This is a genomic window from Acidovorax sp. MR-S7 (assembly GCF_000400995.2).
Classification (GTDB): Bacteria; Pseudomonadota; Gammaproteobacteria; order Burkholderiales; family Burkholderiaceae_C; genus MR-S7.
Genome location: NZ_DF238897.1, coordinates 216,532 through 269,977, shown reverse-complemented (window position 1 = coordinate 269,977; position 53,446 = coordinate 216,532). Strand labels below are relative to the sequence as shown.

67 protein-coding genes, 2 tRNA genes and 1 pseudogene (2 of these 70 running past the window's edge) are annotated in these 53,446 nt (G+C 65.4%); 13 read left to right on the top strand and 57 right to left on the bottom strand.

All coding sequences use genetic code 11. From position 1 onward, the window contains the following. The 4 genes from AVS7_RS03625 to gcvA all read right to left on the bottom strand — a co-directional run. Window positions 1-1,025, bottom strand: partial view of an ABC transporter permease gene (locus AVS7_RS03625; protein WP_020227169.1) — the 5' portion only. The gene continues 145 nt to the left of window position 1, outside the view; 1,025 of the gene's 1,170 nt are visible here — the first part of the coding sequence; its start codon is at window positions 1,023-1,025; its stop codon lies beyond the left edge, outside the window. Continuing rightward, the gene (locus AVS7_RS03620) at window positions 1,025-2,029 is read right to left on the bottom strand and encodes an HlyD family secretion protein (RefSeq protein ID WP_020227168.1); all 1,005 of its coding nucleotides are present in this window, start codon (window positions 2,027-2,029) and stop codon (window positions 1,025-1,027) included. The genes AVS7_RS03625 and AVS7_RS03620 overlap by 1 nt, the downstream gene beginning before the upstream one ends. Continuing rightward, window positions 2,026-3,438: a TolC family protein gene (locus AVS7_RS03615; protein WP_020227167.1), complete on the bottom strand. Its 1,413-nt coding sequence runs from the start codon at window positions 3,436-3,438 to the stop codon at window positions 2,026-2,028. The genes AVS7_RS03620 and AVS7_RS03615 overlap by 4 nt, the downstream gene beginning before the upstream one ends. 64 nt (window positions 3,439-3,502) lie before the next feature. Further along, complete coding sequence (gcvA, locus tag AVS7_RS03610; protein ID WP_020227166.1) at window positions 3,503-4,396, bottom strand: transcriptional regulator GcvA; 894 nt, start codon at window positions 4,394-4,396, stop codon at window positions 3,503-3,505. Between the two features lie 103 nt (window positions 4,397-4,499). Here gcvA and AVS7_RS03605 point away from each other — a divergent pair, with 103 nt between their 5' ends. From AVS7_RS03605 to galU, 7 genes and pseudogenes are all read left to right on the top strand, one after another. Then, window positions 4,500-5,705, top strand: a complete 1,206-nt coding sequence (locus tag AVS7_RS03605; protein ID WP_020227165.1) for a CaiB/BaiF CoA-transferase family protein — start codon at window positions 4,500-4,502, stop codon at window positions 5,703-5,705. Next, window positions 5,702-6,826 (top strand): annotated as a pseudogene (locus AVS7_RS25030) (acyl-CoA dehydrogenase family protein); the annotation flags it as partial. The gene AVS7_RS03605 and the pseudogene AVS7_RS25030, both read left to right, overlap by 4 nt. 87 nt (window positions 6,827-6,913) lie before the next feature. After that, the gene (locus AVS7_RS25025; RefSeq protein WP_034689904.1) at window positions 6,914-7,900 is read left to right on the top strand and encodes an MDR family oxidoreductase; all 987 of its coding nucleotides are present in this window, start codon (window positions 6,914-6,916) and stop codon (window positions 7,898-7,900) included. A 125-nt stretch (window positions 7,901-8,025) separates the two neighbouring features. Beyond that, the gene (locus tag AVS7_RS03595) at window positions 8,026-8,991 is read left to right on the top strand and encodes a tripartite tricarboxylate transporter substrate binding protein (protein ID WP_020227163.1); all 966 of its coding nucleotides are present in this window, start codon (window positions 8,026-8,028) and stop codon (window positions 8,989-8,991) included. A 118-nt stretch (window positions 8,992-9,109) separates the two neighbouring features. Continuing rightward, window positions 9,110-9,727, top strand: coding sequence for a VOC family protein (locus AVS7_RS03590; RefSeq protein ID WP_020227162.1), 618 nt, complete (start codon window positions 9,110-9,112; stop codon window positions 9,725-9,727). Between the two features lie 94 nt (window positions 9,728-9,821). Next, the gene (locus AVS7_RS03585) at window positions 9,822-12,686 is read left to right on the top strand and encodes a valine--tRNA ligase (protein WP_024000889.1); all 2,865 of its coding nucleotides are present in this window, start codon (window positions 9,822-9,824) and stop codon (window positions 12,684-12,686) included. 87 nt (window positions 12,687-12,773) lie between these two features. Next, window positions 12,774-13,661 (top strand): UTP--glucose-1-phosphate uridylyltransferase GalU, encoded by an 888-nt coding sequence (gene galU, locus AVS7_RS03580; protein WP_020227160.1) that lies wholly within the window; start codon window positions 12,774-12,776, stop codon window positions 13,659-13,661. 59 nt (window positions 13,662-13,720) lie between these two features. Here galU and AVS7_RS03575 read toward each other — a convergent pair whose 3' ends face one another. Genes AVS7_RS03575 through cysM form a run of 3 tightly spaced genes read right to left on the bottom strand, consistent with a single transcriptional unit; the run spans window position 13,721 to window position 15,423 of the window. Then, window positions 13,721-13,948: a sulfurtransferase TusA family protein gene (locus AVS7_RS03575; RefSeq protein WP_020227159.1), complete on the bottom strand. Its 228-nt coding sequence runs from the start codon at window positions 13,946-13,948 to the stop codon at window positions 13,721-13,723. A gap of 12 nt (window positions 13,949-13,960) precedes the next feature. Then, the gene (locus AVS7_RS03570) at window positions 13,961-14,512 is read right to left on the bottom strand and encodes an NUDIX domain-containing protein (protein WP_034689901.1); all 552 of its coding nucleotides are present in this window, start codon (window positions 14,510-14,512) and stop codon (window positions 13,961-13,963) included. A 5-nt stretch (window positions 14,513-14,517) separates the two neighbouring features. Then, the gene (gene cysM, locus AVS7_RS03565) at window positions 14,518-15,423 is read right to left on the bottom strand and encodes a cysteine synthase CysM (protein ID WP_020227157.1); all 906 of its coding nucleotides are present in this window, start codon (window positions 15,421-15,423) and stop codon (window positions 14,518-14,520) included. A gap of 43 nt (window positions 15,424-15,466) precedes the next feature. Here cysM and AVS7_RS03560 point away from each other — a divergent pair. Further along, window positions 15,467-15,551, top strand: a tRNA-Leu gene (locus AVS7_RS03560). A 168-nt stretch (window positions 15,552-15,719) separates the two neighbouring features. Then, window positions 15,720-15,905 carry a hypothetical protein gene (locus AVS7_RS24270; protein ID WP_144425042.1) on the top strand — a complete coding sequence of 62 codons (186 nt, stop codon included), beginning with the start codon at window positions 15,720-15,722 and terminating at the stop codon, window positions 15,903-15,905. Here the strand turns inward: AVS7_RS24270 and AVS7_RS03555 are convergent. The 36 genes from AVS7_RS03555 to AVS7_RS23460 form a co-directional block, all read right to left on the bottom strand. After that, window positions 15,897-16,349, bottom strand: coding sequence for a hypothetical protein (locus tag AVS7_RS03555; protein ID WP_020227156.1), 453 nt, complete (start codon window positions 16,347-16,349; stop codon window positions 15,897-15,899). The two genes, AVS7_RS24270 and AVS7_RS03555, sit on opposite strands and share 9 nt — an antisense overlap. After that, complete coding sequence (locus AVS7_RS03550) at window positions 16,346-17,065, bottom strand: lysozyme (protein WP_020227155.1); 720 nt, start codon at window positions 17,063-17,065, stop codon at window positions 16,346-16,348. Before AVS7_RS03550 ends, AVS7_RS03555 begins: the two co-directional genes overlap by 4 nt. Next, window positions 17,062-17,340 (bottom strand): hypothetical protein, encoded by a 279-nt coding sequence (locus tag AVS7_RS03545; protein WP_020227154.1) that lies wholly within the window; start codon window positions 17,338-17,340, stop codon window positions 17,062-17,064. The genes AVS7_RS03550 and AVS7_RS03545 overlap by 4 nt, the downstream gene beginning before the upstream one ends. Beyond that, window positions 17,337-18,080, bottom strand: a complete 744-nt coding sequence (locus tag AVS7_RS03540; protein WP_020227153.1) for a hypothetical protein — start codon at window positions 18,078-18,080, stop codon at window positions 17,337-17,339. The genes AVS7_RS03545 and AVS7_RS03540 overlap by 4 nt, the downstream gene beginning before the upstream one ends. Then, a complete protein-coding gene (locus AVS7_RS03535; protein ID WP_024000888.1) occupies window positions 18,077-18,661 on the bottom strand; it encodes a hypothetical protein in 585 nt (194 codons plus the stop codon). Before AVS7_RS03535 ends, AVS7_RS03540 begins: the two co-directional genes overlap by 4 nt. After that, on the bottom strand, window positions 18,658-19,266 hold the full coding sequence (locus AVS7_RS24265; RefSeq protein WP_024000887.1) for a hypothetical protein: 609 nt from the start codon (window positions 19,264-19,266) through the stop codon (window positions 18,658-18,660). Before AVS7_RS24265 ends, AVS7_RS03535 begins: the two co-directional genes overlap by 4 nt. A 6-nt stretch (window positions 19,267-19,272) precedes the next feature. Beyond that, the gene (locus AVS7_RS03530) at window positions 19,273-19,995 is read right to left on the bottom strand and encodes a hypothetical protein (protein ID WP_020227151.1); all 723 of its coding nucleotides are present in this window, start codon (window positions 19,993-19,995) and stop codon (window positions 19,273-19,275) included. 9 nt (window positions 19,996-20,004) lie between these two features. After that, on the bottom strand, window positions 20,005-20,325 hold the full coding sequence (locus AVS7_RS03525; RefSeq protein ID WP_020227150.1) for a hypothetical protein: 321 nt from the start codon (window positions 20,323-20,325) through the stop codon (window positions 20,005-20,007). Then, a complete protein-coding gene (locus AVS7_RS03520; RefSeq protein WP_020227149.1) occupies window positions 20,318-20,647 on the bottom strand; it encodes a hypothetical protein in 330 nt (109 codons plus the stop codon). The genes AVS7_RS03525 and AVS7_RS03520 overlap by 8 nt, the downstream gene beginning before the upstream one ends. Before the next feature lie 118 nt (window positions 20,648-20,765). After that, the gene (locus AVS7_RS23295) at window positions 20,766-21,326 is read right to left on the bottom strand and encodes a hypothetical protein (RefSeq protein ID WP_020227147.1); all 561 of its coding nucleotides are present in this window, start codon (window positions 21,324-21,326) and stop codon (window positions 20,766-20,768) included. A gap of 16 nt (window positions 21,327-21,342) precedes the next feature. Further along, complete coding sequence (locus AVS7_RS03510; RefSeq protein ID WP_020227146.1) at window positions 21,343-23,037, bottom strand: hypothetical protein; 1,695 nt, start codon at window positions 23,035-23,037, stop codon at window positions 21,343-21,345. 1 nt (window position 23,038) lies between these two features. Further along, window positions 23,039-23,944, bottom strand: coding sequence for a hypothetical protein (locus AVS7_RS03505; protein ID WP_020227145.1), 906 nt, complete (start codon window positions 23,942-23,944; stop codon window positions 23,039-23,041). 2 nt (window positions 23,945-23,946) lie between these two features. Beyond that, window positions 23,947-29,169 (bottom strand): tape measure protein, encoded by a 5,223-nt coding sequence (locus AVS7_RS03500; RefSeq protein ID WP_024000885.1) that lies wholly within the window; start codon window positions 29,167-29,169, stop codon window positions 23,947-23,949. A gap of 90 nt (window positions 29,170-29,259) precedes the next feature. Then, entirely contained in the window at window positions 29,260-29,550 is a 291-nt protein-coding gene (locus AVS7_RS24260; RefSeq protein ID WP_020227143.1) for a hypothetical protein, read from the bottom strand. 65 nt (window positions 29,551-29,615) lie between these two features. Then, window positions 29,616-29,918 (bottom strand): DUF1799 domain-containing protein, encoded by a 303-nt coding sequence (locus tag AVS7_RS03495; protein WP_082176345.1) that lies wholly within the window; start codon window positions 29,916-29,918, stop codon window positions 29,616-29,618. Window positions 29,919-29,950: 32 nt separating this feature from the next. Then, entirely contained in the window at window positions 29,951-30,373 is a 423-nt protein-coding gene (locus AVS7_RS03490; RefSeq protein ID WP_020227141.1) for a phage tail assembly chaperone, read from the bottom strand. A 111-nt stretch (window positions 30,374-30,484) separates the two neighbouring features. After that, the gene (locus AVS7_RS03485; protein WP_020227140.1) at window positions 30,485-31,132 is read right to left on the bottom strand and encodes a phage tail tube protein; all 648 of its coding nucleotides are present in this window, start codon (window positions 31,130-31,132) and stop codon (window positions 30,485-30,487) included. A gap of 286 nt (window positions 31,133-31,418) precedes the next feature. Next, window positions 31,419-31,907 carry a Rha family transcriptional regulator gene (locus tag AVS7_RS03480; protein ID WP_020227138.1) on the bottom strand — a complete coding sequence of 163 codons (489 nt, stop codon included), beginning with the start codon at window positions 31,905-31,907 and terminating at the stop codon, window positions 31,419-31,421. Window positions 31,908-31,988: 81 nt separating this feature from the next. Next, on the bottom strand, window positions 31,989-32,393 hold the full coding sequence (locus tag AVS7_RS03475) for a DUF4128 domain-containing protein (RefSeq protein ID WP_020227137.1): 405 nt from the start codon (window positions 32,391-32,393) through the stop codon (window positions 31,989-31,991). Then, on the bottom strand, window positions 32,390-32,785 hold the full coding sequence (locus tag AVS7_RS03470) for an HK97 gp10 family phage protein (RefSeq protein WP_024000883.1): 396 nt from the start codon (window positions 32,783-32,785) through the stop codon (window positions 32,390-32,392). Before AVS7_RS03470 ends, AVS7_RS03475 begins: the two co-directional genes overlap by 4 nt. Window positions 32,786-32,787: 2 nt before the next feature. Continuing rightward, on the bottom strand, window positions 32,788-33,159 hold the full coding sequence (locus AVS7_RS03465) for a hypothetical protein (RefSeq protein ID WP_020227135.1): 372 nt from the start codon (window positions 33,157-33,159) through the stop codon (window positions 32,788-32,790). Between the two features lie 4 nt (window positions 33,160-33,163). Further along, window positions 33,164-33,574, bottom strand: a complete 411-nt coding sequence (locus AVS7_RS03460) for a DnaT-like ssDNA-binding protein (protein WP_020227134.1) — start codon at window positions 33,572-33,574, stop codon at window positions 33,164-33,166. Window positions 33,575-33,578: 4 nt separating this feature from the next. Beyond that, window positions 33,579-33,857 (bottom strand): hypothetical protein, encoded by a 279-nt coding sequence (locus tag AVS7_RS03455; protein WP_020227133.1) that lies wholly within the window; start codon window positions 33,855-33,857, stop codon window positions 33,579-33,581. A 56-nt stretch (window positions 33,858-33,913) separates the two neighbouring features. Then, entirely contained in the window at window positions 33,914-34,882 is a 969-nt protein-coding gene (locus AVS7_RS03450) for a major capsid protein (protein WP_024000882.1), read from the bottom strand. 22 nt (window positions 34,883-34,904) lie between these two features. Then, window positions 34,905-35,627: a hypothetical protein gene (locus AVS7_RS03445; RefSeq protein WP_020227131.1), complete on the bottom strand. Its 723-nt coding sequence runs from the start codon at window positions 35,625-35,627 to the stop codon at window positions 34,905-34,907. 167 nt (window positions 35,628-35,794) lie between these two features. Continuing rightward, entirely contained in the window at window positions 35,795-36,067 is a 273-nt protein-coding gene (locus AVS7_RS03440; RefSeq protein ID WP_020227130.1) for a hypothetical protein, read from the bottom strand. Window positions 36,068-36,076: 9 nt separating this feature from the next. After that, window positions 36,077-37,165, bottom strand: coding sequence for a minor capsid protein (locus AVS7_RS03435; protein WP_020227129.1), 1,089 nt, complete (start codon window positions 37,163-37,165; stop codon window positions 36,077-36,079). Then, window positions 37,152-38,525: a DUF4055 domain-containing protein gene (locus AVS7_RS03430; protein WP_024000880.1), complete on the bottom strand. Its 1,374-nt coding sequence runs from the start codon at window positions 38,523-38,525 to the stop codon at window positions 37,152-37,154. Before AVS7_RS03430 ends, AVS7_RS03435 begins: the two co-directional genes overlap by 14 nt. A 5-nt stretch (window positions 38,526-38,530) precedes the next feature. Further along, complete coding sequence (locus AVS7_RS03425; protein WP_200405908.1) at window positions 38,531-39,799, bottom strand: terminase; 1,269 nt, start codon at window positions 39,797-39,799, stop codon at window positions 38,531-38,533. Window positions 39,800-39,902: 103 nt separating this feature from the next. Continuing rightward, window positions 39,903-40,307 (bottom strand): hypothetical protein, encoded by a 405-nt coding sequence (locus AVS7_RS03420; RefSeq protein ID WP_024000878.1) that lies wholly within the window; start codon window positions 40,305-40,307, stop codon window positions 39,903-39,905. Beyond that, window positions 40,308-40,994 (bottom strand): chromosome partitioning protein ParB, encoded by a 687-nt coding sequence (locus tag AVS7_RS03415; RefSeq protein ID WP_144425041.1) that lies wholly within the window; start codon window positions 40,992-40,994, stop codon window positions 40,308-40,310. Further along, window positions 40,960-41,685 (bottom strand): hypothetical protein, encoded by a 726-nt coding sequence (locus AVS7_RS03410; protein WP_024000877.1) that lies wholly within the window; start codon window positions 41,683-41,685, stop codon window positions 40,960-40,962. Before AVS7_RS03410 ends, AVS7_RS03415 begins: the two co-directional genes overlap by 35 nt. 116 nt (window positions 41,686-41,801) lie before the next feature. Beyond that, window positions 41,802-42,260, bottom strand: coding sequence for an ASCH domain-containing protein (locus AVS7_RS03405; protein WP_082176335.1), 459 nt, complete (start codon window positions 42,258-42,260; stop codon window positions 41,802-41,804). Next, window positions 42,257-42,454, bottom strand: a complete 198-nt coding sequence (locus AVS7_RS03400; protein WP_020227122.1) for a DNA-binding transcriptional regulator — start codon at window positions 42,452-42,454, stop codon at window positions 42,257-42,259. The genes AVS7_RS03405 and AVS7_RS03400 overlap by 4 nt, the downstream gene beginning before the upstream one ends. Before the next feature lie 288 nt (window positions 42,455-42,742). Further along, window positions 42,743-42,844, bottom strand: a tRNA-OTHER gene (locus AVS7_RS24670). Between the two features lie 179 nt (window positions 42,845-43,023). Next, on the bottom strand, window positions 43,024-43,548 hold the full coding sequence (locus AVS7_RS23460; RefSeq protein ID WP_034689891.1) for an HNH endonuclease: 525 nt from the start codon (window positions 43,546-43,548) through the stop codon (window positions 43,024-43,026). Window positions 43,549-43,769: 221 nt separating this feature from the next. On the opposite strand from AVS7_RS23460, the gene AVS7_RS25330 reads away from it, so the two are divergent. The 4 genes from AVS7_RS25330 (at window position 43,770) to AVS7_RS03385 (ending at window position 45,284) form a co-directional block, all read left to right on the top strand. After that, a complete protein-coding gene (locus AVS7_RS25330; protein ID WP_255352330.1) occupies window positions 43,770-43,904 on the top strand; it encodes a hypothetical protein in 135 nt (44 codons plus the stop codon). A gap of 98 nt (window positions 43,905-44,002) precedes the next feature. Further along, window positions 44,003-44,296 carry a hypothetical protein gene (locus tag AVS7_RS03395; protein WP_020227120.1) on the top strand — a complete coding sequence of 98 codons (294 nt, stop codon included), beginning with the start codon at window positions 44,003-44,005 and terminating at the stop codon, window positions 44,294-44,296. A gap of 41 nt (window positions 44,297-44,337) precedes the next feature. Next, window positions 44,338-44,583: a hypothetical protein gene (locus AVS7_RS03390; protein ID WP_024000874.1), complete on the top strand. Its 246-nt coding sequence runs from the start codon at window positions 44,338-44,340 to the stop codon at window positions 44,581-44,583. Continuing rightward, window positions 44,580-45,284 carry a hypothetical protein gene (locus AVS7_RS03385; protein ID WP_020227118.1) on the top strand — a complete coding sequence of 235 codons (705 nt, stop codon included), beginning with the start codon at window positions 44,580-44,582 and terminating at the stop codon, window positions 45,282-45,284. Before AVS7_RS03390 ends, AVS7_RS03385 begins: the two co-directional genes overlap by 4 nt. Here AVS7_RS03385 and AVS7_RS03380 read toward each other — a convergent pair. From AVS7_RS03380 to AVS7_RS03315, 14 genes are all read right to left on the bottom strand, one after another. Then, on the bottom strand, window positions 45,281-45,847 hold the full coding sequence (locus tag AVS7_RS03380; protein ID WP_020227117.1) for a hypothetical protein: 567 nt from the start codon (window positions 45,845-45,847) through the stop codon (window positions 45,281-45,283). The genes AVS7_RS03385 and AVS7_RS03380 overlap by 4 nt on opposite strands. Before the next feature lie 9 nt (window positions 45,848-45,856). After that, a complete protein-coding gene (locus AVS7_RS03375; RefSeq protein ID WP_020227116.1) occupies window positions 45,857-46,069 on the bottom strand; it encodes a hypothetical protein in 213 nt (70 codons plus the stop codon). Continuing rightward, the gene (locus AVS7_RS03370) at window positions 46,066-46,659 is read right to left on the bottom strand and encodes a recombination protein NinG (RefSeq protein ID WP_020227115.1); all 594 of its coding nucleotides are present in this window, start codon (window positions 46,657-46,659) and stop codon (window positions 46,066-46,068) included. Before AVS7_RS03370 ends, AVS7_RS03375 begins: the two co-directional genes overlap by 4 nt. Window positions 46,660-46,788: 129 nt before the next feature. Next, window positions 46,789-47,247, bottom strand: a complete 459-nt coding sequence (locus AVS7_RS03365) for a hypothetical protein (RefSeq protein ID WP_020227114.1) — start codon at window positions 47,245-47,247, stop codon at window positions 46,789-46,791. Beyond that, on the bottom strand, window positions 47,240-48,103 hold the full coding sequence (locus AVS7_RS03360; RefSeq protein ID WP_020227113.1) for a hypothetical protein: 864 nt from the start codon (window positions 48,101-48,103) through the stop codon (window positions 47,240-47,242). The genes AVS7_RS03365 and AVS7_RS03360 overlap by 8 nt, the downstream gene beginning before the upstream one ends. Further along, a complete protein-coding gene (locus AVS7_RS03355) occupies window positions 48,100-48,441 on the bottom strand; it encodes a hypothetical protein (RefSeq protein WP_020227112.1) in 342 nt (113 codons plus the stop codon). The genes AVS7_RS03360 and AVS7_RS03355 overlap by 4 nt, the downstream gene beginning before the upstream one ends. Window positions 48,442-48,803: 362 nt before the next feature. After that, window positions 48,804-49,691 (bottom strand): toprim domain-containing protein, encoded by an 888-nt coding sequence (locus AVS7_RS03350; RefSeq protein ID WP_020227111.1) that lies wholly within the window; start codon window positions 49,689-49,691, stop codon window positions 48,804-48,806. Then, window positions 49,688-51,178, bottom strand: a complete 1,491-nt coding sequence (locus AVS7_RS03345) for a DEAD/DEAH box helicase (RefSeq protein ID WP_024000872.1) — start codon at window positions 51,176-51,178, stop codon at window positions 49,688-49,690. The genes AVS7_RS03350 and AVS7_RS03345 overlap by 4 nt, the downstream gene beginning before the upstream one ends. Beyond that, entirely contained in the window at window positions 51,175-51,708 is a 534-nt protein-coding gene (locus AVS7_RS03340) for an HNH endonuclease signature motif containing protein (RefSeq protein ID WP_020227109.1), read from the bottom strand. Before AVS7_RS03340 ends, AVS7_RS03345 begins: the two co-directional genes overlap by 4 nt. Next, the gene (locus AVS7_RS03335) at window positions 51,705-52,532 is read right to left on the bottom strand and encodes a hypothetical protein (RefSeq protein ID WP_020227108.1); all 828 of its coding nucleotides are present in this window, start codon (window positions 52,530-52,532) and stop codon (window positions 51,705-51,707) included. The genes AVS7_RS03340 and AVS7_RS03335 overlap by 4 nt, the downstream gene beginning before the upstream one ends. An 8-nt stretch (window positions 52,533-52,540) precedes the next feature. Then, window positions 52,541-52,813: a hypothetical protein gene (locus AVS7_RS03330; protein ID WP_020227107.1), complete on the bottom strand. Its 273-nt coding sequence runs from the start codon at window positions 52,811-52,813 to the stop codon at window positions 52,541-52,543. A gap of 35 nt (window positions 52,814-52,848) precedes the next feature. Continuing rightward, window positions 52,849-53,043 carry a hypothetical protein gene (locus AVS7_RS03325; protein WP_020227106.1) on the bottom strand — a complete coding sequence of 65 codons (195 nt, stop codon included), beginning with the start codon at window positions 53,041-53,043 and terminating at the stop codon, window positions 52,849-52,851. Between the two features lie 23 nt (window positions 53,044-53,066). After that, window positions 53,067-53,300: a hypothetical protein gene (locus AVS7_RS03320; RefSeq protein ID WP_020227105.1), complete on the bottom strand. Its 234-nt coding sequence runs from the start codon at window positions 53,298-53,300 to the stop codon at window positions 53,067-53,069. A gap of 27 nt (window positions 53,301-53,327) precedes the next feature. Next, on the bottom strand, window positions 53,328-53,446 hold the 3' portion of the coding sequence (locus AVS7_RS03315; RefSeq protein WP_020227104.1) for a helix-turn-helix transcriptional regulator. The gene runs 94 nt beyond the window's last position; 119 of the gene's 213 nt are visible here — the last part of the coding sequence; its start codon lies off the right edge, out of view; the stop codon is at window positions 53,328-53,330.

Below are 53,446 nucleotides of genomic sequence, written 5' to 3'. Positions count from 1 at the left end.
ATCTGCAGCCGCGCGTAGTGCGTGTAGGGCATGGACAGCGCCCAGGCGCGGGCCCCGCCGCCCATCGCCAGCAGCGGAAAACCCACGCCGCTGAACGCGAACGCGGGCGCCGACAGCAGCCCCGCGCCCGACAGCGCCGTGCGCAGCGACAGCGTGATGCCCGCCAGCGCAGCGCCCGCCGCGAGGCTCACGGCCACCAGCGCCGCCAGTCCCACGGCGATCCAGCCCATGCTGCCCGCCACGGCCCAGCCGCGCAGTTGCGACAGGTACAGCAGGCATGCGAGCGCGCTGGCCCACAGCAGCGCGGCGGGCACCAGCAGCTTGCCCAGCAGGGCCGCGAGCACCTGGGGCAGGCGTGCCTGCGTACCCAGCCAGTCGCCGAGCGTGCGGTCGCGCAGCTCGCGCCCCACCGACCAGGCACCCGCCGTCATGGCCAGGATGTGCACCAGCGCAGGCACCAATGCGGCGGCCAGGAACTGCTCGTAGTTGGTGGAGACGTTGAACAGCGCCACGAGCTGCGTCCTGACCGGCTCGATGCGCGTGCGCAGCGCCTGCGCGGGCTCGCCGCGCTTGGCGCGCGCCTGCATCTCGATGCCGGCCGACAACGTGCCCACCACCTGCCGCACGTCGCGCTGCAGCAGGCTGGAATGCGTGGCGAGCTGCGCGTTGTGCAGCAGCGTGACGGCGCCGCCCGCGCCACGCTTTACGTCGCGCTCCAGGTGGGGCGGGATGTGCACCACGCCGTACACGTCCATGCGCTGCAGCGCGTCGGTGGCCTCCAGGCGGTTCAGCACGTGCTGGCGCACCTCCAGGCCGGGCGTGGCCTGCAGCATGCGCACGAGCTGGCGCGAGAGGGCCGAGGGGTCTTCGTTCCACACGGCGATCGGCAGGCGGTAGGGCTGGCCCGCAGCGAAGATCCAGCACAGCAGCGCCATGGCCAGCAGCGGCACCCAGCTCACCATGGCCCAGTCCCACGGGCGCGCGCGCAGCAGCCGCCATTCGCGCCGCAGGCTGGCGAGCAGCATCACTCCACCACCACGCTCATGCCGGGGCGCGCGCCTTCGATGGGCGCGGCGGGCCGCGCGCGCACCTCGAACGTGCGCGCGTCGAACCCCTGGCTGCCGCGCGTGGTGCGCCAGGTGGCGAAGTCGGGCAGCACGCCGAGGTAGTAGACGCTGAACTCGGCCGTGCGGTCCAGCGCGGGCAGGCGGCCGGTGAATTGGCTGCCCACAGCAAAGCGCTGGAGCTGGTCCTCGCGCACGTTCAGCACCACCCACTGATCCTGCAGGTCGACCACGGTGACCACGGCCACGCCCTGGGGCGATAGCTCGCCCGCCTTGGCGAGCACGTTGGCCACCTCGCCACCCACGGGGCTGCGCAGCTGGGTTTCGGCGCGCGCGGCCTCGACCTCGGCGATCACGCCGTCCACCTGGCGCACCTGGGCGGCGGCTGCCGCCTTGTCCTCGGTGCGCGCGCCGCTCGCGGCCATCTCGTACTGAGCGCGCGCCGCCTCGGCCTGCGCGGCGGAGGCGCGCCAATTGGTGTGCGCCTCGTCGCGCTTCTGCGCGGCGACGAGGCCCTGGGTGAACAGGCTCTGCACGCGGTCGTAGGAGGTTTTGGCCAGGTCCGCCGCTGCCTGCGCGCGCTGCCAGTTCAGGCGGGCCATGCGCACCTCCTCGGGCCGCGCGCCGTTGCCCGCCTTGTCGGCCACGGCCTGGGCCGCCGCGCGCGCGGCCTCGGCCTGGGCCAGCTTGGCCTGCACCTCGGGGCTGTCCATCTCGATGAGCAGGTCGCCGGGCTGGATCTGCTGCCCCTCCTTGACCAGCACCTTGGCGATGCGCGCCGTGACCTTGGGCGCGATGTCGGACTCGCGCGCCTCCATCTGGCCCTGGAAATAGGGCTGGGGCGGCTGCGACGCGCGCCAGAAGCCCCAGGCCACGAAGGCCAGCACGGCCAGACCGGCGATCAGCAGCGCCCAGGGAAAGCGGGAGGGTCGAGGAGCGGGGGGTGCAGGGGATGTGGTGGTCATGGTGCGTCGGATGCGATCTGGATGTCGGCCTGGGCGCGGTAGCGGTCGAACTCGTCGCTCTGGCCCGTGCTCTCCAGCAGCGCGGCCAGGGCCTGCACGTACTGGTGGGCGGTCTGCGCACGCTCGGTCTGCACTTTCGTCAGGTTGAGTTCGGTGTCGATCAGCTCCAGCGCGGTGCCGGTGCCCTCGCGCAGGCTGGCCGTGCGCAGGCGCAGCAGCTCGCGCGCCAGGTTCTCCTGCGCCTGCTGTGCGAGGTACTGCGTGCGGGCCTGGTCCACGGCCAGCCAGTTCTTCTCGACCAGCAGGGCGATGTCGGACAGGGCCTGCTCGCGCGTCAGCTCGGCCTGCTCGATCTTGCGCTGCGAGGACGCGGCCAGCGCGTCGCGGTCGATGCTGTCCCACAGCGTCCAGCGCACGGCCACGCCGGCCACCCAGTTGGGCTTGCCGCCGGTGTTGACCTCGCGCATGCCGAAGCCCAGCACCTGCGGGCGGCGCAGCGCCTCCTGCGCCTCGTGCAGTGCGCCAGCCTGGCGGCGCTTGGCCTGCACCTTGTCCAGGCCCGGGTGGTGCCGGTGGGCCGCGTCGATGAAGCCCTGCAGCGGCGGCAGCGGCTGGCTGGCGACGAACAGCGGGCTGGTGGGCTGCACGCGCGCTGCGGCCTTGAGCGTGCGCGCGAGCGCCGTGGCCGCCAGGTCCGCATCGCCCCGCGCCTTGCGCGCCTGCTGCTCGGCGTCGGCCAGCGCGGCCTGGGCCTGCAGGCGTTCGAGCTGCGAGATCACGCCCGTGCGCAGCATGCGCTGCGCGGCGTCGTCGTGCTCGCGCACACCCGCCAGCGCGCGCTCGCGCAGCCGCGCCGCACGCTCGGCCAGCTGCGCCCCGAAATAGCGCTGCACCAGCAGCGACCGCAGGCCGTGCGCGCTCGCCGCGGCATCGGCCACGGCCTCGTCGGCCAGGGCGTCCAGCTCACCGCGCACCGCGTCGCCCAGGCCGCCGATGTACAGCGGCCACAGCAGCGACACGCTGGCCGATGCGCGGTTGGCCTTGCGCTGCAGGTCGATGCTGGAGGGCAGCTGGGGCAGTTGCGGGGCGGCTGCGCCCAGCCCCGGCGGTAGGTGGCCCAACACCCCGTCGAGCGCATGGCGAGCCGGGTCCAGGCTGATGTCGGCGCTCGCCGAATAGCGGTAGCCCATGCCCGTCACCGCGACGGACGGGCCGCCCAGCCCCTGCATGCCCTCGCGGCGCAAGCGTGCGCTCTCCACCGCCTTGGCGGAAGCCGCGAGCTGGTCGGAGCCCGACAGCAGGAGCTGCTGCGCCTGCGCGAAGCTGAGCGGACTGCCGCCCTGCGCCAGCACGGGCGCCGCGCCAGCGGCCAGCACGAGGGCCGCCAGCCAGAATGCGTTCAGATTCACGTCGCCACACCCCCCAGAAGAAAACACGCTGCGGCCATTGTGCCCAAGCGGAGTCGGTCCGGCGTCAGGCCGCCTTGTCGAAGGCCGCGCCCTGCTCCAGCAGCCAGTCGCAGAAGGTCTTGACCACCGGATCGTGCTGGCGCTCGGCGCGCGTGATGAGGAAGTAGCCCGGCGTGCCCAGCACCAGCGTGCCGAAGGGCGCGACGAGCTGGCCCGAGGCGAGGTCGGGCGCGACCAGCGGCGAGTAGCCCATCGCCACGCCGATGCCGTCGATGGCCGCCTGCAGGCAGAAGTACAGGTGCTCCAGCTCCAGCGACTGCGCGGGCACCACGCGGCTGTGGTGGGCGATGGCGAGCCAGTCGTCCCACGCGGTGCGCCGCGCGGGGCAGTGCAGGATGGTGTGGCGCGCAAGGTCGGCGATGCGCGCGAGCGGCACGCGCTCCAGCAGCGCGGGCGAGCACACGGGAAATGCTGTCTCCGACAGCACGCGCACCTTGTGCAGGCCGGTGACCTCGTGCGGCTCGCGGCGGATCACCACGTCGATGTTGGCGGGCAGGCGGCTCATGGGCTCCAGGCCGGTGGAGATCTGCACCTCGATGTGCGGATGCAGCGCGCGGAACTGCGCCAGGCGCGGGAACAGCCAGCGCATGGTGAAGGTGGGCAGCGCGTTCACGCGCAGCACCTCGTGCGCGCTGATGCTGCGCGAGGCCGAGGCGATGGCCGCAAGCGCCGGGCTCACCGAATCGAGGTAGAGCCGCCCCTGGTCGGTGAGCGCCACCGACTTGCCCAGGCGCCGGAACAGCGGCACGCCGAGCCAGCCTTCGAGCGCCTTGATCTGGTGGCTCACCGCGCCGTGCGTCACGGCCAGTTCGTCGGCCGCCCTGGAAAAACTCAGCAGCCGCCCGGCGGCCTCGAAGGCGCGGATGGAGCCGAGCGGCGGCAGGCGGTGCAGGGCCATGATGTGAATTTTATTGACAAGACCGGGCAGTTTATATCGTTTGATTGTCGTGCCGGCCCCTGATGGAATGTGAGCCTGATTCAATCACGGAGACGACAACGCCATGCTTTCAGGCAAACGCATCCTGGACTTGAGCTGGGTGCTCGGCGGCCCCTTCGCGGGCCAGCTCCTCGCGCAGCTCGGCGCCGAGGTCATCAAGGTGGAGGCGCTGGACGGCGACTACGCGCGCCGCGTGCCGCCCGTATCCAGCACGCAGGACTCGCCCTTCTTCCTCTCGGTCAACCGGGGCAAGCGCAGCATCGCGCTGGACCTGAAATCGCCGGGCGGCCAACAGGCGCTGCACGACCTCGTGCGCGAGGCCGACGCGGTGATCTACGGCTTCGCACCCTCGGTGCCCAAGCGGCTGGGACTGGATTTCGAGACCTTGAGCGCGGTGAACCCGCGCATCGTCGTGGCGCAGATCATCGGCCTGCACGACGAGGGCGAGTGGGCCGACGCGCCCGCGTTCGACCTGATGCTGCAGGCCCTCTCCGGCGTGATGAGCATCACCGGCGAGGAAGGCGGCAAGCCCGTGCGCGTGGGCTACCAGGTGGCCGACCTCGCGGGCGGGCTGTACCTGGCGCTGGCGACGGTGGCGGCGCTGGTCAAGGCGCTGACCACGGGGCGCGGCGAGCACGTGCAGATCTCGCTCTACGACGCGCAAATCGCCATGCTCACCTGGCAGGCCCAGGGCCGGCTCTGCGGCGGCCCGGTGCCGCGTGCCACGGGCGCGCGCCACGCGATGATCGCACCCAGCGACACCTACCTGGCGGCCGATGGCAAGTGGATCGCCCTCGCGCCCACGGGCGAGGCGTTCTGGCGCAAGCTCTGCGAAACGCTGGGCCGCCCGGCACTGGCCGACGACGCGCGCTTTCGCGACGGGGCCGCGCGCATCGCCCACATCGACGAACTCACCGCCGAGCTGGGCGCGCTGGTCGCCACGCGCCCCTCGGCGGAATGGCTGGCTCTCTTCGCCGCCGCGCGCGTGCCCGCGTCGCTGGTGAACAACGTGGATGAGGCACTGCGCCATCCCCTCACCCAGGCGCGCCGCATGGTCGAGCCCGTGCCCCGCCCGGATACGGGCGAGACGGTGGAGATGCTGGGCAACCCCTTCAAGTACGGCGGCACGCCGGTGCTCCATTACCCGCCCGCCTTCGCCGCCGACACCGCCGACGTGCTGCAGCGCGTGGCGGGCTATTCGCCCGAACGGATCGCCGCGCTGGCCGGGCAAGGCGCCATCGCGCTGCCCGCGCAGGAGGCCACGGCATGACCCCCGACACGCTTCCCCCCGAAGCCGCGCCGCTGCTGGCCGAGCCCCTGCTGGCCGCGCTGCGCGCCTTCGCGCAGGCCGAGGTCGAGCCCATTACGGCCACGCCGCGGTGGGCCGGCCCGGCCATCCGCGCGGCCTGCGCGCGGGGCCTGGCGGGCATCGAGATCCCGAAGGCCCTGGGCGGCCACGGCCTGCCCTACCCCGTGCGCGCGGCGGCAGCCGAGGCGCTGGCGCGCGTGGATTTCGCGTTCGCCTTCGCCTTCATCAATCACCACAACGCCATCCTGCGCATCGCCGAGAGCGGCAGCGCCGAGGCGCGCGAACGCTACGTGCCCGCCATGCTGCGCGGCGATCTGATCGGCTGCACCGCCATGTCGGAAGACGGCGCGGGCAGTGACTTCACCGCCATCGGCATGGCCGCGCGCCGCGTGGAAGGCGGCTGGCGGCTCACGGGCGGCAAGCAGTGGATCGGCAACGCCGTGGGGGCCGAGGTGGCGCTGGTCTTCGCGCAGACCGACGCGCAGCTCGGGCCCGCGGGCATCGCCTGCTTCATCGTGCGGCTGGATGCGCCCGAGTGCCGCCGCGTGCTGGATCAACCGCTGGACGGCCTCGCGCTCGCCGGCATCGGCGGCTTCGAACTCACGGACAGCTTCGTGCCCGACAGCGACGTGCTCTACCCGCCCGGCCAGGGCTTCAAGCAGGCAATGGCGGGCGTGAACAAGGCGCGTGTGCACATCGCCGCCATGGCCTGCGGCCTGCTGCACAGCGCGCTGGCGCAGTCCACGGCCTATAGCGCGTCGCGCATGGTGGCAGGCCAGCCGGTGTTCAACCAGCAGGGGCTGCGCTGGTCGCTGGTGGATGTGTCGGTCACGCACGACGTGCTGCAGTTGCTGACGCAGCGCGCGGCAGCGCTCATTGAGGCGCGCGACGACGCGGCCGTGGAAGCCGCCGCCACCGCCAAGCTCTACGCGGGCAACGAGTGCCTGGCCGCCATCGCGCAGTGCGTTCAGGCGCTGGGCGCGCGCGGCATGGCCGAGGGCCAGGGCCTCACGCGCCGGCTGCTCGCGGCCAAGGCGCTGTGCCTGGCCGATGGCTCCAACGAGGTCATGCGCGAGCGCCTGGGCGCCTCGCTGGTGCGCCGCTATGCGCGCGACTGGCGCGACGGCCCCACCGCGGCCCCCGCTACTTCTCCCACCAACGCAAGCGCCATGTTCCCTGCCCTGTATCTAACCCGCGCCGAAGGCGGCGCAACCCACGCCGAGCTGCGCCAGCTCGCCATCGGCGACCTGCCCGAAGGCGAAGTGCTGGTACGCGTGAGCCACTCCACGCTCAACTACAAGGACGCGCTCGCCATCACCGGCCAATCGCCCGTGGTGCGCAGCTTCCCCATGGTGCCCGGCATCGACTTCGCAGGCACGGTGGAGCGCAGTGGCGATGCGCGCTTCGCGCCCGGCGACGCGGTGGTGCTCAACGGCTGGGGCACGGGCGAGACGCGCTGGGGAGGCCTGGCCGGCTATGCCACCACGCGCGCCGACTGGCTGGTGCCGCTGCCCGCGGGCATGACGGTGCAGCAGGCCATGTCCATCGGCACGGCGGGCTACACCGCCATGCTCTGCGTGATGGCGCTGGAGCGCCACGGCGTGCTGCCCGATGCGGGGCCGGTGCTGGTCACGGGCGCCAACGGCGGCGTGGGCAGCATCGCCATCGCGCTGCTTTCGCGGCTGGGCTACACGGTGACGGCCTCTACCGGCCGACCCGAGGAGGCGCAGCACCTGCGCGCGCTGGGCGCGAGCGGCATCGTAGACCGCGCCGCGCTCTCCGGCCCCGGCAAACCGCTGCAGAAGGAGAACTGGGCCGCCGCCATCGACGCCGTGGGCAGCCACACGCTGGCCAACGTGCTCGCCAGCACGCGCTACGGCGGCGTGGTGGCCGCCTGTGGGCTGGCGCAGGGCATGGACCTGCCCGCCACCGTGGCGCCCTTCATCCTGCGCGGCGTGACGCTGGCGGGGGTGGACAGCGTCTACGCCCCTTTGGCGCGCCGCCGCGCCGCGTGGCAGCGCCTGGCCGCCGAGCTGCCGCCCGAGGTGATCGAACGCAACACCCGCGTGGTCGGCCTGGCCGACGCGCTGGCCCTCGCGCCCGACCTGCTCGCGGGCCGCGTGCGCGGGCGCGTGGTGGTGGACGTGAACCGCTGACCACCGCGCAGAAACCATAGCTGCTTGCGCTTACCGTACAAAGGTTTCCATATGAAAACCCTAGGAAACCATTTGTCAACAAGCGCAAGCAGCTCACTTTTTCATAACACCAGGAGACGACAACCATGCAACGCAAGACCTTCACCCGCTCGCTGCTCGCCTGCGCCATCGCCGGCATCGCCCTCGGCGCCCAGGCGCAGGGCTATCCCACCAAGCCCGTGCGGCTCATCGTGCCCTTCCCGCCCGGCGGCTCGGTGGACTACGTGGCGCGCACCATCTCGCAGAAGTTCTCGGAGTACATGGGCCAGAACGTCATCGTGGACAACAAGGGCGGCGCCTCGGGCACCATCGGCACCTACGAGGCCGCGCGCGCCGCGCCCGACGGCTACACGCTGCTGCTGGTGTTCGATTCGCACGCCGTGAACGCCAGCCTCTACGACATCAAGTACGACACCTTCAAGTCCTTCGACTACGTGAGCCTGATCGGCACCATGCCGATGGCGCTGGTCACCTCCAAGAAATCGGGCCTGACCTCGCTGCAGGCCGTGATCGACGCCGCCAAGGCCGAGCCCGGCAGGATCAACTACGGCTCCTCCGGCGTGGGCGGCTCCAACCACCTGCAGCCCGTGGCCTTCGCGCGGCAGGCGGGCGTGAAGCTCACTCACGTGCCCTACCGCGGCGGCGGCCCGATGATCACCGCGATGCTCGGCGGCGAGGTGGACATGATCATCGGCAGCCTGCCCACCGTGATCCAGTACGCCAAGACCGGCCAGGCCAACGTGGTCGCCATCGGCAGCCCCGAGCGCCTGCCCCAGTTGCCCGACGTGCCCACCATCGGCTCGGCCGTGCCGGGCTACGTGGCCCAGTCCTGGATCGGCATGATGGTGCCCAAGGGCGTGCCCGCGCCCGTCTTCGAGCACGTGCAGACCGCGCTGCGCAAGACCCTGGCCGACCCGGCCGTCAAGACCAAGATGGAGGGCGACGGCTTCCAGATCGTCAACAGCAGCCCCGCCGAGTTCGAGGACCGCGTGCGCCGCGAATCCACGCGCTGGGCCGAGATCATCAAGGCCGAGAACATCAAGGTGGACTGACCGCCTGCGCTCCCTTCCCACGGCCCGGCAACGGGCCGTTTTCCTTGGGGCTTGAAGTTTCGATTAGCACAATCGATTATGGATAGTAAAATTCTCCCATTCCCCCAAGGAGACAGCCATGCGCACCGACCTGCCCCCGCCCGCCGCCATCCAGCAGCTGCACCACTACGCCTACAAGGCCCGCGACGCCGAGGAAACGCGCCACTTCTATGAGGACATCCTGGGCCTGCCGCTCTACCACATCATCCAGAGCGACTACGTGCCCAGCACGGGCGAGTACTGCCCCTACACGCATTTCTTCTTCCGCCTGCAGGACGGCTCGTTCATCGCCTTCTTCGACCTGGGCGACGACGTGAAGCCCGAGCCCTCGCCCAACACGCCGCTGTGGGTGAACCACATCGCCTTCCGCGTGAACACCGTCGAGGAGCTGGAGAACACCAAGCAGCGCCTGGAAGCCCACGGCGTGGAGGTGCTGGGAGTGACCGACCACCACATCTTCAAGAGCATCTATTTCTTCGACCCCAACGGCATCCGGCTGGAGCTGTCGGCGCAACTGGCCGACGAGGCGCAGATGGCCAAGGACAGCACCGTGGCCCACGCCCGCCTGGCCGAATGGACGGCGCGCAAGGAACAGTGGCGCCGCGAGCGCGCCGAGGGCAAGCAGGCCGCGCCGCTCAAGCCTCAAGCGAACGACCGGCCGGAGTTCGTGCCTGGGGCCAATTCGACTCCCAATTAATTAGCCAATTCCAATTGCAATTAATTAAATAAAATCTCCCATCCTCCGAACACTGCCACCAGCGGCATCCTGCGGGATGCCGTTTTTCATTGCCATGAGCGACACGATCGAACAGCCCGGCCTGAACAGCCTTTCCAAATCCTTCGAACCCGCCGCGCTCGAAGCCCACTGGGGCCCTGAGTGGGAGCGGCGCGGCTACGGCACGGCGGGCTACCGGGGCACGGGCGCGCCGCAGGCGGGCGAGCCCGCGTTCTGCATCCAGCTGCCGCCGCCCAACGTGACGGGCACGCTGCACATGGGCCATGCGTTCAACCAGACGATCATGGACAGCCTCACGCGCTACCACCGCATGCTGGGCCACAACACGGCCTGGGTGCCGGGCACGGACCACGCGGGCATCGCCACGCAGATCGTGGTGGAGCGCCAGCTGCAGGACCAGGGCCAGAGCCGCCACGACCTGGGCCGCCCGGCGTTCGTGAAGAAGGTGTGGGAGTGGAAGGAAAAGAGCGGCAACACCATCACCACGCAGATGCGCCGCATGGGCGACACGGTGGACTGGAGCCGCGAGTACTTCACGATGGACGATAAGCTCTCCAAGGTCGTCACGGAAACCTTCGTGCGCCTCTACGAGCAGGGCCTGATCTACCGCGGCAAGCGGCTGGTGAACTGGGACCCGGTGCTGCAGTCGGCCGTGTCCGACCTGGAGGTGGAGAACGAGGAGAAGGACGGCTCGCTCTGGCACATCGCCTACCCGCTCGCCGACGGCTCCGGCCAGCTCGTCGTGGCCACCACGCGCCCCGAGACCATGCTGGGCGACGTGGCCGTGATGGTGCATCCCGAGGATGAGCGCTATCGGGCCCTGATCGGCAAGAGCGTCACGCTGCCCCTGGTGGGCCGCGAGATTCCCATCATCGCCGACGAGTACGTGGACAAGGAATTCGGCACCGGCGTGGTCAAGGTCACGCCCGCGCACGATCAGAATGACTACGCCGTGGGCCAGCGCCACCAGCTGCCGATGGAAGTGGTGCTGACGCTGCAGGCCAAGATCAGCGACAACGCGCCCGAGAAATACCGCGGCATGGACCGCTTCGTGGCGCGCAAGGCCATCGTGGCCGACCTGGAGGCGCAGGGCCTGCTGGTCGAGACCAAGAAGCACAAGCTCATGGTGCCCATCTGCACGCGCACCGGCCAGGTGATCGAGCCCATGCTGACCGACCAGTGGTTCGTGGCGATGGGCAAGGTGGGCGAAGGCGACGCCACGGGCAAGTCCATCGCGCAGAAGGCCATCGACGCCGTGGCCTCGGGCCAGGTGAAGTTCGTGCCCGAGAACTGGGTCAACACCTACAACCAGTGGATGAACAACATCCAGGACTGGTGCATCAGCCGCCAGCTCTGGTGGGGCCACCAGATCCCCGCGTGGTACGACGAGGACGGCAAGGTCTACGTGGCGCGCAGCGAGGAAGAAGCGCAGGCCCAGGCACCGGGCAAGACGCTGACGCGCGACGAGGACGTGCTGGATACGTGGTACTCGTCGGCCCTCGTGCCGTTCAGCACGATGGGCTGGCCCGGCCAGGGCACGGCCGAGACCGACGACTACAACCTCTACCTGCCCTCCTCCGTGCTGGTCACGGGCTACGACATCATTTTCTTCTGGGTCGCCCGGATGATCATGATGACCACGCACTTCACGGGCCGCGTGCCGTTCAGGCACGTCTACATCCACGGCTTGGTGCGTGACGCACAGGGCAAGAAGATGAGCAAGTCCGAAGGCAACGTGCTCGACCCGGTCGATTTGATCGACGGCATCGCGCTCGAACCCCTGCTCGACAAGCGCACCCAGGGCCTGCGCCGCCCCGAGACCGCACCCACGGTGCGCAAGAACACGCAGAAGGAATTCCCCGAGGGCATTCCCGCCTACGGCGCCGACGCGCTGCGCTTCACCTTCGCCGCGCTCGCCTCGCTGGGCCGCAGCATCAACTTCGACAGCAAGCGCTGCGAGGGCTACCGCAACTTCTGCAACAAGCTCTGGAACGCCAGCCGCTTCGTGCTGATGAACTGCGAGGGCTACGACTGCGGCCTGAAGGAGCACACCGCCGCCGACTGCGCGGGCGGCTACATGGCCTTCAGCCAGCCCGACCGCTGGATCGTCTCGCAGTTGCAGAAGGTGGAGGCCGAAGTCGCCAAGGGCTTCGCCGAGTTCCGCCTGGACAACGTGGCAAGCGCCATCTACGAGTTCGTCTGGAACGAGTTCTGCGACTGGTACCTGGAAATCGCCAAGGTGCAGATCCAAACGGGCAACGAGGCCGAGCAGCGCGGCACGCGCCGCACGCTGATCCGCGTGCTGGAGGCCATCCTGCGCCTGGCCCACCCCATCATCCCGTTCGTCACGGAAGCGCTCTGGCAGAAAGTGGCCCCCGTGGCGGGGACGGCGGGCGATTCCGTCGCCATCGCGCGCTATCCGCAGGCCCAGCCCGAGAAGATCGACGAGGCCGCGATCGCCTACGTGCAGCGCATCAAGCAGGTGGTGGACGCCTGCCGCACGCTGCGCGGCGAGATGGGCGTGTCGCCGGCGCAGCGCCTGCCGCTGCTGGTGACGGGCGACGCCGCCTTCATGCGCGCCATCGCGCCCGTGCTCACGAGCCTGGCCAAGCTCTCGGAAGTGAAGGTATTCGACGACGAGACCGCCTGGGCGGATGCCGCCAAGGCCGCCCCCGTGGCCGTGGTGGGCGAGGCGCGCCTGGCGCTGTTCGTCGAGATCGACGTGGCGGCCGAGAAAGCGCGCCTGTCCAAGGAAGCCGCGCGGCTGGAAGGCGAGATCGCCAAGGCCGGCACCAAGCTGGGCAACGAGGCCTTCGTCGCCAAGGCCCCGCCCACCGTGATCGAGCAGGAGAAAAAGCGCGTGTCAGACTTTGGCGCGACCTTGGCGCGCCTGCGCGAACAGCTCGCACGGCTGGGCTAAGATCAATCCCCATAGGGCACAAGGGCGCCGCGCTGATCCGGGCGCCCTTGTCTTTTTCACCATCCACTTTTTCGCGAGGTACCTGACTTGACCGCTCCCACCCGCGTCCGCAAGGCCGTCTTCCCCGTCGCAGGGCTCGGCACCCGCTTCCTGCCCGCCACCAAGGCGTCCCCGAAGGAAATGCTGCCGGTGGTGGACAAGCCCCTGATCCAGTACGCCGTGGAAGAGGCCTACGAGGCCGGCATCCGCGACATGGTCTTCGTCACCGGCCGCAGCAAGCGCGCTATCGAAGACCATTTCGACACCGCCTACGAGCTGGAGAACGAGCTGGAGAACGCCGGCAAGCAGGAAATGCTGGAGCTGGTGCGCAGCATCAGCCCGGCCGACATGAACTGCCTGTTCGTGCGCCAGCCGCGCAGCCTGGGCCTGGGCCACGCCGTGCTGTGCGCCGAGCCGCTGGTGGGCAACGAGCCCTTCGCCGTGATCCTGGCCGACGACCTGATGGTGGGCGAGAACGGCGGCCCCGGCGTGATGGCGCAGATGACCACCGCCTTCCAGAAGCAGGGCCGCTCGCTGCTGGCCGTGCAGGAAGTGCCGCCCGACCACACGCGCCGCTACGGCATCGTGCGCGGCGAGCCCGCCGGCGGCGCGCTGCTGCGCGTGGACGAGATCGTGGAGAAGCCCGCGCCCGAGAAGGCGCCTTCGCGCATGGGCGTGGCCGGCCGCTACGTGCTCACGCCGCGCATCTTCGAGGAGATCCGCAACCAGCCTAGGGGCGTGGGCGGCGAGATCCAGCTCACCGACGCCATCGCCCGCCTGATGCAGCATGAGACCGTGTACGCCTTCCAGTACGCAGGCAAGCGCTACGACTGCGGCAGCAAGGAAGGCTTTCTGGAGGCCACGGTAGAACTGGCCCTGCTGCACCCGCAGGTGGGCACGCACTTCCGCGAGTACCTGAAAACGCTGGAGCTTTGATTTTGATAGCTGCTTGGCGCTTACCCAGTAAGCGCTAGCGGCCAATTTGGCACTTGGTTTCAGCGGCGGCGCAGGATGTGCACGAACTCCTCGCCCACCGTTTGCTGCTCCACCAGCTCATTGCCCGTCTGGCGCGCGAACGCCTGGAAGTCGCGCAGCGACCCGGTGTCGGTGGCCAGCACCTTGAGCAGCTGGCCGCTGGCCATGTCCGCCAGCGCCTTCTTCGCGCGCAGGATAGGCAGCGGGCAGTTCAGTCCCCGTGCGTCTACTTCCTTGTGAGTGTCCATGGTCAGGGGTCCTCAATCCAGTCCGCGGCGGCGCTCCGCGTTTTCCTCTGCGGTGAAGAACACCGGCTCGTGCCCACGTGTGCGCAGCCAGTCGGCCAGCGCATAGCCCGTGCCGGCGGGCCAGCACTTGAGCTTGTCCAGTTCATAGAAGCGGTGGTCCACCAGTTCGGGCGACAGGCGCACCTCGCCCTCGGCCCGCACGTGGTAGGCGATGATGACCTGGTTCATGCGGATGAACTCGTACGCCCCCACGAGCGTGACGGAGAGCGCGTCGAGGTTGGTCTCCTCCTTCACCTCGCGCGTGATGCCCTCCTCGGGCGACTCGCCCGCCTCCATGAAGCCGGTGATCAGCGCGAACATCTTGGGTGGCCACAGCGCATTGCGCGCCAGCAGCACGCGGCCGTCCACCTCCACGATGGCGGCCAGCACCGGCGCGGGGTTGTTCCAGTGGGTCCAGCCGCAGGCGGCGCAGCGCAGGCGCTCCTTCTCGCCGCTGTCTTCCAGCAGTGTGATCGGGGCGAGCGGCGTGGCGCAGTGGGTGCAGAAGCGGGTTTCGTAGCGCATGGCGGTCATACGGGGAAGACACCGGTGGAGAGATACCGGTCGCCCCGGTCGCAGACCACGAAGACGATGGTGGCGTTGTGCTCGCGCTGCGCGATCTGCTGCGCCACCCAGCAGGCGCCGGCTGCGGAGATGCCGCCGAAGATGCCCTCCTCGCGCGCCATGCGCCGGGCCATGTCCTCGGCATCGTCCTGGTGCACCAGCACCAGTTCGTCCACCATCTGCGGGTCGTAGATCTTGGGCTGGTATTCCTCGGGCCACTTGCGGATGCCCGGGATGCGCGAGCCCTCGCTGGGCTGTGCGCCGACGATGCGCACACCCGGGTTCTTCTCGCGCAGGAAGCGCGACACGCCGGTGATCGTGCCCGTGGTGCCCATGGCGCTCACGAAATGGGTGATTCGCCCCCCGGTCTGCTCCCAAATCTCGGGGCCGGTGGTCTCGTAGTGGATGCGCGGGTTGTCGGGGTTGGCGAACTGGTCGAGCACCACGCCCTTGCCCTGCGCCACCATCTGGTCGGCCAGGTCGCGCGCGTATTCCATGCCGCCGCTCTTGGGCGTGAGGATCAGCTCGGCGCCGTAGGCCTTCATGGTCTGCGCACGCTCCACCGACAGGTCCTCCGGCATGATCAGCACCATGCGGTAGCCCTTGATGGTGGCCGCCATCGCCAGCGCGATGCCGGTGTTGCCCGAGGTGGCCTCGATCAGCGTGTCGCCCGGCTTGATCTCGCCGCGCTCCTCGGCCCGCCGGATCATCGACAAGGCCGCCCTGTCCTTCACCGAGCCCGCCGGGTTGTTGCCTTCCAGCTTGCCCAGAATGACGTTGCCGCGTGCCGCGTTATCCTTGGCCCCGATGCGTTGCAGTGCGACCAGCGGCGTGCGCCCGATCGCGTCCTCGATGGTGGGATAGGTCTTCATACGCCCCTACTGTGCCATAATTTGTGGCTTTCCTCCTCCTTCCGCCCGGGTGGTGAAATTGGTAGACGCAGGGGACTCAAAATCCCCCGCCGCAAGGCGTGCCGGTTCGATTCCGGCCCCGGGCACCATGGCTTTCTTGCTATGGTTTTTGGATGTGTTCCGGCTTTTGTTCCGGTACGTGTTCCGGTTTTGCAAGTATCTAGGCCCCGTCGCTCCAAGGTGACGGGGCCTTTTTCTTTGTGTTAGTGACTACTTCGGCCACGCCGCTACCATCACAAAGTCATAGGCGAACAAACATGGATGATCTCAATACCACCTCCCAAATCAAAGAGCGCTTCAAAATCATCTGCCGTATGTGCGGGTCAGAAAACATCGTTGTTGACATAGACGGGGGAACCGTCTATTCAGAGATGTCATCCGATCCACCAAGCATCACTATTGGCTGCAACGACTGTGGCAAGAATGATTTGCAGCTATTTTGAAGGCCACGCCTCGCGCAGCATCACGGCGTCTGCAGCGTGCCTGTCAGCCTGTTCCGCCACGCTTCGATATTCGTCCGCGCAGACTCCGAGTAGCTCTGCTGCGGTGTCGGCTGTCTTAGCTGCGGCGGACTGGGAATAGCTGGGCAGATCGGCGCGGAGGGCGTAGATGGTGTCGCGCAGCCCGTCAGCAGTACGACGGGCAGCAGCAGCGTCATTGCGCAGCTTGTTCTCGCGTTTCGTTGCATTGTTCTGTGCCTCCTGTAGCTTGTCGGAAAGCGCCTTTTCAGTAGCTCTAGCGTCAGATTGCGCCTTTGCTGTAGCTTCGGCGTGTTGGGCCTGGATGGCGGCAATCTGCTCACCCATGCGCCAGCCTTGGACGTTCCAAGACAGAATGCCGGCCAGGACGGCTCCGGCTATCCCTGCCGCTGCGTGCGTATAGATCATGCCCAGCCCTCCCGCCTCTGTCGTACGCGCTGCCAGACGAGATACCCGCACAGCCCGACGATCACCAGCAGCAGGATGGGGATCATCCAGTCGCCCAGGCTCGCCACGCTGTACTTCACATCGGCAACGGTGCGAGCGGTCTCTGCCACGGTAGCCACCGCAGCAGTACCCCCAGCCACCACGCCGGCCCTGTTGATGGGCGATTGCGTCATGCGGCTTTCTGGGTCTACCTGCTGCGGCATCAGCGGCATTGCGCCGTGTACCGGGTCGCTCACGTCATCCGGCACGGGCGTGAGATACAGCGCGGACTCCCTCGCTCGCCGGCGCGTCAGCCCGGCATAGACCTTGCCCCCCGACTTGTTCCACAGGCCGAAGGCCCGCGCTGCCGCTTGCTTGTCGCCTCGGTTGTGCGCCTTGAGCACCGTCGAGCGCGCGAACCCGGCTTGCCCGATGTTGTAGCAAAGGCTGACCATGGCATCGAACTCGTGCTGATTGGGCTTCTCGATGCACCCGGCGTAGACCGCCGCCTCGTAAGGCGCCACCTCCAGCGCCAGTCGTAGGTCCGCTTGTGCGCGGGTCATGCGGTCGCCCATCTTCACGCCCTTGGTGAAGCCGTAGCCGATAGTCATCCTATCTCCGGGCACGGGTATATACGCCTCGCCACGGAAGCCCTCGAACTCTTTGATCAGGGCCAGGCCCTGCGTGGATGTTTTCATCGCTCACCTCCCTTCGTCGGCTGCCGGTTGGCCGCCTCCAGGTTCTCGACCCGGAATCGCAGCAGCGCGATTTCGCCCGCGACGGTGGTTGCCTGGGTGTTCCCTGCCTTCACGGTGATCTGCAAATCCGCCACGTCCCGCACCAGCTGATTGACGCTGAACCACATGGACACCAGCGCCCACCCGACCGCCATGCCGATGCCCAGTAGCCACGGCAACGGGATGCGGAAATCGATCACGCGCGTGATGCGCTGGCCTTGCTCTTGTTCGCTCATGCAGCCCCTCCAGGCGTAAAAAAACCCGCCTGGGCGGGTTGTGTCGGCGCGCCCCACTGCGGGAGCACTGACCAAGTGACCGGCGCTCGCAGCTCGTAGCCCGGGATCGGGAACCACATCTGCGGCGTGACGGGGCCTGAGAAAACGTTGTCCACCTCAAAGCCCTTGCGAGTCTTGATGTGCAGCTTCCCGAGGATCTGGCGCGTGGTCAGCAAGAGCCATGCATCGCCGCTGCGGTAGACCGTGACCGACAGCCTGCCCTCGGAGCCGTGCCAGCGCTGGTACATGTTTGCAGGGTCGATGGGCATGCCCAGGCGCCACGCGCGGAACTCTCCACCGTTGCGGCGATACCAAGCCTTTCGGGCTGCGTGGCTGCGCGGGTGATGGCCCGGCGCCCAGTAGCAATGCTGCACGTCGTCCGGTTCCGTCCAGAAGTGCCCGATGGGTCGGCCGCTCTCGACCTTTCCGCCGGGGAACTCCCACGGCCCGTTGTCGCCGTTCGCGGTGATGTTGAGCATCGGTGCAATGTCATCGTCGGCCCAGTCAGGGCGTGCCTGGATCAGCCTGTCGTGCTCCCAGTCCAGGGCGTCCGCGATCTTGCCCGCGCGAAATGTGCGCGTCCGGAGCTTGGCCCACAGCAAGCCGTCCGAACGGTCGTCTGCTTCCTCGATGCACTCGATAGCCTGGGCATGCAGAGTGACTGGCACACCCGCGATGGTGAGTAGCTTGATGATGTTCACGGCAGTTCCTCCGACCAACCGGCCTCCACGTCAATGGCGGCAAGCGCCTCGGCGTCGTCGCCTGCGGTGTCGATGGCATCCTCGATGCGCTGGCGTGCGCCGGTTAGCGCTCCGTGGATCACGCGGTAGGCGTCGTCCTTTGCGGCGATGCGCGCGGCCAACTCGTCGCGGTCGATGCCGCGCACGGCGGCTGCGGCGTCAATCCACGGCGTTGCCGCTCCAGGATCGGCCAGCAGCGCGCGGGCCTCGGCGGTCTGCACAGGCCAGCTTTCACGCTCGCTCGGCGGGTAGCCCGATGCGATGATCTGCATGCGGCGCTCGTACTCAGCAGCAAGCGCGGTGCGCAATTCACCAGCCAATTCATCAGCGGGCGGGAGGTCGGGCGGCACATAGGTAGCCTCTACCCCTGCAATCATCGCTTCATGCTCTGCTGCGTCTGCGCCAAGGTCTGCACGCAGCATGGCAATCTGCTCAGGGTGGTTGCTGTATGCGTGACATTTGATAACCACGTCGTTTTCATCCACCCAGGTCGCTTCTATGGCGTGGGCGTTGTCGTATTTGATGAGTTGCTTGAGTATCATGACGATGATCCTTGAAGTACGTTGAATTGCAGTATCAGTGCGTCTGATAAGGTGTTTTCAGTTTCGTTTTTCACAAAAACCGAGCAAACGCCGGGTGCTACGTTAGTACGCACTCGATAGTTGTTGCCATTAGCTCCATAGGGCGTCACGGAGATAGTCGAGTTGCCGGTAATAAAGCTGTTGGTTAGGGCGAACCCAGTTTCAGTACCGGCACTAAGGGCCGAGTTGTTCATGGTGATCCGACCCGATGATTTATTGAGCGTCACTCCTGTGGTCTTGTTGGTTGCTTGCGTCACCGACCCACCTGCGCCAGGGCCGTAGCCGAGGGGGCCGGCCGTCGTCATCAGGCTCCCCTGCACCGTCAGATTGCCAGCAACCGTACCACCCGAGTTACTGACGAACAGGCTTGCCAGCGCCGCCTTAATATTCGCCCACGTCAGTTTCTTTAAACCCCAGGATGCCGCGCTATCAGCAATACCGAATTCATCAGCGTTGGCGGGTGTGGATTTATCAGCAGTCGCGTGGATTTGAGATGCGACGATATCGATCAGTTGCTCCTGCGATGCAACATCCTTCGCATTGACGCGCGTTCCTACGTGTTTCACGGCCGATTACCCCGTGATAGTGGCGCGGTACTGCCCGGTTGTCGGGGCCGTGGCGAAAGTGAGCTGCACGGTGTTGGCGCCGTTGGCTACCCAGTCGCAGAGCACCCCGGCATTAGTGGCCGCCTCGCGCACGCTGACCGTCACGTCTTGGGTATTGAGGTTGTGCGTGACGGTGATGGTGGTGGCTGTGCCGTCGCCGACGGTGGCCGAGGCCTTGCGCGCCACAACCCCAGCATCTACAGCAATGACGCCGGAGCTGATCGTGACGCCGTCGCCGGCCGTGTAGCTGGCACCGCCGCCGACCTGGGCGAACGTCAGCACCGTGGTGCCGATGGTGATGGGCGCATCCGTGGTCATCAGCCAGACCTGATTGCCTTGCGTCGCCCCTTCGGAGACGAAGACGGCCGCACCCAGCACTTCGGCGGCCGCATCGAAGTCGGCGGCCCGCGTCCAGGCCCCGGCTGCTGCCAGATAGATGCCATTGGCGGCGCCTGCCGACTGGTCCTTGACCAGCACGCGGTCACCAGCCACCACAGCCACGCCGTCAATGGTCTGCGCTCCGGACAGCGTGATGTTGGCCGTGGTAGCAACGCGCGCCGGGTCTTTCCACTTGTAGCCCTGCACGGCGGCGTCGAGTTGGGCCTTGGTGACAGCATCCTGCGGGCTGGTGGCATCGGCCAGGTTCTTGACTTGGTTGCCCGCCGCGTCGAGGTTGTTCGTGATCTTCATGGTTGATCCTCAGTTGCAATACGCGCGGCCGATCAACGGCACGCTGTGGGTGATCTGGGCGAGGTCGGCATCCAAGTACCGAACATCGGGGAAGAGCTGACCGCCGAGGTGGTCCACGACGGTGATTGAGGGGTGGCGACCGAGGTTGTGGGCGACGGTCCAGACGGCGGAAGCCGTTACCTGGTGATGCGTGTAGCCGCTACCACCAGGCGGCCCGGGCGGCCCAGCAATCACCAGCGCCATCTCGCCCGGCAACTCCTCGGGCGGGCGCGCCATGCGCAGCGCGAGCACGTCGGGCAGCTGGATTTCAACGTCGATCAGTTCAGGCACGGGTCTGCCCCTTTACGATGTTCACGGCCTGCGACGTGGTGTACACGCGCTCTCCGGCGGGCGACTCCAGACGGATGTCGAAGCTAGCCATGCCCAGGGGCCAGCCGCTGGTATCGAGCATGCGCAGGCGCAGCATGCGCGTGGTGGCGGGATCTACCCACTCCACGTCGAGCGTGGCGATCAGCTCATCCTTGGCGTTGCGCAGTTCGCTGGCGGGCTCCCAGCCCGCGAACTGACCGTCCGTGAAGCGGTCGGGGATGCGGGCTAGCAGGTCGAACGTGGCGCTGCGCGTGAAGTCGAAGGTGCTAATGGCACAGGTCATGTTCAGAGTCCCGTGGAGAGGCCGTAGCCGGGGAGGATGGAGTCGCCGTACACATCAACCGCTGCGGCCATAAAAAAAGCCCGCGTGGTGCGGGCTTGGTGAGTGATGCTGCAGTGCCTCATGGCGCCTCCTCGGGCCGGATCGGCGCATCAAGGATCTCGGCCGCGCGGCCCGCCGCGAGCAAGCCCAGCGCTTCGAGTTGCTCGACACCGGCGCGCGTGTCCGGGCGCTTGAGGTCGATGAACGTGGCGGCGGCCACGTCTGCCAGGTATGCGCGCAGCAATGCCGCTTGCTGGCGCTGGACCATCGGAGCGCTGGCGTCATCCACGCTCGCAAGCTCCAGCCCTGCTTTCTCGGGCAGGGTGAACCGGTTGCGAAAAGCCAACCGCGTGATTTGCCACAGGTGCCGATCCTTCGCCTCGCGCGCGGCCAGTTCGGCCTGATGCTCCGCATCCCACTCGGCTTGCGTCATGACCGCCAGCACCCCGGCAAGGTCGGTATCGCTCTCGTCCGGACACGTGCCAAAAAGCTCGGGCTGGTCCGTGGGATAAGCGCTCTCGCGCTCCCACTCAACCACGAGCCCTTGCACGGGCGGCAGCACCGGGCCATTGGCCGCAGGCTCCTGCGTGACAGGAATCCCAGTCACAGCGTCGATAAAAGTCAATTTGATGTACTGCATAGCTGCTCCTGTGCTGTTAGACGATGCTGCGGCGCATGGCCGAGCAGCCCCTGCTGGTGCTGTTTGCGGCATCGAACCAACCCTGGAAGTAGATATCCCCAGCGGCCACGCCCATTTGCATCGTGGCGGCCTCGGTCACTGTGCTCGGGTGCCGTGTGGATGACCACATGTGGATACCGTAGTTGCCAACCTCGAATTGCTGCCCGGCCAGGTGGAAGTCGCTGCCGAGGTCAGCCGTTACCGTACCTGGATAAGCCGATCCCTGCGGCACCGAGTTACGGTTTGTGCCGATCCCGTCTGCGGCCGCATAGCCCCACGCACCGGCCTGGGCCGCCAGCGCCACGTCCAGCGTCTGGCCAACGGTGCAGTAGTCGTCGTTATTAAGATTGCGCGCGATCAGCTCAATCTCGTCACGCGCCGGCAAGTACCAGTCGGTGTACCCGCCAATCGTGAGGTTGCGCGCCCAGTGGGCAAGCGGATACACAGTCGCATCGCCATCGGCCACCATGGCGTTCGTCGCAAGCAGGCCATCAGTGAGCGTGACGCATGCCGCAGGCAGTGCCCCGCCGCCAGGCTTGAGCGCACGCCAGTCTGTCAGCCGGCCCGAAGATTTCGGAGCGACGATGCAGCGGAATCGCGCCATGACGGACCAGTCGCTGAAAGTCCCCGATCCAGACACGGAAGTGACATTGATCGTGAGCGCGAGGCCATCGGCCGTCACCACGGTCCCCTCGAACCGATTGCCCGGGTTCGCGCGGCTGCGCACATCGAGCCTCTGCCCGACATACACCAGAGGCTTGACGAACATATCGTATTCAGGGTCCAGCGTGAACACGACGGACGCACCAGTGGCAATGGCCTTGGAGTGCGTCGCGCGTGCGATCTCCTGCCAGATCAGGCCCGCGTAGTAGCCGCCCTGGAACGCCTTACCAAACGACGCTGGGGTTGCCGCAGGCACGGGGATGTACTGGCCGAACGCTGCAGCGGTGGTGAACGGCGTTGCTCTCGACCACGCAGACCAGGTGCCACGGCTGCTGCGGTAGCGCACGCGCCACCAATACTGCGTCGAGGGAGAGAGCACGCCATTGGGCACGACGTAGCTGATCGAGCCCGCTATGGAGCCACTGTCATGGATGGGCGAGTGGAACGCATTGGCCGTGTTGATCTGCCATTGGCTGTTAGCGTGCGTGTTGCCCACATACACCGATGCGAATGTGCTGCCCTGCAGGGTGGTGGGCGTGTTAACCCCTGTTGCGCCAGATGCGGGGGAGACGTTCAGCGGAGTGGCAAGCTCGACCACGCCGGGTAGCACAGTCCAGTTGTCATTGGCGCCCGGCTCGCTGGTGGCCACATTGGCCAGATCCACGTTCAGCGCCCAAAAGAGGCCCGCATGGGACACCGATGCCGGGCGAGCGAGTGCCCCCACCAATGAGGACCACGGCCCCTTGTAGTGGGCCGTCATCATCGCTACGCCCGCTTGCTCGCGCGCCAGCTCGAACTGGGTTTCCGCAACGCCTGCCGCAATGTCTGAGCGGTTGGCGTGGTCCCGCGACAGCGCAGCCTGATACTCGCAGAAGGCGCCAACTTGGGTCACTTCGTCGGTCCACTGGTGCAAAGCCTTGACGTGCTCGAACGCCTTGGCGTCGAAGATGCCCTCATCGTCGTCGGGTGACGGCGCCTCGGGCAGTGGGGTGATGTAGGGCACGGCCATATCAGGTAGCTCCCAGTATTTCGAGTTGAAGAACGGAGTGGTTGTGGTACTGCAAGACCATCTCGGCGTTCTGAAAAATGCCAAAGATCACGGTGGATGCATACATCGTTGAGCCGACGAACAAGCACAGAGATGCGTCGATGGAGTCGAGGTAGTTCTGCAGCGCATCAACCTCGCTGCGAGCGATGATGGTTTCAAAGCTGCCCGTCTTGGCGCTTGGGCGCTTCACAAGACTGATGTCGCCGAAGTCGTTGACCTCGCGCCGACTGTAGATGCGCCGCCCCACCTTCGCACCCTGCAGCAGGCCAAGGCCCCAGGTGCGCGGCTGGCCCCACAACAGCAGGCCGACCGACAGTTTTGCCCCACCGACCAGGTCCACATGGAGCTTCGCTTTCGGATATGCGGGCATGCCCTCGAAGATGGCGAGATTCAGGCCCGGGGTGCGCTCGCCGAAATACCACTGCCACCAGCTGGAGCGCACAGGCCGGGCCCCCGGCGCGAGCGTCTTGTCGTAGACGACGCCTCGTACAGGGTCTATCAAGCGCACGCGGATGCTTGTGCACGAGCGCAGCTCCAGCGCGGCCACCATCCCTAGTGCGACTCCCGGCGCCAGCACGTAGCTGATTGCGTTGGCGCGTGAGGTGGCAGAGCTGTTGGTTCCGTCGAACAGGCGCCATCGGTTCGTTGCACGAACGCGCGTCCAGAGACCGTGGTTGGTCAACGGGTCTTTGCCAGCGTTGTCGGGCTCGTTGTTTTCATACACCGCGTGCGCGCGCATGACGTTAGCGCCGACGCCATAGGTCTCGTCCGCATCCCACTCGGGGGCGTCGTCCTCGGGAACATTGGACGATTCGAGCACCGCGTCTGTCACGGGCATGGGCTTCAGGATCTTGATGCCTTGAGCCATTCCTACCCCTCCTGCATAGCGATCAGCCCTTCGGTTCGCTCCTGCGATTGCGCCAAGCGCAGGCGCAGGCGCTGGGCCTCAAGTGCCAGAGCCCTGTTCTCTTCACGCACTTGGGCGAACTCTTCTCGCAGCGCCTCGACGATTAGCGACTCTCCGGCCCACAGCGGCTGTGCGAAGGCCTGCGGCACGACAACCTGCTGCCCGCCGGCTGCGGGGTTGTATCGCTCAGGGACTACGGCCTCGCCCTTGTGGAGCATGGCCAGCATGTCCTGCGGCACGTAGTTGGTGCCCGTGGCAAGCGCTGGGATGCCCAGGTATTTGCGGTAGTACCAGTCCTCGTACTCTTCATCCGACCAGCCGCCCAGCGGTGACCCGGCATCCAACCACGCGAAATACTTGCCGCCTTCGTATCGTCCACGCGCGCTGGCCTCGTCTTGCAGTCGCTTTTGCTCGCTCTTTGCGGCATCCGCATCCGCAAATGCCTTGAGCGTTTCCGCAAGGCTGCCCGCGAGCCACCCGCGCATCAGCGCAAGCTCGGCGGAGCTGGCCGCACGGTCGGGCAAGAGCGCGTCGATCTGCTTGGAAAGGCCGGGTAGCAGGCCGCGCGCATCTTCATCCCCAGCCCGGGCAGCAGCAGTTGCCGTTGCGAACTCGCCCATCAGGGCGTCGTAGCCCTTGTTGGGGGACGCTTCCTCCATGATCCCGCGCAGACGCTTGATCTCGTCTTCGATGGCTGACGTGAGGCCCTTGAGCGACGCCTCCAGCCCTTTTGCCGCCGATGCGGCGCCGCCGAAGGAGCCGCCAACCGACGACAGGCCGCCGCCGATGCTGCTTTTGAGGTCGAAGAGGTCGCCAGCGAGTCCGCCGAAGCCTTTGCCGAACTCCGCAAGCATGTCCGCGAATGCCGGGTCGTTGAGCAACCCACTGACTGCCTGCATCTGCGCGCGAGCGGCCTCCAGCACGTTGCCCACGACGGTGCCGACTGCCGCCCCTCCGGCGACCATGGCGCTTGCGGCCGCTGCGCCGCCTTGTGCGATCGACTGTCCCGCCACAGACCCGCCGGCAGCCGATGCGCTGCCGCCCATCACACCACCGCCCGCTACCGCGGCGCCGCCCGTTGCGCCGCCTGCCGCGAGTACGGCCCCGCTGGTCGTTGCACCCGCGATGAGCGGGGCCACGATCTGCGCCATGACCATGCCGGAGATGTTCGACAGCAGCGAGTCGAAGATGGCCGATGTGACCATCTCTTCGAAGCCCGATGCCCCCATGTTCCGAGCTTCGTTGGCACTGCCAGCGTTTTCAAGGATGTCGTCCAGCAGGCCTTTGACGGTGTCTGCTGTGATGCCGAAGGACTCCTTCGCGGCATCGGCCATCGTGCGCAGTGCGCTCGTCGCTTCGTCCGCTGCTGGCAGCACCTCGAATGCCGCATCGGAGAGGCCCATGAGCCGCGCTGCGGTTTCCGCGCCGGATTCGCCAAGCGCTATCTGGGCTTCGACCAATTCCCGGAATCCACGCTGCGTGTTGGGCATCTCCAGGCCCAGGCGCTCCAGCTCCTTGGACAGCGCGTCCTCCTTGAAGGCGTGCTTCTCGTCGTCGGTGTAGAACTTGTCGTAGTAGTTGGATGCGGATGCCGCGAAGCCTTGCAAGCCTCCGGACTCCTGGATGAGCCTGCCGCGCGCTTCGTCGGTCAGGTCGGCGAATGCAGCAACGCCGAAGCTCAGTGCGTCAAACGCCGTATTCACGGCGCCGATCTGCGTCACAACCGCGCCCAATGCGTCGAGGTCGAAGCTGTCCCCGAGGCCTTCCAGGCTGTCCTTGACCCATCCGGGGATGTCCATCTCGGTCATCACGTCGCGCAGGTCTTGCGCGGTGGCGGCCGTGAACTCTTCCCACCCCTGCTCACCATCCGAGAAGATGCGCGGCGCCCATTTGCTCTCGCGGTCGTCATTCCAGTTCAGCAACTCGCGGTCGCCAAGCGCAATGCGCAGCGCACCCCACGATCCGTCCTTGCTGGAGTCGTCCGCGAACCCCAGGGCCACGTCGTAGCCCGCCTGCTGGCCGAATGCCTTGGCGAAGCTGTCCAGCGTGCTGGCGATGGTCTGCGCCATGACGCCGAGCGTGCCGCGCACTTGCTCGTTGTCCTGCACCCACGGCATGCCCGAGCCGAATTGGTTGTCGATGTTGTCGTTGGGGTTGTAGCCGGGAAGGCCTTCCTGGTCGTCCAGGAAACCCAGGTTCGTGCGCAGCCCTTGCGAAGAACTCCACGCGGCAGAACCGCCGATGTGGGGCGTGCCGGAGTCGTCCATGCCCGCGAGGATTCCGCCCAAGGCGGCAATGCCAGCAAGTGCCCAGCCCCAGCCAGGGATCGCGGAGAGCGCACCCATGAAGCCGCTGCCAGCCGCCGCGCCTGCCCCGGTGCCTACGCCCGCCCAAGCGCCGTTGCCCGCGATCAGCGCGCCCAGCGCATCGCCGCCAGCCATGCCGACCGCATTTGCACCGACCAGCGAGGCCGTGGAGGCGCCAGCCGAAAGGCCCCAGATGGCTTGCGCGCCCGCGCCCACCAAGCCCGCGTTATTCAGCAGCGCACTGCCACCACCCGCGCCACCCATGGCCGCCGAGACAAGCTGCCCACCCGGGCCAGCACCCAGAAGCGCGCCGACGCCGACCTGCACGATAGGCTGCAGCACCAGCGTCGCGAACAGGCGCTTGAGGTACTGCGCCGCATCCTTGCCGCCGCCCATGATGTAGTCGGCCAGGGTGTCGCTGATGGTCTGCGCGGTGCGCTCCCAGTCCTTGGCGGCTTCGTCTGCGGCGCGCTTGTTGGCCTCGCGCGCTTCCTTGCTGCCGATCAGGCCCAGCAGTTCCCGGCGCGCGTTGATTTCGCGCTGGATGGCCTCCCAGCCTTCGGAGCCCTCATAAAAGCCAGCCTGCTTTTCCTCCAGGCGAGCGATGGCGACAAGCTCAATCGCTTCCGCCAAGCTGACGTTCAGCGCCTGCGAAAGCTCAATGGCCCGCGCCTCATCCGCCATTGAGTGGATACGATCCTGCACGGACTTGAGGGACTGGCGTGCAGCATCCTCTTGCGCGCGAATCCAAGCATCAATTCCAGCGGCTTCCCTGTTGCGCGCAGCAGCGGTCTCCTGCGCGGCCTTAATGGCCTCACGTGCCGCGACGTTCGCCAGCTCCGCCGCCTTGTGCTCGTCCAAGTAGCCTTCGATCACCGAGCGTTGCGCCGCAGTGATGCCCTGGAGCGATCCTTGCAGGTCTTCCGCGTACTTGATGCGCAGCTTCTGGTTCTCAGACAGCTTTGCGCCGCCGGCAATCTCGGCTTCGTTCTGAGCGATCTTCGTCTGGATGGACGAGATCAGCTTGTCATAGGTGGACTGCTCGGCCTTGGCGGCGCTGGCGCGTTCGCTGGAGGTCTTGGCTGCGGCTTTGCCGGCAACGCTCGCGTCCCAGGTGGTTTTGGCAAGTGCGGAAACACGCTGGGTGTATTCGTCCTGCGTGATGACTTGGCGGGCGAGCGCCTGCTCCAAGTCCTTTAGTTCTTGCAGGTACTGCTTATTGACCCCTGACTGGCGCATCCGGATTTCGAGCATCTTCTGCTCGCTCTCCTTCTGCTCCTGCGCCCAGCGGGCATAGGAGGCGCTGCGCGTCATGGTGGCGGGGATGTCGCGCGGGTCGCGCTGTTGTGCCCCCTCGCCCTCCAGCGCATCCCTCTCACGGCGGGCTTGCTGCAACGTCGCGATGTAGCGGTTGGTTTGGCCAATTTCCTTGAGCAGCCAGGCGCTTGTGCCTTCGGTCGCCGCACGCTTTTGCAAGTCCGCCAGCTTCGCCTCCGCCTCTTTCGTGGCCTTGGCGTTGTCGTACATGTTCTGCTCGGTGCGCTTGCCGACCAGCGTCATGTCGTGCATCGCGCTAGCAGCGGCCAGCATCTGACTGGCGAAGCCGCCGCCGTCCCCTCGTGCTTTCTCCATCGCCACAGACACATAGTCCAGCGCGCCCGCAGCACTGTTCATCTGATCCGCGATGAAATTGCTCGACCCACTATCGCCAGCATTCTGTTTCAAGCGCTCCCAGGCGGCGTCAAAACGGTTGACTGCTGCATCCAGTCGGGTGGCTGCTTTCTCTGCTGCCCCGCCCAGGTCTTCCTCAAGTGCTTCGGCGAACTTCGGCAGAAAGTCATCCGCAACGACTTGGCCCTGCTCCAGCATCTTGCCCAGCTCGGCCGTGGTGACACCCATGGCTTTCGCGGCGATCTGGAACGCGCCGGGCAAGCGTTCACCCAGCTGGCCTCGCAGCTCTTCGGCCTGCACCGTGCCCTTGGAAATCATCTGCTGCAGCGCCAGCAGCACGCCTCCACTTTGCTCGGCAGACAGGCCCATCACGGCAGACGCCTTGGCGATGGACTCGAACACATCCTTGGCCTTCTGCCCCTCCAGCGCTGTGCCTCGCGCTGCGGCCTGGAAGCCGCTGTACGCCTGCGCGGTGCTGGCAAACTGGAGGCCCAACTCACCGGTCACGCGGCGCAGGTAAGCGATCTCCTGGACGCCCTGGCCGCCAGTGGCGAAATTGAGCGTGGTGCGGAACCTCTCTGCCTGCGCGCTGGCATCGAATAGCGCCTGACCAACGCCCTTGATGGCTACCAGCAGCGCGCTGCCGGCGATGGCTTGCACCCCGGCGCGGGCGATGCCGGCCATGGATTGCGCAGATATTTCTGACGCATTGGACAACTTGTCCAGCTCCGCCCGCTCTGCCTTGTAGGCTTCAATCTTGCTGCCCACCGCCCGCGCCACTTCCTGAGCAGCTTGGCTCATTCCCTTTTGCTGCGCGATGTAGGCTGCCTTTGCGGCGCGGGTCTGGTCCAGCGCGTTGAACTCGTCCAACAGCGACTGGATGTACTTGCGCTCGGTCTGCGTGAAGCCATCGACGGCGCGCGACAGGGCGGCCTGCGAGGACACGGCCGATTGCGCGGCCTGGCCCATCTTGCCCAGCCCCTGCGCGGCGCGCTCACCTGCAGCGCCCACCTTATCCACGCCCGTAGCCGCTGCGCTCTGCCCCAGCGTGCTGACGCCTTGCCCGGCCTGTTTGGCGGCACGCTCCACGCTTTGCAGCGACTGCTCAACCTTCGGCCCACGCGAGGCCAGCTCATCGAGCGACTTGATGCCGCGCTCGACCCCACTGGTGTCCATCGCCAGGCCGATGGATTCAACGTCAAGTGCCATAGGGGCGCCTCAGAAATACAAAAGGCCCGCCGAAGCGAGCCTTGGGAAAAGAAAACCGCCCGAAGGCGGTCTATGTGTGATTCAGTGCTTTTACTGCGGCACCAGCGCCGTATTGCAGTGCTTGCACTTGCGCGCATCTCTGCGCACTAACTCCCGGCAATCGGGGCAGCGGACGTGGGTCTGATCGGTGATGGGTTGTCCAGCCTCGTCGCGTGGCAATGCGGCTTTGCCGACCTTTGGCAAAGCCGCAACGATCACGCCACCGACAAGCGGGGAGAGCATTAGCGAAATGATGAACCATCCAAAGGCAAATCGCCCCTTGGAATGCGCCCAGGCCGCCACCGCAAAACATAGAGCCACCCAGCCGATCAATATCTCCATACCGCCTCCATACGTTGATGACGCGATATTACTTCGCATGGATGGCCGACAGCGCCGCCCTTCCATCACCCGCCTTCTGGCTTCGGCGCGAACTCGCGCATGGTGGAGATGGCCTCGGCCTCCATAACCATCAAGTCCTCATGCAGAGAGTTCCAGGCAGAATCATCCAGCCCAAGGCGATCCATCAGAGGATAGATAGATGCCCATTCGAGACCAATTGGGACGCCACCCATTGGCGGAATCCGCCACCTCGTGCCCACCAATCTGAAGATTTGCAGGGCGCGCTCGTTGTCTGGCCAGATTTCTATGACGACGGTTTCATAGTCCTCAAGCTCAAACCCCTCGGAGCGCGCTTCGGATTCTGTAATCGGGGGCTCATAGAGCGCGCGCGAGGCGGCAGCTAGTTTCCCAGGCGGCCGTGGAACATCGCGGCATCGTAGGTGCCAAGGATCGCCTGAATCGCACCGGGGAGAACATCTTCCAGGGCCAGGAGGTTGTCGGCTGTGAAGGCGTCCTCCAACTGCCAGCCGGAGACGCCCTTGGTCACCAGCGCGGCCGCCTCTTTCATGCGGTCACCCACCATCTGCGAGAACGAGAATTCGGCATCCTTCAGGGGCTTATCGTTGTCGCGCAGGTCTTGAAGGTGTGCGTCACGCAGGGCCAGCCACTCGGACTTGCGCATGCCCTTCGCGCGCATCTGCAGTTCCACCGACGTGCCATCCAGGCGCGGCACGTTCACAGGCATATCGAATTCGGGGGCGATGCCGCTCAGGCTCTTGATGCTGGCGGCAGGGATGGACTTTTGCTTGTCGGCTTTGCTCATGATGATGTCTTTCGCAGGAAGAGAAAATTGCCCGTGCGCACCCCGGCCGTCCCTGCGAAAGGAACGAACCGGGGTGCGTCGGTGCTGGGTGATGGGCTATCGCCCGTGGGATCAGGCCGCGTAGCGGGTGCTGATGTTCTGTGCGTTGAACGTGCCCTTGACGGTCACAGCCTGGCCTTCGGTCAGGGACTCTTCTTCGTTGAAGCTGACCTTGGCGGGGATCAGCGACACGGCGCCAGTCTTGGCGCGGCGGCGAACCACGGTGTCGGCGTTGGTGTCGCTCAGCGTCTTGAGCGCCTCGTAGGCGGGCGTGCCGATCATGTCGGCGTCCATGTCAAAGGTGCGCTGCACGGCGTTGAAGCCGTCGTTCAGCACGATTTCCACGTCCGACTCGATGAACTTCACGTTCACGGTCTTGGCGTCGCCGCCGCTGGAGCTGTGGTTCATCGTGCGGTCCAGGTCAACCCAGGTGCTGACCTTGCGCGCGGAACCGGCGCCGCCGCCTGGCGTGAACAGCTCGGTGTTGCTGGTGTCGATCTTCTCCAGCACAAAAGCGTCTGTGGTGACGGACTTCACGCGGGCTGCGCGGAAGTTCAGTCGGCCCCAGCCGCTGTAGATGACGAGGATGTCGCCGACGCTGTAGCCGTGGGCCGTGCTGGAGCACGACGCTTCGGCGGCGTTGGTGATAGCGGTGATGGTCTTCGCGGATGCGAGGACGGTGGCGACCGCGTGAACGGTCCCATTCGGAGTGCGTGCCATAGTGGGCCTTTCAGAAAGTGCCCCTTCCGGGGCGATTTCTGCGAGGCGTCATGGCTGCGAGTCCCTGGCGGGAGTGGCAGGCCTGCGAGGCAGGGTTAGAGAAAACGGTGGAGCTACTTCTGGGCTTGCTGCTCAAGCCAGCGCTCCCAGGCGCCGATGCAGCCTTTGATGAGGCGGATCAGCGTTTGGTGGAGTTCGCGGGTGGTGGGCGACATAGGCGAATCTGGGTGTAAAAAAGCCCGCCGCGACGGATCGGGGCGGGCAACCACGAAAGGACGTGTGGCAATCAGTGCGGCAGCAGCGATGGCTGAAGCTCGGCTTCCAGCCGCTCGCGCTCGGTGGTGAAGTACGGGATCTCGCGCTTGCGCTCAAGCATCAAATGGCTGCCGAAGCTGGCGCGCACCTTGGATTCGACTTCGCGGGCAATCAGTGCTTGCATCTGCTGCCACAGGTTTTGATCGCGCTGGTTGAGCGCATCACGCATCCGGTAGAACTCGCGCACCAGGGCGACCTTGAATTGCAGCACCTGCGGCGTGTTGCGAAGCATGGTCATCACAAGGGTGGCTTGTCGCTCATTGAGCAGGGCAAATTCTGTCGGCTTGCCGCGCGGGTTAAATCGCAGCTGAGTTGCGATTACCCCGAACTCGGCCAGGGTGCCGGCGTGCGCGCGCACCAGGCCGATCACGTTGCGGTGTGGCACCTTGAAGCCGCGCGCAATCACCTCAGTGGAGGCCAGCGGCTCGCCATTGATGACAGAAACGATGGGGGCGTGCATAACAGTCCTTTCGCGCGCACAAACAAAAAAGCCGCCTCAGCGGGCGGCTCGGGGTCGTCCGGTCTGCGCCGGCTCAAGAATTCAGGTGGCGATGAACGCACTCCAGTACACAGACACCGGCACCGCCCACCACGGCTCATCAGCCATCGGTGAGGCGATGCGCGGCGTGTCCACGATGTCCACGCGCACAGCGCCCTCGGTCAGCATTAGCACCGGGGCGAAGTGGTCACGGATCAGCTCGGCGCGCTGCATGGCAGCCAGGCGCCCCGTGTTGATGGGCGCGTGTACAGTGACCTGGAAAATCCCGCGATCCAGACGCAGCGTGCGCTCCAACGCCAGATCGCGGGGGGCATTGATCAGGTGGTTCACGCGCTGCCACATGCTGGAGGGCGGGGTGAAGGTGACGTTTTCCCACGCGGTGGGCAGCTGCGGGGACAGGGCCAGCAGGCGCTTTTCGAGGGCGCTTTGGATGGCGGCAATGCTCACTTCAGCCCTTTCACAGCCTCGGCCAGTGCATCGCCGTAGCGCTGCACGGTCAGGCGCACCATGCCCTGCGGCGCCTGTTGCGACCAGCCCCGCTCCAGGCGAAGTGCATAGGGGACTGAATTACTCAAGTAAATTGTCTGCCCGGGCTTCCAGCCCTGCAATGCAGCTTGCGCGCGGCCCTTGGCTGAGTCGCCTGTTTTGTCCGGTGCAGCGTCGGCGCTGGTGTTGATGGCGCCCAAGCCCACGGCCCAGTTGCTGCGAAAGCGCCCTGTCCGAACTGGCGAGGTGTCAATCATCATCCCCTGCAGCTCGAACGCGGTCTTTCGCACCACGATGTGCGCCTTGTCCTTTGCGCGCTCGCAGAGCTTGTTGAGGTTGACGGCAAAACCCATGGTCAAGCCCTCACTTGCAGCGTGTACAGCACCACACGCCCCGCAGGTGCCAGGGTATCCACCGAGATGACGGTGTAGTTCTTGCACTGCCAGGTGAAGGCGTCGGTGGCGCGCGGCGCCCAATCGAGCTGCGGGGCAACGTAGGCTTTGTGGTCGCCGCGCAGGATCGTGGTGCCGTCGATCAGCTTTTCCGGGTACGGGAACACTGCCGCAGTGCCGGTTTGCACCAGCGGCGCCGGCGCGGGGTCGAACGTGCCAGTGTCCGGGTTGTAGCTGCCGCTGCCTTCGCCTTGCCTGGCGATGGTGCAGGCAGCACCGGCATTGGTCAGCATCCGCAGCGCGGCGGCAGCGGTCTTGTCGTAGTCCTTGGCCATCGCGTCAGGCCCGGATCAGCTTGACCATGCCGCGCCCGTCGATCAGGCCACGCAGCAGGGCATCAATGACGCCGAACTTCACCTGCCCGCCGTTGCGAGGGGCGGAGTACGTCGTGCTGATAGGCCCAACGGTTTCGCTGCTGATGCTCACCGGCTCCACGTCCTCGAACAGATGGCCCGTTGACGCCCGCAATGCCGCCTCGCAGCAGGCCGATTCAATCTGTGTATGCACAGGGTTGAGGTACTCGGGCCGGATGCTGTATGCGCTCAGCAGGTACTGGGTCGCGCGGCGCAGGTAGGTTTCCCTTTCTTCCGGCGCGCCGCTCCATGAGTGGCCCATCTTGAGCATGTAGGCGTCGGCATGGGCGACAGACACCAGCGAGTCGAAACCATCGGCGGGCGCGACGATCAGCATGGGGTCAGCCTTTCAGCAGTGCCAGCAGCTCGGGGCGGCGGGCCTTGGGGTCGTACTCGATGCCGCGCTCATCCAATGCATCGCGGATTTCGGCCACGGACAGATAACCGTTGCCGTCGGCGTCCGCAGGGTCTTCCGACGTTTCGCCGCTCCTGGCTTCAGGGGCTTGCCAGCCATCGGGCGCAAACGCCGCATCCACGATGCGGTAGCCCTGCGCGCGCAGCTCGGCCTTGCGCTGCGGGCTGCAGGGGTGCGGCTCATACCAAACAGGTTGCTCTTGCATGGCGTTTTCCTTGCAGTGACGCGCCGGGCAGTGGTGGCCGCCCGGCGCTTCTGGGTTTACTTGGAAGCGTCGCCGATGGTGATGACGCCAGCGCTGGCCTTGATGGTGTTGGCCACCAGGTCCCAGTTGGTGCCGGTTGCCAGCTCGGCGTTGGTCGGGCTCTTGCCGCCGTTGGCGGTGTCCCAGGTGTAGCCGCGCAGGCCCAGGCCGAAGGTGTAGTCGGCCTGCATCGTGGTCTCGATGCGCTCCTTGCCGTTGGTGGTCTGGATGTTGGTCACCAGGTCGGAGCCATCGGACACCACGGCAGCGCCGTTGACCAGCGACAGCACCTTGGCCTTGTCGGGCGTGCCGGCGGCGAACAGGGCGGGTGCGTCGGTGACGATCACGGCCTTGCCCAGGATGTCCACGATGGTCACGCCGCTGAAGCTGAACAGGCGCTCAGCATTGGCCAGGTTCTGGCCGATCAGCTTGTGGTACATCGCACCGGTCATCACCTGTGCCACGATGCGGGCCGAGGCGTCGCCGAACTTGGCGTGGGCGTTGTTGATGGCGCTGTAGGTCACGCCAGCGGTCGCGCTCACGTCGTTGGTGGCGCCAGCCTGGTTGCCGATGGCGGCCACCAGGGCAGCGATGGCCGTGTTGAGCTGGTCGCTCATGATGGCCTCGGATAGGTTGCGCGAGATGACTTCCAGCGCTTCCTCGGGCGACTTCTGCACCCAGCTCAGCTGGCCCGGCTCCCACAGGATGGGGCCGAAACCGCCGGCGATCTTCACCGAGTCGTACTGCTTCTGAGACAGAGGGGTGGCGGATTGGGCGTTGTTCGTGGCGTAGCGGTCCACGCGGCGCTGGGCGCCATGGATGCCGGCCCAGAACGATTCCTGGAGGAAATCGCCGTCGATGCTTTGCGTGGTCAGCTGGATCGCGCCAGCGGACGCGGCATTGAACTTGCCCACGTCTTGCGCCAGCGTTTCGATGGTGGCGCGCTTGAGGTATTCGTTGAACACCTTCATATCGGACAGTGCCATTTTTTAGCCTTTCTTGCCTGTGTCAGGCATTGGTCATTTGCTTGATTGCGGCGAGTCGGTCGGCCTTGCTGCCGCCGAAGTCGCCATTGGTGGGCCTGCCACCGCCAGAGCTGGTCGCGCCACTGCCCGAGGCAGTCGCAGGGAACCAGTGCGGGGCCTTGTCCTTCATGCCTTCAAGCCACTCCATCGGCGTGAATGGCGTCTTCCCGTCCTTGCCGAGCACAGGCGATCCGTCCGCGTCGAATTGCACGGCACTGCCGTTCTCATCGAGTGTGAACATCGAGCGGGCGCGAAACAGCGCATCGTCGATAGCGTGCTGGTGCAACCCGGCCTTGACTGCGGCGGCGCGAATGGCGTCATCCAGCACGCGGCCCTGAAAGGCTTGTGCGCGCTGGGTGGCGGCCTCTGCGGCCTGCATGGCGGCGGCCAACTTCTTGTCGTAGTCGGCCTTCATGCGCTCGGTGCGTTTGTTCAGGACTTCATCGACCTTGCCGGCCTGAATCAATCCCGCTTCCTCATCGTCGGAGAACCGCTTGAGGATGTTGCGCACCGCGTCCGGGTCGATGCCGTCGAAGCGCTTCAGATTGTCTTGCGCGGCCTGGAGCCGCTGAATCAGGTCTGAATTCTTCGCTTTCAAGCCGGCCACTGCGGTATCAATCGCGGCCTGCACGTCCACCGATGGCGTTTGCTGAGCATCGGCTGAGCCGCCGCCCGCATCTCCGCCCTCGCCCGACTGGGCTTGCATGAGTCTGGATAGGAGTCGCTGTTTGAAGATAGGCATGATGGTTTGCCCCTGGAGGGCTTTGGTTGTGGAAAGGGCCGAACCCGCGAAAAGGCCCGACCGGATCGGGCAACAAAAACCCGCTGCGGATCGCTCCGAGCGGGTTTGTGGTGGCGGCCTTGCGGCCTAATTCAGGTTGCCGGCTTGGGCCGGCTGGGCATCATCGGACTGTGAATGCCGCGCTTGTGGCAGTCCAAACACAGCTTGTCGTGAACGACCGTGCCACGGTGATACTGGCCCTTGCCGTCGATCCACGATCCATTCACGGCAGTGAACATGGTGCGGCTGCCGCACTTGTTGCACTGCAGCCATCCCTCGGGCCTGGGCATGGCCTTCACGCGCTCGCGCACGGCCTGCACAGGATCGGGGGCGGTTTTGGGAACCAGGGTCAGCTTCGCGCGCATGGGGCCATGTTACAGGCCGGCGCGTTTGAATATCTCGGAGTCCTTCTTGCGCAGCTGGTCAAGCGACAGCACCACGCCTTTGTTATTGGTGAACCTGTCCACGTCAATCTGGTTGGCGCGGAACAGCTTGGCACGGGTGGCGCCAAGAATCTGCTTTTGCACGTCTTGCGGCTGGCCCCGCAGCCAGTCGGAAAACGTCAGGTCAGCCGCTACCTGCCCATCCTTGGATGCTCGCGTGCCCCCCTTGACGACCACCTCGGGCAGATCAATGCCCATCTCGCGGTACGTCTTCAAGACGGGTTTGGCATAGCTGCGGCAGTTGAAATGCCTGGGCGGGATTGGCCCCTTGCCCACGGGAAAGCGCTTGCCATTGAGCGACGCGCACGTCAACGTCGTGCGCCCGTCCAGCGTGGCGGTGAACTCCCATCCGGCCATGATGTCCTCGTTGGCCTCCAAGCTGCTTTGCTGCGCGACGTTGGCCATGTGGTTTACCGATGTGCGCAACAGCGTTTCCACATGCCGGCGGGTGTTGTCCATCAACCCATCGGCGTAGTTCGTAGCCCGCGTGCCTCGGATGCGCTGCACCATCTTCGCTATCGGCTCGCCCTCGACCATGCCCAGGCTGATGGCCTGGCGGATCAGCTTGATGCGATCTTCGCTCACGCCGTTCAACAGTTGCGCCACAGGGGCTGCGCCGTCCTTAGTGATGCGAAACGGCTGGGCATACGCTGCGGCATAGACCTGATGCACGTTGACCGTGGCGATGTGCGTGCCGACCGGCGATGCCGCCGTCAGCACCTGCGCCTGGTAGGCTGCCTCATACTGCACCAGGGCCTGCAGCTCCTGCGCAAGCTCACGCCCCACCTGTTCAAACGCTGCCGTGTTGGTGGCGCGCACTGCGTACAGCAGCGATTCCAGCCGCTCGATACGCTCCAGGCTCCCAGCCCCCTGCAGGGCCATTTCCAGCTCCGACAACAGCCGGGTATCGCTGGTGTTGAGCAGCTTGATGATGCGGTACACCACCCCATTGCTGTACTGCGCCAGCGCCACCTGGTGGCGGATCGCCTCCCAGGCCAGCCAGTCCTCAGCGGTCGCCACCCAACGCCCCCAGGGCCGGGCCTTCTGTGCTCACGGCCTCCAATTCATCCTCCGGCACCAGATCAGGCGACAGCAAGGCGCGGCGCTGGCTTTCGCGGATCACCGTCTCCTTGGTGATGATGCCCGCTTGCTGCAGCGCCAGGATGGCCTGCGAGTCCTGCGCATTGATCGGGGCTGCGAAGTCCTTGTACAGCGACAGGGTCCCGCCTTTGGGCTGCCCCAGCCATTGCGCGGTCAAGTCCAGCGCCCGATCCAGCGAGTCCTCGAACGTCTCCACGATGCGTTGCAGCTCGGACTTGTTCGCCTCGGCGTCATTGGACGATTCGGTGGCCGTGCGGCTGCCGGGCTGGCGGGTCAACAGCTCGGCCCCGGTTTGCAGCATCTGCGCTTCCAGGGCGTCCAGCTCGCTGCGTCCCACGGTGACCGACTCAGCCGACCCTTGCACCACCTTGGCGTCGCCGCCTTGCGGCAAGCTCAGTGCATAGCTCGATCCGCTGGTGATGGGCGAGTCGCTGTCAATGCCCGACACCACCAGCAGGCGCTTGCGGGCGAAACGCGCGGAATCGTCCTGATCGGACTGCTCGCGCCAGTGCTTCGCGTTCAGGTGCGCCAGCTCCAGCAGAGGGGGCAGGCCAACCATGAAGCCCTCGCGCGTGCCGTAGAACGGGACAAACGGGATCTCGGTCAACGGCGCCATGCTGCCTTGGTCAATCAGCGTGTACTGACCATTGCCGCCTTCTTCCCACAGCTCAAACGCCCCCGGTGTATAGACGCGCACGCGGTTGACGGTCTTGACGCCGTAGTCGCCATCCGGCACTTCCTCGGTCTCTGTGATCCGCAGTTGGATCAGCGCTGGCAGGCCGTTGACCTTGCCGATTTTCCAGCCCAGGATGCGGTCATGCTTGATATGCACCCAGTAGGGGCGCGCTCCCATGGTGCGCTCATCCGCCTGCGTGCGGGCCGCGCCCTCGGTGCGGGTGTAGTCCACGAGGATGCCGCCATAGCCGTGCGTGATGGCCTCGTGCATGAGGTCAGCAGCGAATGCGTGCAGGCTGCGGCCCTCGCCGTCGATGTCTCCAATCCACTGAGCCACTTCGGGCGGAACATCCTCGCCCAGCACCAGCTCCTTGGAAAACGGCTTGCCAGCCATCACCGCAGCAGTGCGGGCGAAAGCCGGAAACAGCGTCGCCGTGCTCAGGCGGTAGGCGTAGTCCTCGGCGTCCTCACGCGGCTGCTGCGGCAGGTAGGCCAGGCCAGCAGCGCGCATGGCGGGCGTGCCACCCAATAGCGCGTCGATCAGGGGCCAGTGCTTCGCCATTGCCTGTACGGCAGGCGAGCGCTCATGGATTGCAAGTGCCATAGGGGTTACATGCGAAGTGGGGAAACGGATGCCGTGCGCTTCGCGGCCAAAACCCGGTAGCGGCACTCGTCCGCGATGTGGTCCTCGGCCTCAGTGTCGATATCGTCAGGGTCGCGAGAATCGCGCGGCAGGCTGGGGACGGTGCGAATGAAGTCCCGGCAGTTGTCCATCACGTACAGGCCCGGCTGTTCGTTGCCTTGTGCGGCGGCTTCCAGGCGGGCGCGGATCAGCTCCCAGCCGTTCTTGCGGCTGCCTGGCTTCTTGTCGGCCACTGTCCAGCGAACACCAGCTTTTTCCATGTTCTGCCCGATACTGATGTCGTCGGTCACGGCATAGATAGCGGAATCAGCCGGGCCGGGGTGAACCTTCAGCCGCAGGGATTCATCGCGCCGCTTGATCTCTTGCGCAACCGCAGTTGCCGTCATCCGAAGGCCCTCATTTGGTTTGCCGGTGCAGCCGTACCACTCATCCATGCGAATCAGGGTGCCACGCGGGAACACTCGCTCCACGCCGCCCGCCTTGACCGGCAAGCCATTGCTTTCCGCCCACCAGCCCACGCTGAAGGGACGGCTGCTGCCCCAGTCGAACGCGCGGTCAACACGCCAGTCCGTCGGGATTTCAAAGCGCGGCAAGACGTGAATGTCACGCTGCCACAGATCGTCAAACATGCCGCCGCTGGTGATGTCCCAGCTCCCATGCAGCCATGCCTTGCGCTTGTTGGGGTCGGTGATGGCCCGAAGTGTTTTCAGATACTCCGGGTCAATGAATTTGTTCTCCGACACTGCTCCGAAGATGCAGACACGCGCCTGGCCTTCGTCGTTGTAGATCGGCGTGCCGTAGGGGGCCGGGTCGATGAAGTACGCCTTCACCCAGTTGTGCCCCACGCCGTAGGGGTTGGTGGTGCTGCGCACTTGCAGCGGCAGACCGCCAGGGCGGGATGTCCGGTTGCAGGACATCATGCTTTCGTAGCAGTCGATAGATGACCAACTGGTCAGCTCTTCCCATCCGATGAACGGGTATTCGTGTCCGTGGTAGCTCCAGTAGTCATCTGGCGTTGCGAACACGCGAAACAGCAGCTCCTCGCCGTCTGGCCATACCCACTTCAGAGCGCCCTGGCCGGCCAGAAACTTCGGCCGATTGGCGGTGAACTGGTTGAACCAGCGCTTGGACTTGGTGATGATGTCGTCCAGGTGCTTGTACTCACGCCTAAAGATCACGCCGCGCCAGTGAATGCCGTAGCCCTTGCCGCAGTGCTGGGCAAAGGCCATCAGCATGGCATCAGTCTTCCCCGGCCCTCGGGTGCCGCTGTAGCAGACCTCCCTCAGCGGGCACTGAAGAAATAGGTCTTGGCTGCCCGGCTGGGCTTGCCATACCTTGTCATACATCGCCTGCCTGCAAACTCGCCTGCTGCGCCTTGGCGGCCTGCTCCCATTCTTCAGGGGACATGACGCCACCCACCACCAGGACGCCCTGCTTGCTGGTGACTTCAACCTCCGACTTTTCAGACCACCTGCCGCGCGTCTTCATCCAGAAAATCTGCGCCGTCACGTTGCCGTCCATGCATTGCTGGAACAGTTTGCCGGCAACCTGCGCCGTGGCATCAATCGCCGCCGTCTCCAACTCTTCGCTGTACAGCTTGCGCAGCGTGGTTTCCGACATGCTGCACGTCTTGGCGATGTCCGAAGCCGGCACGCCCACTGCGGCATAGCTCTTGATTCTGCGGGCCAAGTCTTCCGAACGCTTCACTTCCGGGCGGCCCGGGCCTCTTTTTTTAGTCGCCATTTATCGCCTCAGCGCGAATATCTCAGCCGGACTGATGTACAGCTCGCCCTTTGGAATGCCAAGGTGTTTCATGAGCTTTTCTTTTTCGGCCTGGTCTTTGCAGACCACGGTCACATAGTGATCCGCGCTTTGGCTCACGCGCTTTTCCTCGGTCATCGCCTTGCGGTCAGCTTTGATGGTTTCCAGCGCGCCTTTAACTTCCTTCACCGGGGCGGCGTCCTCGAAGAACGATTCCACGCCCTCGACGCCTTCCATGATGAATGCAAGATCCATGCGCTCGAAGCCCATGTCTTCAAAGCTCGCCAGCTTTCCAAGCTCGGCCAATAGCTCACCGTCCCATGCGCCTTGCAGGTTCTGGTTGTTCAGCCGCACCAGGGCCTTGGCCTCTTGCTCAGGCGTCATCTCAACGATGCTGGCCTCGATCTGGTAGTCGTTCTTGACCGTCCCATCGTCGGCTTGCTGGTACTTCTCCAGGAAGTCGATGGTGTGCAGGCGCTGATGCCCGCCTACCAGGTGGCCGGTCACGCGGTTGAGAACGGGCGTGTCCATGACGCCGATCTCTTTCACGCTCGCGCGCAGCTTCTTCCTGGCCGATTCGCTGATGGTGCGCGGGTTGAGCGGGTGCTCCTTGATCGTGGAGCGCCAGACCAACTCAACCGTGCCGCTTTGGTACCTCGTCTTCGCCATACATTGCCTCGCGCGCCAGCGCAGCGCCGATTTCCGGGAACGCCTGCGCAATCTTGTCGTAGTCCTGCGGATAGTGCCGCTTGATGGCTGCGATGTCTTTACCTGCAAGGCTTCGGAACGAATGCCCAAGCACCTTGGATTCGGGACTGACGCGCAGCCGATGGGCGGCGATGTATCGCAGCACCGCTTCTTTCGACCAATACGCCAGCGGGTAGAACCTGCCGCGCTTTTGATCGATCGAGCCACTGCGCTTGATCATCGCGTTGCGCACGATGCTGTCTTTGGCACGCTCGCCCGCTGCGATCCAGTGGCAATCGAACGCCTGGCGAACGTGCGCGTAGATGTCGCTCACCACCACCTTGGGCAGCGAAGGATCGGGCTTGCAGTACACCCCGACTCGGTAGAAGTCGCTCAACTCGAAATGCGGAATGCGGTAAATCTCGACGCCGTAACGGCTCTCGGCCCAGGCCAGAATTTCCTCTTGGAAGCTCAGGCCGGGCACCTGGTACATGAACACGACATGCACGGCCTGGAAGTGGCGCGCGCACAGATCGAGCGTGACGGCGGAATCCTTGCCGCCGGAGTAGAAGCAGATCACGCTGTCCGTCAGCCGCGCCTGGCGCTGGATGGCGGACAGCAGGGATTCAGCCACCAGACGATCCGGCGCCTCCACGGCCAGCACGACGGGCACGCATAGCTGCCCGCTCACGGCGAATGGTGCTGGCCGAGCGGCCGCTTGCAAATTGAACTCGTCCGCGCATATCGGAACCCTTTCAGTCGAAGCAACAAAAAAGGCCCTTGCGGGCCTCACTCAAACACCGGACGCTTGTCGGTGTATTTGATTGCCCCCTGTGGGGGCGGATAGTTGAACAGCCAGTCCGTATCGTCGTTGGCGATCGGAGCCAGCTTGTCATCCGGAATGTCGAACAACCCCAGCCGACCAATCACCTTGTCAGGGCGGCAGAAGTGCCGGGTCTTCACGACCCAGGCATAAGCGCCCTCGTACAGGTCACACATGGCGGCGTCTTCGTCATCCTCCGTCATGGGCCTGCAATCGAGCAAGTCCACCACGCCGATGATGCAGCCGGCGTGCATCAGGCGATGCACCTTGTCCACGGCGTCGAACCAAAACATGTCCTTCGGCGCGCTGCTGGCGCAAATGACCAGCGGCCCGCGATAAGGCGTCGCCCATGTGCGCGTCTCGATGGTCTTGACGCCCTCGACCAGCAACGTGGCCCACGGCTGGCGCACTGACAAAGCTTTCATTCTTCCCCCAGCATCTGGGCAGCCAGGCGCAACACGCGCAGGTACGCCACCGCATACCTGGGCACCTCCAGTTGACCAGTGGCCCACCGGCTGACAGTGACCGGGTTAACCCCCAGCTCACGCGCCAGCCGGCCCTGCGACCAGCCGATTTCCTTGAGTGCCGCCTTCAAATCCGCTCCATTCATGCGATCCATTATACATGGCGCATATACTGGAGCGGTAATTTTTAGCATTAAGCCAATTGCACCAATGCAAACGGGGCTTATTCTGGCCCCGCTGGATTGCTTGCTTCGCTGTACGCCAGATCGCCCGCGACAGCTCACGGGTAGGAGACTGCCCGAAGGCTCCGGCGTCTGGCTGCCGGGTGGTAGTGGGGTGCCGCGCCCATGGGCTGGCCATCCTTTGCGGATGTTGGGGGATGCGCCCAGGGCGCGGCGAAAAGAAAGCCGCCCGGTATCGCTACGGGGCGGCTGGGGTGGTAGTTGCCGTGCTGGGATTCGAACCCAGGGAGACCAGCGTATCGGCCCAAGCGCCACGCCAATCCCTCTAGCTTGGTCACCCTTCGGCCTCTCGGGCACACGGCTGAAACGAAAAAGCCCGCGAGCGTTTCGGCTAGCGGGCTTCAAAAATCGGGGGCGAGTTCACCCATCTACTTCTCCCCACGTCGCTACAGGCGGTGCGCCAGGCTGTGGCGTGGTGGCATTCGGCAGAGGTTCGCCGCGCGACTGCCTCAGCAGGCAGTGCAATCGACGCTTTTACTATATCACGAATGGAACTCGCTATGTGCAATTCTTAGTACTGGCTGATATGGGTGCAGATTCTCCTTGGCGCGGGCGTATGCACTGGCAGCATCTTCCTTGACACTGAATTCACCCAATCGGTGCCGCCTTCCGTCAGCATGTATGTGAGCCTGCCATTTACCGCTTTGCGCATTGAATGAAACACCGACGTAGCCAGATTTGTTGTTTTTGTTCAGACCACGATTCTGTCCGTTTTCGGCATTCGTGCATACCCTAAGATTCGTAATCCGATTGTCGGACCTATCACCATTGATATGGTCTATGTCGCCGTCTGGCCATTCCCCATACACATGCAACCACGCTAGCCTATGGCTCCTGTACCCTTTTCTAGAAATCATGATACTCTGATAGCCTCTGCCATCAGGGGTTCCGGCAATATCTCCGGGATTCATCCGATACCATTTGATCCTCCATCTAAAGACCCCGGTGCATGCATCGAAATCTAGGAGATGGCGCAGGCGAGCAGCAGTAAGATTGGCGGTAGCCATGATGACCTCTCGTACAGGTTGTTTGGTTAGAGCCCGTGTCGTGTTCCACCACTTCACGGGCTCGTCTATTTTCCCTGCCCTCTTTGAGGAAAGCAAGAGCATAAGGCCCGCCCTTTCCGTTAGGGCGCTATCATTGCTGAATGGCAACATCACTATCCGCACGAGTAGCAGCATCTCGCGAACGTCTCAAAGCAGCTGGCGGGCGCGCAATTCCTCGCGGCATGCTCCAGCCAGACGCAGCCCAGGCGCTGGCTGAATTACTCGCAGCCGGATACGCCCGCTCGGAGACCGGCGTTATCAGCGCCGCCCTGCTTGATGCACAAAAAAAAATGAATAGGGCAGCAAAAAACACTTGACGTTAGAGCGCTAACAAAGCATAATTGCATTCATGGTGATCGAGATTGATTGCCACCGAGTCCAGGCGGTACCTGGCGTTCCACAAGGAGCACCCATCATGCAAAACCAAATCAACCTCTCACCCGAACAAATCGAAGAAGACTTCGCTGAACTTGGCGGCTCGGTCATGGTCTTTGGCGAAGAGGTGGACGGTCTGATCTATACGGCTGACACTCTCGATCAATTTGAGATGGCGGCCCAAGGTTGGTCTGAGTACAAGAGCCTGACGCGGGAGCTTTCGGAAAGCGGCCATGCTGCGCTGGTGATCATTGGAGCGCAGCCGAAAAAAGGTGACACGCGCCGAGACATCGTGATCATTGACTACGGCACCGTCCGCGCGGTCAACCAGTGACGACAACCCCGCGCCCTGCCGGGGCGCTCTTGGAGAACACCATGAGCTTGCAAATCGATACCGCCGACGAAATCCTGCTGGACGGCCAGCGCACCGGCCTGGGCGTGACCCAGCGCCGCGATGGCACCGTCGTGTACACGCGCGAGCGGCCCGGCGTGCGGTACGCCGGACACAAGATGCCGCACGCCCGTTACCTGCTTGGCTCCGACAGCCTGATCACCAAGCCGGGCGTGGCCACGCGCGCGCAATTCGAAGCCGACGTGCGGGCTCTGCTGGAGACGCTGTGAGCCTCGCTGACCACCAACCGGCTGGGGCGGAGGCGGCAGCGGCGATGTTCGCGGAGGCCGTTGCACGCACTGGGCTGCTCACGATGCAGGATGCGATTCAACGCGCGCGCGTGTCATACAAGACCATCGGCAAGCATCGCCGCGCCGGGTTACTCAAGGGCGAGAGGCGGCTGGTGTTCGGTAAATTGATCTGGATGTTCGAGCCCGCCGAAGTGGCGCGATACGCGCAGGTCGCCGCCGCCGAAGCGCAGCGCGCAAAGTGTGAGGGTAGGGTGCGGGGTGGTCGCGCCCGTGCTATTGCCCCTGTTGGCTTCCGCACGGTGGCCGATCTGGTGCGTGAAAGCGGGCGCACCGTGTGGTGCATCTACGATCACATCGCCGCCGGAACATTGGCGGCCGCGCCAAATGGACTCAAAGGCGCCTATCTGATTGCGGAGGAAGATGCGGCCGCCTGGGTGTCCACGTGGCGCTACTTGCCGCTGCTGGAGGATACGGCCACCATCCCCGCCGCCGCCCAACGATTCGGGGTACCAGAGGCCACGCTGCGTTCGGCCATTGCGCGCGGCGACGTGGTCACCCACGCCTTTGGCGATGTCCGCACCCAGGCTCGGGCCGGAGCCCACGTCGGGCGGGCCATCAGCCGCGTTCGGCTGGGCGATGTGCGCGAACTGGCTGATGCGCTGCGCAAAAAACCCGCCTAAACACCCCCTGTCGTGGAATTTTTGGGGGACATGGACAGCCGCAGGCGCCTCCCGATGGATTGACGCGCAACCTGCACGCAATCGTCCATGTAGTTCGCCGCCCTCTTGCCCATCTCACCCTGAGGCAACCTCGCCTCCCCTGTCCCGCTGCACGCCTTGCAGGCCCGTCCCGACGTACGCCCGGTGCCGGGTATCACCTCGTACCGCACGCCGTCGCACTTGCTGCATACCTTGTGCAGCCACCACGCGATGATTGCGAGCGCCCCGTCCTCGGGCTTGTCGTGGCCCCATTCCTTGAGCTGTATCGCCAACTCCCTGCGTACCTCAGGTAGTGTCTTGAGCTGCCCCATGAGCAGGATGGCGTCGGACGCCGACATGCCTTGCATACGAACGGGGCGGGCGTACTCCGATGCCAGGCGAAGCAATGCACTCCCCAGCCGGGCCGGTGCCCATGCGGCTGCGGTGAGCACGTCCGCATCTCCTATGGCTGCGTGCTCGCGCGTGTCCATCTTGAGGTTGTCGGTGGTGATGGCGGTGGTGTATCGCTCGTCGGTGCGGATCATGGGGCTCCTTCAAATGCTCTGCGGCGTCAGGCGGACGCGAACGGGAACTTGTTCAGGGCGCCTGTCACCTCCTTGCCAGCTGGTGACCGTCTCGATTTCGGCATCCACGATCGCCAAGCCGGTGCGCTCCCGGAAACGCTGCAGGGCTTGCATCACTTCGTCCTCGGCATCGTCCACGGCGGCGCGGATGGCGGACAGGGGTAGGTCGGGTTTGTCGGTCATGGCGTTCCTTTCGTGAGTTGCTTCAATTTCTGGCGGTAGGTGTCGCGTATCTCACGCACCTCGTCGTGCGTCCACTTCCGAACGGCGTTGTCTGCCTCCAGCGCGGCCACGCGCGCTTCCCCGATGCGTGCCACGACACCCGCACGGAAGGCGCCGTAGGTGGTGCCGCCTGGGCGATTGCAGTTCTTTCGCTGTGCAAAACAGTTGTCCTCGTTGAATCGAAGGTGCCCCGCACTGCTACGGCTGCGGAAGTGCCCGGCGTCCACTGATCCGCCCGGCTTCATCGGCTCGAAGGGCTGGCCGCAGCAGATGCATGGCAGGCCGGCGTCCCTGGCGCGGATGTAGGCGTTGAATGCCTCCTGCGCTTCGGCGATCAGCTCAGGAAGGCGCTTCATGGCCTCCTTCCTCCTGCGTGTCTCAGCCCTCTCCACCTTCGCAGCAGCTCGGGCGGCCTTGGCCTCTGCCCTCTCGCGCTTGGCGGCCTGGGCCTCGGTCCATGCCTCAACGCATTCGACGTGCACGATCTGGCTGGGGCGCTCGGGGGTGAATTTCGCCTTGCAGTGGGCGCACCTTGTGCGGTGGAACCCCATGTCAATCACCCCGACCGCTGCAGCGGTACGCCTCAATGAGCGCGAGCACCGCAGTTGTCACGCCTGCCTGCCACGGCAAGTGGGGACTGAGGTAGATGCAGGCCACGATGAGCCAGAAATCGCGCCCTCTCACGCCAGCCCCCTTGCCATCAAATGCTTGTGGTACGGGCCACGGATGTGCTGGTTGAATGCAGTGCGCGCCGCAGGGCTGGTGTCCAGCTCCTTGCGCGACTGCACGCCGCACACACGCTTGATGTAGGCGGCAGCGTCGTGCTCGGAGTCGATGCCAGGCTCCTGCAGGCTCAGGAAGTCGATGAACTCCGGCTCCTTGCACCACTGCACAGCGCGCCATGCCAGGTCGCCCAGGCGCTCGCGCGGCGCTGGCTTCGCAGGCTCCGGCGGCACCGGCTGCTCGTCGTCACCGATCTGCACCAGCACGGCCATGAAGCGCTTGCCCTCCAGGCCTCGGAACTTGCCCAGGTCGTCGGAGTCGGCCAACGCGAGCGTGACCTGCACCCCTTGCGTGCTGCTCTCTGACCATCGGCGCAGCTGAATTTCGCCCTGGAAGCTGGGGGTGATTTCAGCCATGGCTCGCCTCCTTGAACAGCGACAGCGTTATTGCTGGCTGTGCGCGGGGCAGAGCCCTATCGTTGAGTTGCTTGATGATTCCCAGCTCACGAACCGACAGCCGCCACTCAATCGCGTCTTGCGCACGAGTCAGCTCAGCGGCCCGAAGTTCAGCGGCCCGAAGTTCAGCGGCCCGAAGTTCAGCGGCCACGCCGTCGGCCAAAAGATAGCCGCCACCAAAAACGCTTTTGCCCTCAGCGCGCTGCGAATCCATGGCGTCGATAAATTCGCACTCATCCGCGCCAACACTGAAATCTACGGCTGCGACGCGCTGCAAAAGTGCGGCATTGCGCACATTTGCGGGGTAGCTGTATTGCGCACGTTGCCTACGTGGTGGCCGCGCATCTGTCAGCGCTTGCGCCAATGCTGGAGCGGTGCGGATGCGAACGCCTGGCTGCAGGCTGGTGATAAACGACGTGTTGATCTTCGCGCCGTTGGCGTACTCGACATCCGCGGCCACCACCAACATCGTCGGCGCGCGAAGGCTAAACAGCGTTAATGAGGGCGCGAAAAGGAAATAGTCAATGCCACGCTCATCGTAGTAGCAGCGTATCTTCGATAGGATCGAAAATGGCGGGTTGTCCAGCACCACGTCGCCTGGACGGTAGTCGAAGCAAACGAAGTCCCCACCCGGATGAAAGGGGCGCACGATGCGCCTGCCGTGCAGCCTGTATTCTTCGACGGCCCAGCGATTCACGGCAGCAAACACTTCAGGCGGCGTGAAGCAATCGTCGGTGGTCTTTTTGGCCTCGAATTTCGCCAGGAATTCCGCGTATTCCTGGGCGGCTGCGTCGATTTCGGCTTGTTGTGCACTCACTGGCTCGCCTCCTTGGAGAGGCGACGGTCGGGGCCGATGTAGGGGACGGCGGCGGGTTGCTCCACTTCGCGCGCCTTCGCCTCGGCAAGCAGCGCGCCATAGGCCACCGCGTCCTCGGCGCTGTCCGCGTGGTAGCCCGGCCGCTGAAACAGGCGCACGTTTTTGAGCACGGACAGCAGCAGCCAGCCCTCGGCTTCGCTCAAGTCTCGCCCGGTGATGGCGTTGAACGCTTGCACGGCCTTGCCCATGCTGCGCTCGCCTTCGGGGTTGTCGTAGGTGGCTGCGCGGGCTTGCATGTGGCCGGCTGCGGCTTCGAGGATGGATTGGGCGGTGGTCATTGCTGCTCCTGCTTTCGTAGCGCCTTGCGCCTGTGTTGCACTGCTGTCCTCCTTTTACGGAGGGATTTCACCCAGTGGCCCCCCTACCCCCAACGGCCTTTTTTGCCGGGAGGAGGGAGACGCCACCGCGCGAGAGTTCTTCACCCCCTTACGGGCACCGACCAGTTCCAGCGCGGGTACTTCCTTCATTCGCTGCAACCCCCAGGTGTCGGTTCAATAGGCCCCTGCCGGGAAGCTGGAATTGCACCTGCGCCCCCGGTAACCGCGTTGTGATGGGCGGCTTCCACCGTGTTCTTGCTCCTGTCAGCCCATGCAGGCCCGGTTACCTTGTTTCTCGACGTGGGAGCGGCGTCTTGGCTAGGTCACGTCACATAGCGCGCCTTCGCCAGAATCTGTCGCTCGATCCGCTTGTGGCCGCCCTGGCCAAATTCGAGGAGGGCGTCCGCGAAGTCCGTGCCTTCGATGCCTTCGGGCCAGGCCACGCCGGCGCCGATCAGCTCGGCCGCGTTCTCGGCCTTCTCGCGGCCCGGGTTGAAGCCGCGGCGCGCCTGCGTGCCGTGGTCGTCGTCGGCGCAGATCACCACGTTGCCCTTCGGGCGCAGGTGGTTGACCACGTGCAGCAGGTTGCCGGCGTCGAACGCCACGATCACGCTGGCGTGGCGCACGGCTTGGAAGATGGCAAGGCCCGTGGCGAAGCCCTCGCAAACCGCTGTCACGGCGCTGCCAGGGCGCTGCAGGGTGTAGGAGCCGCCCTTGACTGGCGCGCCCTTCCAGAATCGTTTTTGGCCGTCCGGGTAGATGGCCTGCAGGCTGATGACGCGCCCACTCCACATGACGGGGATCACCATGGCCTCGCCCATGCGGCGCAGGCCTGCGCAGCCCACGGCAGACAGGCCCTTGCGCTCGACATAGGGGTGCAGGCCGCGCAGTGGCTCGGCCGCCTCCCATGCGGCGCGGGCACCTCGAATAGCGGACATGCGCGCCGCGCGCTCCTGCTGCTTGCGCCGCTCGCGCTCAGCAAGCTCAGCGGGCGTGGGCAGGCGGATTTCCGAGGAGCCATCGCGCCAGGAATTCACATCGTGGTCGGTGGCCCAGTTGCGCCAGTAGCCGCGGCCGTCCGGGTGCAGTACGTACGCGCCATTGCGCTTTCGCGGCTTGTCCTCGGTCTTGCACCGGCGCCACTTGCCATCAGCGATGACAACGCCAGGGATCAGGCCCGAGGCCTGCATGGCCTGCTCGAAGCCGATCATGCTGCAGCCCTCGCGCGGCCACGCGCAAAGCGGATGCGCAGCGCCTTGATCTTGTTGATCACCTCCATCGTCGGGGCGCGACGCTCGGTGTTCTCGTAGCTGGCCGCGGGCCACCCACCTGTCATATCCTTGAACAGCGCCAGCGCCAGCTTGCGCGCGGCCTCGGGCTCGGCGGGCTTGGACGCGTGGGCGAAGCCGCAGATTTCCGGCCACAGGCGGTCCGTCAGCTCCTTGCGGTAGCCGCCGGCGATCAGCTCCTTGAGCGTGCCCGGCACGTGCGCCACGGCAACCTTGCGCGGATACTCATGGCCGCAGCACGGGCAGGCCGGCAGTGGCTTGTGCAGCGCACGGCACTCGGGGCACTTGACCGGCTCCAGATCCTTCTTTTCCTTCGGCTTGGGCTTGTCGCGCTTCTTGCCGTCGTCCAGCTCTCCCGCGCCGAAGTCGAAGAACGTCTCGCATTCCTCGAAGAACCGCGCGCAGTTGCCGCTGTGGTCCAGCACCAGACAGTCGGTCTTGCCGGTCTCCGGGCTGATGCGCAGGCCGCGGCCGAACAGCTGGATGTGCTCGGCTAGGCTCTTGCGCAGCGGACGGGCCATGATCACGCACGACACGTCGGGCACATCGAAGCCGCGCGACGCAGCCGTCACGGTGATCAGGCCGCGGATGGCGCTGTCGGGCTTCTTGAACTCGTTGGTGGTGTCGGCGCGGTCTTCCTCGCTGTCCTTGTAGGTGTAGGTGGCCGCGTTGATGCCGGCGGCCAGGAACTGGCGCTGCAGTTCTTCCACGTGCGCCGTGTCCACGGCTGAGCAAATGAACTTGCGCCCCTGGCCGTGCTTCAGGTACTCGGCCACCACGTCGCCAACGACCTCCAGCGCCTTGCCGCTGGCCTCTTTTTCGTCCCACTCGCCGGTGGACTTCACCGTCACGCCGGCCATGTCGGGCTCAGCGCAGGAAAAGATGCGGTACGGGCTCAGCCAGCCCTGTTCGATCAGCGCGCGGGTGGTGGTCACGTTGATCACCACGTCGAACCACTTGCCCAGGCCGCGGGTGAACGGGGTCGCCGTCAGGCCGATCACGATGGAAGACTTTTCTTCCATGCGGGCCTTATGGGTCGTGTGCAGCACGTGGGCCTCGTCGAACACGTCCACGGCGGTTTCGGGCCAGCGGCGGCGGCCCAGGGTCTGCACGCTGCACAGTTGGATCGGCAGCTCAGGCGCCCAGCGCAGGTGTCCGCCCTGGATCACTCCGTGGTCAATTTGATAACGGTCGAACGTGTCGCTTGTTTGTTGGATCAAGGACAGTCTGTCGACAACGAAGCTCGCGCGATTGCCTTTGGCCTGAGTCATCGCCATCAAAGCGGAGGCCAAGACGGTCTTGCCCCCACCTGTGGGGGCCACGATCAGCACGCGCTTCGCGCCGTCGCGGATGGCCTGCCGAGCGCGATCAAACGCCTGCTGCTGATAGGGGCGGAGATCTATGTTCATATCGTGCAGCCCTCGTGCAGTTGGCGCTTGGCGTTCACGTAAGCTGCATGCGCGGCCTCTGCGGTCTTGAAGTAGCCAAGACTGTGTTTCGTGCCCTGCGCCTTGATGCAGGCGTGGAACAGTTGGCTTGCCTTGTGGAAATGGGCGCCTAGAAGCCCAGTTCCGCTGTCGGAGCGGACACTCCGGCGGTTCTCGCAGTTCACGCGGCGCGCAACGTCGCGCAGGTTGGAGAATTGGTTGTTGAGACGATTGCCGTCCAAATGGTCAATGTCGCCGCAGGGCCAATCCCCAGTCACCCACAGCCAGGCCAGCCGATGCGCCTTGAATGCACGGTTGTCCACGCTGATTTCGCGATAGCCGTGAACGTCGGTGGAGCCCGCAATGCGTCCGGCAAAGCGGGCGTTCCAAATCTTCGCGACCCGGGCTGACGAAAAGTCCGAAGCAGGCCGGACGTTCCAGCGAAGCAAGCCGCTTGCGCAGTCATAAGCAAAAAGCGCCCTCACCCTGGAGGCCGTCATCTCGGTGGTCATGCGGCCTCCTTCTGCTGCGCCACCAGCTTGCGCAACGTCGAGACGAGATAACGCGGGTCGTCCACGCCCAGGATGTCGCAGCACTCCTTCACCTGGTTGCCCAGGCGACGTGCGAACTTCTGGTTGAGGGCAGCCTTATCCATGGCCTCGGACTGCTGGCGCACAGCGTGGTCGCGCTGCAGGATCATCTTGTGCAGCTCGGCCTTGGTGTCGTCGGCCGTCAGGATGGCGATTTGCTTTTGCAGCTCCTCGTTGTCGCGCTGCAGTTCTTCCAGCAGGTCGGCCGGGTCCTCGTGTAGGTCAGCTTCGGTGATCACGTCGCCGGTGGGAGCCACGACGTGCAGCTTCTCGGCTTCCTTGATGCGCTGCGCGCCCTTCTTCTCCAGCCGGGCGGACACGCGCGCACCCTCTGCGCTCACACGATCCTTCCACTGCGCCACCTCGGCCTCGAACTCGGCTTCTGGCACAGCAGCCAGCTTCTGCGCACGGCTGGACAAGTCTTTGCTGATGCCGGCGTCAGCGAGTTTTGGTGCGGTCGCTGCCGACGACCGCACCTCTTTTGGTGTGTGTTGATTCACGCCAGCACCGGCTGCGCCCTTGCTCAAGCCGCCATCGGACTTTTGCTGAGCAAGCATCTCGCCCAGGCGACGCTCGGCACGAATGCGAATCTCGGCTGCGGTCACCTCCAGCGTCTTGTCCTTAGCCATCTTTCCATAGGCCTGCATGGCCGCGGCCTTGTCCGCCCATGCCTTCACCTCGTCCACGGCCTTGCACTCGGCCAGCGCGCGGCAGGCCGCTTCGTACTTGATCAGTTGGTTGCTCATGGGAATCCTCACGCAGCGCGGGGCACTTGCCACTCGAAGCCGTGGCAGCGCTGGAACATGGTTTTGGGCAGTGCGTCCTTGCGGGTCAGCGCGCAGCGGCCGCCGCCCTGCAGGTGCTTGCACTCGATGCAGGCGCGCATGTCGCGGGCGCCGATGTCGCGGTCACGGTTCAGGCACTTCTCGGCCAGGGCCTCGGCATCGGTATGGGTCAGGCCGCGGCGCGCGAACAGGCCGGCGCGCGCCAGGAAGCGCTTGATTTCGTCGTCGGTCCAAGGCGTCATGGCGTGCTTCCGGTGTTTTTGAGTGCTTGAAAAAGTCAGTGCGGCTTGGCGATCGGCGCGCGGCCGGCCAGCACGTCAGCGAACTGGGCAGACGTGCCGCGCTTGATGGCTTCGGCCAGTACCTGCTCTACGGTCTGGCCTGTCTTGCGCGCGATGCGCTGGGCTTGCTTCAGCTGCTCGTCGGTGGGCTCGCACGTGTGCGGCCATTGGTGCGGGGGCGTCGAGGACATGCGAGTGCCTGAAAAGGTGCTGCTCAGGCGCACACATGGCCTTGAAGTACGTCTCGCTTTTGCGTCGAGGCGTGGAGACACTGGCCCCCATGCAATTCCTGCTCGATCACATCCAGGCCGCGCTCCAGGGCGCCGCGGCTGACCACGGACGTTTCGCCCCCGGTCATTTCCACGAGGCGCACCAAGCGCTCGTAGACGTAGGTGTCCAGATAGACGGGGACGCGGTTGCGACGGATGCGCTTCGGATCGGCGTACATGTAGTGGTCTCCCTTGGTGGTGCGGGCTTAGGCAGCCGCTTTGTGCCCCTGGGGGGCTTGCTTCTTGGGGGTGGGGTGCTTGGCCAGCGCCAGCAACTTGAGCGCGTCGTCAGCGCCAGCAGCAATCTCACCGGACTCCCAACGAG

Bases quoted from the DNA above. Each gene is read 5' to 3' on its own strand.
- AVS7_RS03320 (WP_020227105.1), bottom strand. From the start codon at position 53,300: ATGTACGCCGATCCGAAGCGCATCCGTCGCAACCGCGTCCCCGTCTAT.
- AVS7_RS03490 (WP_020227141.1), bottom strand. From the start codon at position 30,373: ATGAGCAAAGCCGACAAGCAAAAGTCCATCCCTGCCGCCAGCATCAAG.
- AVS7_RS03620 (WP_020227168.1), bottom strand. From the start codon at position 2,029: ATGACCACCACATCCCCTGCACCCCCCGCTCCTCGACCCTCCCGCTTT.
- gcvA (WP_020227166.1), bottom strand. From the start codon at position 4,396: ATGGCCCTGCACCGCCTGCCGCCGCTCGGCTCCATCCGCGCCTTCGAG.
- AVS7_RS03485 (WP_020227140.1), bottom strand. From the start codon at position 31,132: ATGGCACGCACTCCGAATGGGACCGTTCACGCGGTCGCCACCGTCCTC.
- AVS7_RS03325 (WP_020227106.1), bottom strand. From the start codon at position 53,043: ATGTCCTCGACGCCCCCGCACCAATGGCCGCACACGTGCGAGCCCACC.
- AVS7_RS25025 (WP_034689904.1), top strand. From the start codon at position 6,914: ATGTTCCCTGCCCTGTATCTAACCCGCGCCGAAGGCGGCGCAACCCAC.
- AVS7_RS03370 (WP_020227115.1), bottom strand. From the start codon at position 46,659: ATGGGGTTCCACCGCACAAGGTGCGCCCACTGCAAGGCGAAATTCACC.
- AVS7_RS03460 (WP_020227134.1), bottom strand. From the start codon at position 33,574: ATGCTGATCGTCGCGCCCGCCGATGGTTTCGACTCGCTGGTGTCTGTC.
- AVS7_RS03455 (WP_020227133.1), bottom strand. From the start codon at position 33,857: ATGCAAGAGCAACCTGTTTGGTATGAGCCGCACCCCTGCAGCCCGCAG.
- AVS7_RS03405 (WP_082176335.1), bottom strand. From the start codon at position 42,260: ATGAAAGCTTTGTCAGTGCGCCAGCCGTGGGCCACGTTGCTGGTCGAG.
- AVS7_RS03510 (WP_020227146.1), bottom strand. From the start codon at position 23,037: ATGGCCGTGCCCTACATCACCCCACTGCCCGAGGCGCCGTCACCCGAC.
- AVS7_RS03530 (WP_020227151.1), bottom strand. From the start codon at position 19,995: ATGAAGATCACGAACAACCTCGACGCGGCGGGCAACCAAGTCAAGAAC.
- cysM (WP_020227157.1), bottom strand. From the start codon at position 15,423: ATGAAGACCTATCCCACCATCGAGGACGCGATCGGGCGCACGCCGCTG.
- AVS7_RS25330 (WP_255352330.1), top strand. From the start codon at position 43,770: ATGCTCCAGCCAGACGCAGCCCAGGCGCTGGCTGAATTACTCGCAGCC.
- AVS7_RS23295 (WP_020227147.1), bottom strand. From the start codon at position 21,326: ATGCAGTACATCAAATTGACTTTTATCGACGCTGTGACTGGGATTCCT.
- AVS7_RS03500 (WP_024000885.1), bottom strand. From the start codon at position 29,169: ATGGCACTTGACGTTGAATCCATCGGCCTGGCGATGGACACCAGTGGG.
- AVS7_RS03380 (WP_020227117.1), bottom strand. From the start codon at position 45,847: ATGATCCGCACCGACGAGCGATACACCACCGCCATCACCACCGACAAC.
- AVS7_RS03585 (WP_024000889.1), top strand. From the start codon at position 9,822: ATGAGCGACACGATCGAACAGCCCGGCCTGAACAGCCTTTCCAAATCC.
- AVS7_RS24270 (WP_144425042.1), top strand. From the start codon at position 15,720: ATGGATGATCTCAATACCACCTCCCAAATCAAAGAGCGCTTCAAAATC.
- AVS7_RS03590 (WP_020227162.1), top strand. From the start codon at position 9,110: ATGCGCACCGACCTGCCCCCGCCCGCCGCCATCCAGCAGCTGCACCAC.
- AVS7_RS03595 (WP_020227163.1), top strand. From the start codon at position 8,026: ATGCAACGCAAGACCTTCACCCGCTCGCTGCTCGCCTGCGCCATCGCC.
- AVS7_RS03520 (WP_020227149.1), bottom strand. From the start codon at position 20,647: ATGACCTGTGCCATTAGCACCTTCGACTTCACGCGCAGCGCCACGTTC.
- AVS7_RS03555 (WP_020227156.1), bottom strand. From the start codon at position 16,349: ATGATCTATACGCACGCAGCGGCAGGGATAGCCGGAGCCGTCCTGGCC.
- AVS7_RS03550 (WP_020227155.1), bottom strand. From the start codon at position 17,065: ATGAAAACATCCACGCAGGGCCTGGCCCTGATCAAAGAGTTCGAGGGC.
- AVS7_RS03350 (WP_020227111.1), bottom strand. From the start codon at position 49,691: ATGATCGGCTTCGAGCAGGCCATGCAGGCCTCGGGCCTGATCCCTGGC.
- AVS7_RS03400 (WP_020227122.1), bottom strand. From the start codon at position 42,454: ATGGATCGCATGAATGGAGCGGATTTGAAGGCGGCACTCAAGGAAATC.
- AVS7_RS03470 (WP_024000883.1), bottom strand. From the start codon at position 32,785: ATGGGTTTTGCCGTCAACCTCAACAAGCTCTGCGAGCGCGCAAAGGAC.
- AVS7_RS03365 (WP_020227114.1), bottom strand. From the start codon at position 47,247: ATGGCTGAAATCACCCCCAGCTTCCAGGGCGAAATTCAGCTGCGCCGA.
- AVS7_RS03335 (WP_020227108.1), bottom strand. From the start codon at position 52,532: ATGAGCAACCAACTGATCAAGTACGAAGCGGCCTGCCGCGCGCTGGCC.
- AVS7_RS03415 (WP_144425041.1), bottom strand. From the start codon at position 40,994: ATGGCGAAGACGAGGTACCAAAGCGGCACGGTTGAGTTGGTCTGGCGC.
- AVS7_RS03420 (WP_024000878.1), bottom strand. From the start codon at position 40,307: ATGGCGACTAAAAAAAGAGGCCCGGGCCGCCCGGAAGTGAAGCGTTCG.
- AVS7_RS03450 (WP_024000882.1), bottom strand. From the start codon at position 34,882: ATGGCACTGTCCGATATGAAGGTGTTCAACGAATACCTCAAGCGCGCC.
- AVS7_RS03345 (WP_024000872.1), bottom strand. From the start codon at position 51,178: ATGAACATAGATCTCCGCCCCTATCAGCAGCAGGCGTTTGATCGCGCT.
- AVS7_RS03340 (WP_020227109.1), bottom strand. From the start codon at position 51,708: ATGACCACCGAGATGACGGCCTCCAGGGTGAGGGCGCTTTTTGCTTAT.
- AVS7_RS03545 (WP_020227154.1), bottom strand. From the start codon at position 17,340: ATGAGCGAACAAGAGCAAGGCCAGCGCATCACGCGCGTGATCGATTTC.
- AVS7_RS03505 (WP_020227145.1), bottom strand. From the start codon at position 23,944: ATGGCTCAAGGCATCAAGATCCTGAAGCCCATGCCCGTGACAGACGCG.
- AVS7_RS03330 (WP_020227107.1), bottom strand. From the start codon at position 52,813: ATGACGCCTTGGACCGACGACGAAATCAAGCGCTTCCTGGCGCGCGCC.
- AVS7_RS03570 (WP_034689901.1), bottom strand. From the start codon at position 14,512: ATGCGCTACGAAACCCGCTTCTGCACCCACTGCGCCACGCCGCTCGCC.
- AVS7_RS03390 (WP_024000874.1), top strand. From the start codon at position 44,338: ATGAGCTTGCAAATCGATACCGCCGACGAAATCCTGCTGGACGGCCAG.
- AVS7_RS03465 (WP_020227135.1), bottom strand. From the start codon at position 33,159: ATGGCCAAGGACTACGACAAGACCGCTGCCGCCGCGCTGCGGATGCTG.
- AVS7_RS03440 (WP_020227130.1), bottom strand. From the start codon at position 36,067: ATGCGCGCGAAGCTGACCCTGGTTCCCAAAACCGCCCCCGATCCTGTG.
- AVS7_RS03480 (WP_020227138.1), bottom strand. From the start codon at position 31,907: ATGCACGCCCCCATCGTTTCTGTCATCAATGGCGAGCCGCTGGCCTCC.
- AVS7_RS24260 (WP_020227143.1), bottom strand. From the start codon at position 29,550: ATGGAGATATTGATCGGCTGGGTGGCTCTATGTTTTGCGGTGGCGGCC.
- AVS7_RS03430 (WP_024000880.1), bottom strand. From the start codon at position 38,525: ATGGCACTTGCAATCCATGAGCGCTCGCCTGCCGTACAGGCAATGGCG.
- AVS7_RS03575 (WP_020227159.1), bottom strand. From the start codon at position 13,948: ATGGACACTCACAAGGAAGTAGACGCACGGGGACTGAACTGCCCGCTG.
- AVS7_RS03355 (WP_020227112.1), bottom strand. From the start codon at position 48,441: ATGACCACCGCCCAATCCATCCTCGAAGCCGCAGCCGGCCACATGCAA.
- AVS7_RS03605 (WP_020227165.1), top strand. From the start codon at position 4,500: ATGCTTTCAGGCAAACGCATCCTGGACTTGAGCTGGGTGCTCGGCGGC.
- AVS7_RS23460 (WP_034689891.1), bottom strand. From the start codon at position 43,548: ATGGCTACCGCCAATCTTACTGCTGCTCGCCTGCGCCATCTCCTAGAT.
- AVS7_RS03445 (WP_020227131.1), bottom strand. From the start codon at position 35,627: ATGCAAGCCCAGTCGGGCGAGGGCGGAGATGCGGGCGGCGGCTCAGCC.
- AVS7_RS03375 (WP_020227116.1), bottom strand. From the start codon at position 46,069: ATGACCGACAAACCCGACCTACCCCTGTCCGCCATCCGCGCCGCCGTG.
- AVS7_RS03425 (WP_200405908.1), bottom strand. From the start codon at position 39,799: ATGCTGATGGCCTTTGCCCAGCACTGCGGCAAGGGCTACGGCATTCAC.
- AVS7_RS03535 (WP_024000888.1), bottom strand. From the start codon at position 18,661: ATGATACTCAAGCAACTCATCAAATACGACAACGCCCACGCCATAGAA.
- AVS7_RS03395 (WP_020227120.1), top strand. From the start codon at position 44,003: ATGCAAAACCAAATCAACCTCTCACCCGAACAAATCGAAGAAGACTTC.